Here is a 46288-nt window from a genome sequence, read left to right as displayed (position 1 = left end):
ACACCACAACCACCCCCACGCCACGCCCCGCGCGCGCGCGGGCGGGCCCGCTCCCCCCCACCCCCCCCCCGCCCCGGCGCGCGCCACTACATTGGCACCGTCGGCGTCACCTTTATCGCCAGCAACTCACCGCCGCCGGTTAGCGTGTAGCGCTGCCGTTCGCCGGCTGCCAACCACGCGGTATCGCCCGCCGACATTGCCGGCAGCACACCACCCTCGAACTCGGCCTGACCGGCCAGCAGATGGATCACCCATGCCGCCTGCGGCTCGGTGAAAAACAACATGGGCCCAACCAGCGGCCGATGCAGCAGTTCAGCCTGCAAGGCATCACGCCGCCACATCAGATTGAAGTCCTTGGTCACACCATCGACCAGCTCGCCCACCAGCTCCGCCTCGCCGGCGAAGCGCAGACGCTGATACGGCGGCAGCAGGGTTTCGCAGCGCCCATCGGCAAAGTGCAGGCGCAGGCCTTCACCCTGCAGCAGCACCAGCTCACGTTCGACACCGGGGAATGCGGAGAAAGCTGCGTCCTGCTCGATCTCGGCAATGGACAGACGCAGCTGCCAATCGCCCTGCTCGGGCAGACGCAGGATTTCGCGCGTCCAGCCCAGACCATTACGCCAGCGCTCGCGCTGGTAGAGGGCGGAGGGGATTACGCGGGTAGGAGAGTTCAGTGTGTGCATCGGGTAATGATGCCATCAGCCGGCTTTTGATCGAGATTTTGTAGGAGCGGCGTGAGCCGCGAAGCCACAGATCCAACAGCGCAAGGCAACGGCAACCCCTCCCCAGCCCTCCCCTTTGCAGCGCAAAAGGGAGGGGGCTCAAAGCAACCCTCCCCTGCGCTTCGCGCAAGATAGGGAGTAGAAGCACTTACTTCGGCATCGCCAGGTTCTCCGCCGTCAGCGGCTTGCCCGCCCGCGGCGTGGTCGCAATCAGCGCATCAGCCGGCAAGGCCGTGCCCTTGTCCAGCCGGGCCTGCACCCGATCCAGCGCCTCATAGACATACGGCAACAGCGGCAGGTAGCGCGAGCCGTAATCCGGCAGACCGAGGAAACCGTCGAAGTGCTGCACGTTCTGCACCTTCCAATAGCTCACCTCGCGCCCGGCAGCCTTGGCCGCTGCGGCATACGGCGCGCTGCTGAAAGCCGGCGGAATCAAACCATCGTCAGCGCCATGCACCACCATCACCGGCAGGCCCTTGCGCGGCAAACCAGCATGGGTGGCCTGGATACCGGCCTGCAAACGTTTGGCGTCTTCGCCCTGCCCGTCCCACAGACCACGCAGGCACTTCAGGCCTGCATAGGTCAGGTCAGGCAAGGCGACCTTGCTGTCGAGCAGGCCAACGCCTGCGCCCGGTGGAATGCCGCTGCCATCGGAAAACCATGCTGCCCGTTCGACTGCCGTTGCCGCACGCGGCGAGAAGTCAGGATTCTGTGCAGTAAAGTTGAAACCGCAGGGGTGCTCGCCCACGCCATAGCGGCCGTAGGCCGATGCATAGGTCGCGGCAATTGCACGCCACAGATCGAAGCCGGTCGACAAGGCACCAGCGCGCAGTGACTGCTCGGTCCAACCCTTGCTCAACATCAAATCGTAGGCCGACTTGGCCTGCGCGGCCGGGGTCGCGCCGCTGATCACGCCTTCTGCAGCCAAGGTCGCGCAGCGCACTGCTGCGCCAGCCTGCAACGCAGCCGTCATCGGCGGCTGCGGCAGGTTGCTCATGTGCAACTGCGCGCACGGCATCAACAACGCAGCTTCGGTGGTGTAGTCGTACAACGCGCGCGCGCCCGCGCCGCTGGAATAGATGCTGGGCTCACCTGCCACCACGGCGTCCAGCCAATTGCCATCCAACTCGGCCGCGCGCAGCACCGCACCGCCGCCGTTGGAGATACCGACGGCAATGATGCGGGTGTTTTCAAAGGTGAAAGGCGCAGCCTGCGGATAGGCCTCGGCCAACGCCAGCAACGCGAATTCGGCCGCCTGCTTTACGTGCCGGCCCCAATCGGCCTCAGGATTATCCTTGGAGTGTGCATGCTTGAATGCCACGCCCGATGCATTGATCGGCGCATCCGGCACGAAGGCCAGATCGTTGACTTCGCCCAATGCGCCGAGCGTACCGTTGGCCCGCACGCCGATCTGTGCATTGAGGTCGTAGTAATCGCTGCCAGCGCCCTTGTCGGTATAGACCACGGCACAGCCTTTGGGCAGGCCCCACGCAGCCGCAACCGACACGGCGCCATAGATGCCACGCGAACCCGACGCTGGTGCGACCAGCACGCAGCGCTTGCCGGTATCGAAGTTGTCAGGAATCTGCGCCAGCACGCGATGCGGTTGCTTGGCGCCAGGCAGACGCGCGAACGCCGAATACTCGCGACCGGGCACGCTCTGCAGGCTGCCGAACAGTTCGCCGTAGCCACCGCCCGGTGCAAGGTCGGCAATACCACGCCAGCTGCCCCACAGCGCCCGGCGGCGCAGCTCATCGACGGTCGGCGCACTGGCGTCGGCAAAGGCCGGCGGTGCCATGCTGCGCAGCCCGGCCAGGCCGAGTCCGGCGGTGAGCAGGTCGTCACTGCCGCGGTGTTCGCTGCGGAGTTCGTTGCTGAACATGGAAGGCTCCACGGACTTGGATGCTGGGCCGCTGGCACAGGAGGCCAGGCTCAGTCCGACGAATAGGCCGCAGGCGGCGCGCAGTAGGGATTGGCTCATGGACGCACCCTAGCAGAGCGGCAGCACCCGGCTCATCGTACTTAAGTACCACACGCTTTTAGCGCGCTGGCTGCTACGTTTCCACCATCCCCCAATAGCAATCGGAGTCCCCATGGACCGCTTCCTGCAAGGCCGCACCGCATTGGTGACCGGCAGCACCTCCGGCATCGGCCTGGCCATCGCCCAGGCCCTGGCCAACGCCGGAGCGCGCGTGGCCATCAACGGCCTTGGCAGCCCAGAGCAGATCGAGGCAGCGCTGAAAAGCGTCAGCGATGCCGGCAGCGAGTCGCAGCACTTCGATGCCGACCTGCGCAAACCCGACCAGATCGCGCACATGCTCGAAGCCGTGCAGGCCTGGGGCAATATCGACATTCTGGTGAACTGCGCCGGCATCCAGCACGCCGCGCCACTGGCCGAGCAGCCGCCGCAGAAGTGGGACGACATCATCGCCATCAACCTCAGCGCGGCCTTCCACACCATGCAGCACGCGCTGCCAGGCATGGCCGAACGTGGCTATGGCCGGGTGGTCAATATCGCCTCGGTGCACGGTCTGGTTGCTTCCAAGAACAAGGCGCCCTATGTGGCCAGCAAGTTCGGCATTGTCGGCCTGAGCAAGGTCGCCGCGCTGGAATACGCCGCGGCCGGCAGCCGTGACAGCGGCGGCGTCACCGTCAACTGCGTGTGTCCGGGCTGGGTGGAGACCCCGCTGATCGAGCCGCAGATCCAGGCCAATCGCAACGGCGGCAGCCGCGATGATGGTGTGCGCGCCCTGCTGGAAGAAAAGCAGCCCAGCCTGCGCATGTCGCTGCCGGAAGACATCGGCGCGATGGTGGTGTGGCTGTGCCGCCGCGAGTCGCACAACCTGACCGGCGCGGCGATGCCAATGGACGGCGGCTGGACCGCGCAGTAAGTCTGGAAAAACAGGAGGAAGCGGGCAATGGCTGAAATCCACGGCATACTGCCCCGGGCACACGCTGCAGACGAGCGGGCGCCCGCTTCCTTCCATCCAGTTAGCACCGCCATGCCCAGCCTGTTGATTGCCGACGACCACCCCCTGTTCCGTGCCGCCCTGCGGCAGGCCGCCAGCGAGGCCGTCAGCGATCTAACGGTGCGCGAAGCCGAGTCATTGGAAGGCGTGCTGGCGGCACTGGATGCCGCGCCAGATACCGACCTGATCCTGCTCGATCTGCATATGCCGGGCAATCACGGCCTGGCCGGCCTCGCCGCGATCCGCGCCCAGCATCCTGGCGTGGCGGTCATCGTGGTTTCGGCCAACGATGACCCGCGTGTGGTGCGGCGTGCACTTGATCATGGTGCTGCGGGCTATCTGCCCAAGAGTTCGGGCTTGAACGAGCTGCGCGAAGCAATCCGCAGCGTTATGGCCTGCGAGCAATGGCTGCCGGCCTCACTACGTGCCTCGGTGTCGCGTGCACAATCGTCCACGCATGACAGCGAACTGGCCGCGCGGCTGGCGAGTCTGTCGCCGCAGCAGTTCCGCGTACTGGCGCTGGTGGCCGAAGGCCTGCTCAACAAGCAGATCGCCGACCGCCTGGATGTGCAGGAGCGCACGGTCAAGGCGCATCTGTCGGCGATTTTTGAACGCCTTGGCGTGCGCAACCGCACCCAGGCCAGCGTGGTGCTGCGCGAGCTGGAATTGAGCGACCCGGCGCGGCAGGCGCTGTGATCCTGATCGGAGCTTTGTAGGAGCGGCGTAAGCCGCGAAGCTAGCGGACATGCAGCCCACAGCCAGATCAACCCCACGCATTCCTGCCTGATTGCGCTTGGTTCTGTGTCGGAACCGATACCAGCTTCGCGGCTGACGCCGCTCCTACAAACCGGTGTTCCGACTTACCGCTTTGTGCAACACCATGCCTACCACCATCGCCGGTACAAACCACAACGCCTCCGGTGACAGTACACCCAGGCCAACCAAGGCCGGCCCCGGGCAATAGCCAGCCAATCCCCAGCCAATACCAAACAAAGCCGCACCGATCAGCAGCCGTCGATCAATGCTGCGCAGGTCCGATATCTGGAAGCGCTCGGCAAACACCGGTGTCGGCCGCCGCAGCACAAAGCGAAACAGCAGCATCGTCGTAGTCACCGCGCCGCCCAGCACAAACAGCAGCGCCGGATTGAAGTCACCAAACACATCCAGAAAACCCAGGATGCGCTGCGGATCGGTCATGCCCGACATTGCCAGCCCCAGCCCGAACAGCGCACCGGAAACCAATGCAGCCAAGATGATGCGTGGCGTACTCATATCAAGTTCCTCGCGACATAGGTGGTCGCTATCGCAGTTGCCATGAAGGTCAACACCGCGGCCAACGAGCGCATCGACAAGCGCCCCAGACCGCAGACACCGTGGCCGCTGGTACAGCCGTTGCCCATGCGCGTACCGAAACCTACCAACACACCGGCCATCACCAGCAACAACGGCGAGAATCCCTGTCGTGGCGAATACGCACCCGGTACCAGCCACAGATACGCGGCGCCGGCGCCGATCAGGCCAACCAGGAAAGCCACGCGCCAAGCCAGCTCGCCGCTGCGCGGCATCAGCACACCGCCAAGAATGCCGCTGATGCCGGCGATACGCCCTGTCAGCCACAGCAGCACTGTGGCAGCGATACCAATCAGCACGCCACCGGCCAGCGCCATCATCCAGCTGTTCATTGCGGCTTTCCGATCTGATCCAACGGCAAGCGCAGATAGCGCACACCATTGGCATCCGCTTCCGGCAGGCGACCGCCACGGATGTTCACCTGCAGCGCGGGCAGGATCAGCTTTGGCACCGGCAGGGTCGCATCACGCTGCTGGCGCATCTGCACGAACGCTGCCTCGTCGGTGCCGCCCTTCAGATGCACGTTGTTCTGCCGTTGCTCATCGATCGAGGTCTGCGCCTGTGCCTCGCGCCGGTTGCCGGGGTAGTCGTGGCATAGGCAGATGCGGGTATCGGCGGGCAGCGACAGGATGCGCTGGATGGACGCATACAGGCGATGCGCATCGCCGCCGGGGAAGTCACAGCGCGCGGTGCCGGTGTCGCTCGCAAACATGGTGTCACCGACGAACGCAGCATCGCCGATCACATAGGTCAGGCTGTCGTCGGTGTGCCCCGGCGTGGCGATCACGCGCGCGCTCAAGCCGCCAACATTGAAGGTGTCGCCATCATCGAACAGTCGGTCGAACTGGCTACCGTCTGCAATGAATTCATCGCCCAGCCCGAAGACCGTCTTGAAGTGCTGCTGCACCTGCACGATGCCGCGACCGATGGCGACCGGCGCCTGCAGCTGATCGGCAAGATAGCCAGCAGCACTGAGATGATCGGCGTGCGCATGGGTTTCCAGAATCCACGCCACCGTCAGCAGTTTGCTACGCACGAATTCCAACAACGCATCGGCCGATGCGGTGCTGATGCGCGCGCCAGCCGGCTCGTAATCCACCACCGGATCAATGATCACTGCCATGCCGCCGATCTGATCATAGGCCACGTAACTGAAGGTGCCGGTGTCCTTGTCGTAGAACGGCTCGACCAAGGTTGATGACATCTGCGCCTGGCTCATGGGGTGTCTCGCTGTTAATTTAGCTTTTTCTAAATTAAACTAGTCCCCTGCAAAGCACAAGCCCGAGTCACAGCCCTGATGCCCTCCTCAGACATGAACATGGAACAGATGCAGGCGCATGCCGAACAGGCCGCCCAGTTGCTCAAGTCCCTGGCCCATCCGGCTCGGCTGCGCGTGCTGTGCCGTCTGGTGGAAGGCGAAGCATCGGTAGGCGAATTGCAGGCGCAGGTTGGCTTGTCGATGTCTGCGTTGTCACAGCATCTGGCGGTAATGCGAGAAGCCGCCCTGGTCAGCACCCGTCGCGAAGCGCAGACCATTTTCTACACGCTGGCGGACAGCCCTGCACTGGGTGTGATGCAGGCCTTGCACGCGGCATATTGCGGGAATGCCGAGATCCGGAGTTCCTGACAGCGGTGCACGTCGAGATAGGCAGCTATTCCTTGCTGCTAATTCCCGGCCTCAACGCATCCGCCGCCAACAGCCTATCCAGAATCGACTTCAGCGCCAGCGGCCGCACCGGCTTGTGCAGCAGTGTCAGCCCTTGCTCCAGCACTTCGCGACGTGTTGCCAGACTGTCATCGGCGCTGAGAATCAAAGTTGGTCTTGCGCCAAAACGTTCGCCCAACCGCAACTGCAGTGCAGTACCGGTATCGCCGTCATCCAGGTTGTAATCGAACAGCCACAAACTCGCAGGTGTCACCTGCAATGCCGCTACCGCCTGAGCTTCGCCCGAAGCCTCGGCCACGTTGTAACCCCAACCACGCAGCAACCCAGCCAATCCCTGCAAGGCCGCGGGATCATTGTCGACCACCAGCACGGGTACGCCGCCCGAGGTTGCCGCGTTGCGTATGCGTGGCAGGTTAGCTATCTGCGGCGAGCCCACGCGCTGCAATGACACGGAGAAGACGGTGCCCCGCCTTTTTTCACTGCGCAGGAGCAGCGGTGCATGCAGCAGGCCGGCAATGCGATCGGCAATCGCCAGCCCAAGACCGAGCCCTTGACCACTGCTGTCCTCGCCACGGCGGAACTCTTCGAATATGCGCTGCTGTTCTTCCTTGGCAATGCCCGGACCGGTGTCGTGCACCTCAACCCGAAGGCGGTCGACCTCACGACGTACACCCAACAGCACGCCGCCCTGACTGGTGTAGCGCACCGCATTGGCCAGGAAGTTTTGCAGCACCCGCCGCAGCAGCTGCGGATCACTGTTCACCCATGCACGAGTAGGCAGGTAGTGGAACGTCAGCCCACGCGCTGTGGCCAGCGCGCGGAACTCGGAAACCAAGGGGTCCAGCACTTCGGCCAATGGCAGATCGCGTGGTTGTGGCACCAGACCACCGGCTTCCAGCCGCGACATATCGAACAGACCGGTCAACAGATCGGTGGTGGAATCCAAAGCGCCACGGATCTGCACTACTGCCTGTTGCTGCTGGCTGGACTCCACTTGCTGCGCCAGCGTATCGGTGAATAGATGTGCGGCATGCAGCGGCTGCAGCAGATCGTGCCCCACCGCTGCAAGGAAGCGGCTTTTGGCGTCATTGGCACGCTCGGCCTCACGCTTGGCCGATTCCAGCAGGGCGGTGCGCTCGCCCACACGCTGCTCCAGCGTCTCGTTGCTGCGTTTGAGCTCGCGCTCGCTACGGCGGAATTCAGTGACGTCGGTGAAGGTGGCAACAAAGCCGCCACCCGGCATTGGATTACCACGAATCTCGACGATGCTGCCATCGGGAAACACGCGCTCGGTCAGATGCGCCGTGCCGGCACGCATGAACGCCAGACGCCTATCAACCGCACGCTCATCGCCGCCACGCGCAGGCATCGCCTGCAAGGCCCAGCGGGTCAGGTCCATGATTGGCCTGCCCACCTGCAATAGCTCGTCGGGGAAACCGAACATACGCGCATACGGGCGATTCCACGCCACCAGCCGCTGCTCCCGATCAATCACGCTGATCCCCTGGCTCATGTTCTGCAGCGCAGCCTGCAACACCTGCTGGCTGAAGCGCAGGTCCTGCGAGGCCTCGCTGACGATGGCTGCGACCGTGGCAAGTTCGTTGCCTTCGCGCCGTGCGGCATCCAGCAACAAGCGCGCGGACGCGGCGCCGAGCACCGCCGACAACTCACGCTCAACGCTGGCTTCGATCGATGCAGGCACCGCACCGCTGCGGGGCGCATCCGCCAACAGCTGCTGCACCCGTTCGTCAGGCAGGAAACGGCGGCCGGCATTGCGCAAGGTATCGGCATCCAGATTGCGGCTGATGCGGTCCGGTGTATCGCGACGCCATGCCATCGCCAGCAAGGTGACCGCCGTGCCGACAAACAGGCTCGCGCCGACCGCGCGTCCCAGCGGCGTCCAGCCAGTCAGGCCAAACAGGCCCTGCGGCGCAAGCCATTGCCAACCGAACGGCCCCTGCAGCAACCACGTTGGGGTGCGCCCACCGCTTTCCAGCAAGGAAGGCAGCAACAACACCCACGCCCAGGTGGCGAAGCTGGCAAGCACACCGGCAATGGCGGCGCGCGGCGGCGTTTGCGGACGCCAGATCGCGAATGCCAACACCGGCACCAGGGTCGCCATTGCCGAGAACGACACCGCTCCAATATCGGCCAGCACATTGCCACCGCCGATCAAGCGGCTATAGCCCCAGGCCAGGAGCATGATCACGCAGATACCGGCACGGCGTAGCCACACCAGCTCGCGGCGGTGATCACCGCCGCCAGCACGCGCCCAGGCACTGCGCACCAGGCCAGGCGCGAACCAGTGATTGCCGATCATCAGACTCAAGGTCAGCGTACTGACCACCACCATGCCGGTCGCCGCACTCAGGCCGCCGAGGAAGGCGAACAGCGCGACGCCTTCATGGCCGGCCGAGAACGGCAGCGCCAGCGTGTACATATCCGAGGGAACGCTGTTACCCAGCAATGCGGTGCCAGCGCGCGCCAATGGCAGGATCGGCAGCGCGATCAGCAGCAGGTATAGCGGGAACAACCAGCGCGCGGTGCGCACATCAGCCGGGTCGCGGCACTCCACCACGCCGATATGGAACTGATGCGGCAGCAGGAACATTGCCAGTCCACCAAGTATCACCAGCGGGATGAAGCCACCTTCTGGCGCGCTCACCGGCGCCACCGGTGCTGCGGGCAGGCCCTTCAAGCCGAACCAGACGAACACACCCAGTGCCAGCATCGCGCCCAGCTTGAACACCGATTCGGCTGCCATTGCCAGCACCAGTCCGCGATTGTGCTCGGACGCATCGGCACGGCGCGCACCAAACAGCATGGCAAACAAGGCCATCGCCAGCGCCACATACAAGCCACTGTCCTGCCAGATCGAACCGGCCTGCCCGGCTTCCACTGCTCGCGAGGTGATCATGCCGAAGCTCATCGCCACCGCTTTGAGCTGAAGCGCGATGTACGGAATCAAGCCAAGCACGGTCACCAGCGTCACCGTTGCCGCCAGCCAGGCGTCGCGCCCGAGCCGGGCGGCGATCAGATCGGCGAGCGAAGTGGCATTGGTTTCGCGCGCCAACCGTGCCAGCCGCATCATCACGCCGATGGCCAACGCATAGAACAGGATCGCACCGACGAAGGTCGGCGGCAGCGGCCAGCCATGACGTGCGGCCTGGGTGACGGTGCCGTAGAACGTCCACGAGGTGCAGTGCACCGCCAGCGACAGTGCATAGATATGCCGCCAGTGGCGAGCAAATGCGGTTGGCCGACGTTCGCCGTACAAGGCCACGCCGAACATCAAGGCCAGCCAGGCAAGACCCGCCAAGGCCACGGTTACCAGACTCAACATGGAAAGCGTTTCCCGGAAGCTGCTTGGCAGGATACGGAGTTAGGAGCCGAGGATGAAGCAAGACATGCGCAAAGCCGTTGCTCAAAGCCACTGTCCCACCGGGAGAGGGGTTGGGGTGAGGGTGCGCTGGGCGAGGAGTTTGCCTTCTGCTTCTGCATAAAAAGCCAGAGCTTGAAAGCCAACGGCAAAGGCTGCCCTCACCCCAACCCCTCTCCCGCAGGCGGGAGAGGGGCTTCAAGCAACAGCAACAGCCAAGCCAAAGCCAAAGCCAAAGCCAAAGCAACAGCAACAGCACCTGCTTCGGCAACTGCCGCAGCTACAACCCGAGCACCAACAACAAACGCAAAAGCCCTTCCCCGCCATGCGGGAAAGGGCTGCTTTGCAATCCAATCAGCCAGCCGTCACCGGCTCCGTCATCAGAAGTTGTAACGCACCGATACATACCAGTTGCGCGGCAGACCGTAGTACGCGGTCTGGATGTTGCCAACGCTGGCGAACTCCTGACCTTCGGTCTTGTACTGCTTGTCGGTGAGGTTGCGAATGCCGGCACGGATCTGCCAGGTCAGCTGCGACGAATCCCATACGCCGTATGCGCCAACCAAAGTGTATGCGTCCTGGCTCAGCACCTTGCGGTTGTCCACCGACAACCAGGTGTCACTGCGATAGGACACATCACCGCCAAAGGTCAGGCTGCCGTTGTCACCCAGCGAAAACACGTGCTGCAGGGCCACGCGGGCGGTCACGTCCGGCGAGAACGGCACGTGGTCATGGTTCACAGTCGGATCGTAACCGGCGTAGGACGGATCGAGGCGGAAGTCCTCGAAACTATCGTACTTGGCATCCATCCAGCCCAGCTGTGCGCTCAAGGTGGTGGATTCGCCCAGTAGCGCGCTGCCTTCCAGCTCGATGCCCTTGATGTTGAGCTTGGCCGCGTTCAACACCGGGAAGGTGCCCACGTCCTGCGATACGCGTGCCTGGAAGTCGCTGTAGTTGCTGTAGAACGCGGTGGCGGTACCACGCAAGCGGTGATCGGCCGAACTCCCCTTCAGGCCCAGCTCGTAGGTCCACACGTATTCCGGATCGAACTTGGCGTGCTGGGTGTCATACACGGTGTTGGCGCGGCCGTTGAAGCCACCCGACTTGAAGCCGCGGTTGGCCGACACATAGCCCATCAGGTTATCGCTGAATTCCTTCTGCAGGCTGATCGACGGGGTCACCGCCGTCCAAGAGGCCTTCGCATCGAATGCCACGGTGCCGTTCAAGCTGGCGAACGGGGCGCCCCAGAAGGTGCTGGTGGAACGATCGTAGTCCTTCTTGTCCTTGGTCCAACGTACACCTGCGGCGACGGTCCAGGTCGGTACGAATTCCCAGCTCACGTGTGCGAACGCTGCGGTGGACGTGGTGGTCAGGTCATCGTCGATGGTGCGCAGGAACGGCACCTTGGCACCCAGGAACGAGAACAGATCATCGGCGTAAGCCTCCTGGTACGACGGCACGTTCTCCTTCATGTAGTACGCGCCAAAGGTCGCGTGGACATTGGAGCCATTGTCGTAATGCAGCTGGAATTCCTGGCTCTTCTGGTTCTGGTCCAGCGCCACCAGCACGTCGCCCAGCTCGTACTCGGAAGCGTCGATGTCGATGTAGGACTTGGTCTTGAGCTTGCGATAGGAGCTGATGCTCTTCAGCGTGAACTGCTCGTTGATGTCCCAGCTCATCGACAACGATGCACCGGAGTGCTTCAAGTATTGTCCTTCACCGTTCTGGAACGAGGTCTGTGCACGACGGTTCCACTCACCGGTTTCGCCCGGCTGCAACACGATCACTCCGACCGGTGCGAGGCTGGTCTGCAGCAGCGGCGCCATCGGCCGGCCCAAGGTCAGCGCGGCGTCCTGCTTGGTGGTATCCAGAGACAGCACCGCACTGAAGTTGTCGGTCGGCTGGAACGCCAGCTTCGCGCGCAGCGCTTCGGTGTCGTCGTCGTTGTAACGCTTGCCGGTGACAGCATCCTTGACGTAGCCATCGTTGGTGATCTTGGCACCAGCGATGCTTGCGGCAATGGTATCGCTCAGCTTGCCCGAGACATAGAAGCGGCCTTCCAGGCGACCGTAGTCACCGGCGGTTACTTCCACTGCGCCGCCTTCGTTGTCGAAGGGGTTCTTGGTGGTCAGCTTGATCGCGCCGCCGGTGGAGTTCTTGCCGTACAGCGTGCCCTGCGGGCCGCGCAGCACTTCCAGCTGCTGGATGTCGAACAGCGAGAACAGCGCGCCATTGATGCGCGAGTAGTAGACATCGTCCACATACATGCCCACGCCCGGATCGAAGGTCTGCAGCGCATCGGGCTGGCCGATGCCGCGGATGAAGACGTTGACGCTGTTGGCCGAACCGCGGCCCTGGGCGATGTTCATGTTGGGCACGGCGCCCTGCAGGCCTTCCACGGTCGAGGCCTGCAGATCCTTGATCTGCTCCTCACCGAAGGCGCTGACCGCCACCGGCACGTCCTGGATGGACTCGCTGCGACGACGCGCAGTTACGGTCACTTCGTCCAGCTGCGTCGCCTTGGTGCCTGCCGGCACAGCCTGCTGCTCCTGTGCCTGCACGAATGCAGCCGGCGCCAACAGAATGCCACCGATGGCGATACTCAGATACTTGCGCTTCATTGGTCTCCCTCCTCCCGGGTATGACGTTGCGACACACGAATGTCGCCATGGAGCGCACGTTAATGGAGCGTTAGCCGGCCGCGTATAGTCCCTTCGTACAGTGGGCCGGGCCGCCCCCGATCCTGATACTCGCCGGCAATGTATTGGCCGGGGAGCTGTGAATGTCGTTTCTGATCGTATTGGCGGCCCTGTGCTTCCTGATGTTTGTCGCCTACCGCGGCTACAGCGTGATTCTGTTCGCGCCGGTGGCGGCGCTGGGCGCAGTGCTGCTGACCGATCCCAGCCTGGTGCAGCCGATGTTCACCGGCTTGTTCATGGACAAGATGGTCGGCTTCCTCAAGCTGTACTTCCCGGTGTTCGTGCTGGGCGCGGTGTTTGGCAAGCTGATCGAGGTCTCGGGCTTCTCCAAGTCCATCGTCAGCGCCACCATCAAGCTGGTCGGGGCCAAGCGCGCGATGCTGTCGATCGTGCTGGTCTGCGCGTTGCTTACGTACGGCGGCGTGTCGCTGTTCGTGGTGGTATTCGCGGTGTATCCGTTCGCCGCAGAACTCTTCCGCCAAAGCAACATCCCCAAGCGATTGATCCCCGGCACCATCGCGCTGGGTGCCTTCACCTTCACCATGGACGCGCTGCCGGGCACGCCGCAGATCCAGAACATCATTCCATCCGCGTTCTTTGGCACCAACAGCTGGGCCGCTCCATGGCTGGGCGTGATTGGCACCGTGGTGATCCTGATCCTGGGCATGAGCTACCTGGAATGGCGTCGCCGTGTCGCCGTGCGCAACGGCGAGGGCTATGCCGGTGCCAACGAGGAACTACGCAATGAACCAGAACCCTTCCAGGGCCAGAACCTGGCGCATCCGCTGGTAGCGATCACCCCGTTGATCCTGGTTGGCGTGGCCAATTTCTTCCTGACCCGCTGGATTCCCGGCTTCTACGGTGAGACCCAGTCCTTCATCCCCGCCGTGATCGGCAACCCGGCACCGGTGGTGCAGGAAGTCTCCAAGCTGGGGGCGATCTGGGCCGTGCAGGGCGCGTTGTTGCTGGGCATCCTCAGCGTCATCGCCTTTGCCTGGAAGCCGGTGGTGGCCTCGTTTGCCGAAGGCACCAAGTCGGCCATCGGCGGCGCCATGCTGGCGTCGATGAACACCGCCTCCGAATACGGCTTCGGCGCGGTCATTGCCGCCCTGCCCGGCTTCCTGGTGGTGGCCAATGCACTGGGCTCGATCCCGAATCCGCTGGTCAATGAAGCGGTTTCGGTCACCGCCATGGCCGGTATCACCGGTTCGGCGTCAGGCGGCATGAGCATCGCACTGGCAGCAATGGCCGACAGCTTCATCGCCAACGCACAGGCGGCCGGCATTCCGATGGAAGTGCTGCACCGCGTGGCGTCGATGGCCTCCGGCGGCATGGACACCTTGCCGCACAACGGCGCGGTGATCACCGTGCTGGCGGTTACCGGCCTCACCCATCGTCAGTCCTACAAGGACATCTTCGCCATCACCATCATCAAGACCCTGGCGGTGTTCGCGATCATCGGGGTGTATTACGCCACCGGTTTGGTTTAAGCGCTCAGCGGCTTGGCTCCAGAGCCCAGCGCCCTGGCCAATACCGGGGCAAGCAACGGCGATCAAGGTCGATATTCCGGTCGTCAAGCAAATGCGGACCCGGTACACCCCGTAGCCCGGGTACGCACAGCGCACCCGGGGTTTTTCGCGAAGAGCTCCCGGGTGCGCTGCGCTTACCCGGGCTACTTAGCTGCCCCGTCAATGCGGCGCCGCCATTGCAAACCAAACTCAGCATTCCGGTGCGCACGAATCTCGAATTCCGAATCCGCAGAAAAGAACAAGGCCCGGGAAGACCCGGGCCTTGTTCTTTGGAGCAGAGACAGAAAAATCGCCCGGCTGCACGTCACTGTGCAACACCGGACGACCTCACATCCTTGTTGGCATCCTGCCAGCCCCCAGCGTCCTGCCCTTTTCGGGTTCCTGGTGATCCGTCATCCTGACGGTTCACTATTCGATTCCTTCCGCTCAGCGCCTCTCAACCGGCTGCGCAGCTACCGTCCCGGTAGCACTCTTGGCAGGGGCAGCTCCGGCCCTTGCTTCGATCAGGTCACGATTCCGTTCGACCGTTTTCAATCCGATTCCTTTCACCAGTGCCAGTTCCTCGACACTTTTGAAGGGCCCGTTGGCCTGTCTGTGCTCAATGATCGCCTGCGCCTTGGAAGGGCCGACGTTCACCAGCACCTGATTCAGCTCCGCCGCGGAGGCGGTATTGATATCGACCTTGTCCTTGGCGTGTGCCGTAAGGGTCAATACCAATGCGAGAATCAGAGACTGCAGCGTTACGGTAAAAAGCTTCATCGCTGTACTCCTTGTGACTTGGTCGTTGATCGGCTGGCTCTCCCGCCGGTCAGATCAGTGTTCCGCGCCACATGCATCCAGAATATCCGGGGCGGGTTCAGCAAACAGCCAGCCAACAACCCGACCCCCTGTAGGGAAATTCCTACAAATTCCACTGATGAAACCGCCGCAAGCCCGATAAACAAAGGAGCGGCGTAGAATGGTTGCACCTGACATTGCTACCGGAGATCCAGATGGACAGCGCCAAGATCGGCCAATTTCTCAGCGACAAGTGGGACAACGACATCGTCCCGCAACTGGTCGATTACATCCGTATCCCCAACAAGTCGCCGATGTTCGACGCCAACTGGGTCGCCAACGGCTACATGGAACAGGCCGTAACCCTGATGGAGAGCTGGGCCAAGGCGCAGACCATCCCCGGCCTGCAGGTCGAGGTGGTTCGCCTGGAGGGCCGCACTCCGCTGCTGTTCCTGGAAATCCCGGCCACAGGCCCGGAAACCGGCGACGACACCGTGCTGCTCTACGGCCACCTGGACAAGCAGCCGGAAATGACCGGCTGGGACGACGACCTCGGCCCGTGGATTCCGGTGCTGCGCGGCGACAAGCTGTACGGCCGTGGCGGCGCCGATGATGGCTACGCCATCTTCGGCTCGCTGGCCGCGGTGCTGGCGCTGCAGGAACAAGGCCTGCCGCACGCCCGCTGCGTGATCCTGATCGAAGCCTGCGAAGAGTCCGGCTCCTACGATCTGCCGGCTTACGTCGACCATCTGGCCGAGCGCATCGGCCAGCCGTCGCTGGTGGTCTGCCTGGATTCGGGCTGCGCCAACTACGACCAGCTGTGGTGCACCACCTCGCTGCGCGGCCTGACCGGCGGCAACTTCACCGTCAAGGTGCTCAACGAAGGCGTGCACTCCGGTGATGCCTCCGGTGTGGTGCCATCCAGCTTCCGCCTGCTGCGCCAGCTGCTGTCGCGCATCGAGGACGAGAACACCGGCCGCATCCTGCTGGAAGGCCTGCACACCGAAATCCCGGCCGAGCGCCTGGAACAGGCCAAGCGCGCCGCCGACGTGGTCGATACCGCCATCTTCGACAAGTTCCCGCTGGTCGATGGCCTCAAGCCGATGAGCGACGAGCTGACCGAACTGGTGCTCAACCGCACTTGGCGCCCTGCCCTGTCGGTGACCGGCATCGGCGGCATGCCGCCGCTGGAATCGGCCGGCAACGTGCTGCGTCCGGAAACCTCGGTGAAGCTGTCGCTGCGCCTGCCGCCGACCGCCAATGGCAAGGCCTGCGGCGAGCTGCTGAAGGAAGCCCTGCTGCGTGATCCGCCGAACGGCGCCCACGTCAGCCTGGACCTGGAAAAGGCCTCCACTGGCTGGAACGCACCGGCGATGGCGCCGTGGCTGGAGCAGTCCATCGACGCCGCCAGCCAAGCCTTCTTCGGCAAGCCGGCGATGTACATGGGCGAAGGCGGCTCGATCCCGTTCATGGGCATGCTGGGTGAGAAGTTCCCGGGTGCGCAGTTCATGATCACCGGCGTGCTCGGCCCGCATTCCAATGCGCACGGCCCGAACGAGTTCCTGCACATCCCGATGGGCAAGCGCGTCACCTCCTGCGTGTCCAAGGTGCTGTTCGACCACCACGCCGCCAGCCTGCGTGGCGAGACCAGCGGTTCGCCGGTTGCCGCCGACAGTGGCACCCGCCACGGTGGCCACGGCTGCTGCTGATCGATCCGCCGTTGCTCGACGGATGTTGATGGTTTGATGACGAACGCAGCCTGGCCTTGCTAGGCTGCGTTTTTCTCAGGCACGGACAAGAATATGAGCGGACTGTTTGGCAGCGACAGCTGGCTGTACATCATCCTGATCGGCTTCTTCGTAGGCCTGTTGGGGCGATTTTTCATGCCTGGCAACAACCGCATGGGCTGCCTGCTGACCATTGTGCTTGGTGTGGCCGGCGCGGTATTTGCGGGTTGGTTCGGCCGTGAGATGGGCTGGTATTCGGCGGGTCAGCCGGCCGGGTTCGTTGGTGCCATCCTCGGTGCGATCGTGCTGCTGGCGCTGCTGCGCCTGATCAGCGGCGGCAAGAAGCGCTGATTCCCTCTCCAACGGCGCCTGCGGGCGCCGCTATTTTGTAGTGTCCATGAACGATCCTGCTTCCGATCCACTGCGCACCGAACAACGCCTGCAATGGGCTGCCACCGCACTTGGCGATCCCGCAACCACATTGGAGCGCGCATCGGTCGATGCTGGCTTCCGCAGTTATTGGCGCAGCAACAGCACACGCGGCAGCCACATCGTGATGGACTCGCCGCCCGGGCTGGAAGATGTGCGGCCGTGGCTGCGCATGCATGATCTACTGGAGCCGCATGGCGTACGGGTACCGCAGGTGCTGGCGCGCGATCTCGACAACGGCTTCCTGTTGCTCGAAGACCTCGGCGGGCCTACCTTGGCGCGCTTCATCACCGATGACACGGCCGATGCATGGTTCGATGCCAGCTTCGCGCAGCTGATCCGGCTGCAGCAGATTCCGGTGCCCGAAGGCATGGGCGCTTTCGGTGAGGCACTGCTGCAACGCGATGCCGGCCTGTTTGAAGAATGGTTCGTGCAGCACCACCTCGGCCTGACCTTGGACTGCGGCGAAAGCGAGCAGTTGCAACTGGTGCAACGGCGTTTGATGGACAACGCCTTGAACCAGCCACAAGTGCTGACCCACCGCGACTTCATGCCACGCAACCTGATGCCGGTCGAAGGCGGGCCGGCGGTGCTGGATTTCCAGGATCTGGTCAGCGGCCCGATCGCCTACGATCCGGCCAGCCTGTTCAAGGATGCATTCCTGAGTTGGCCGCTGGAAAAAGTGGATGCGTGGCTGGCCCGCTATCACGCCCGCGCCACCGCTGCAGGCCTGCCGATCCGGCCGTGGCCGCAGTTCCTGCGCGACGCCGACTGGATGGGCGTGCAGCGCCATCTGAAAATCCTCGGCATCTTCGTGCGCCTGCGTGATCGCGACGGCAAGGCCCATTACTTCGCGGACGCGCCGCGTTTCATCAACTATCTGGATGAAGTGCTGCCGCGCTATCCGGAACTGGCGCCGCTGCAGGATCTGTTCGAGCGCCGTTTCAAACCGGCGATAGCTGCCAAGGCGGCCGCATGAAGGCCCTGATCTTCGCCGCCGGGCTGGGCGAGCGCATGCGTCCGCTTACCGATCACACACCCAAGCCATTGCTGGCCGTGGCTGGTGTGCCGCTGATCGAATGGCATCTGCAGCGTTTGGCTGCGTTAGGCATCCGCGATGTGGTGATCAACACCAGTTGGCTGGCGGCGCAATTCCCGGAAAAACTGGGCGATGGCAGCCGCTGGAACCTTCGTCTTCATTACCTCTACGAAGGCCCAGTACCGCTGGAAACCGGCGGCGGCATGCACAATGCGCTGCCACTGCTCGGTGATGCGCCGTTCCTGGCGGTCAATGGCGATATCTGGAGCGATTTTGATTTCGCTGCCTTGCCGTTGGAGCCAAAGGGCAGCGCGCATCTGGTCATGGTCGACAACCCAGTGCAGCACCCGAAGGGTGATTTCATTCTTGAAGCCGATGGCCTGCTGCACGACAACGGCGAACAAGCGCGACTGACCTTTGCTGGCATCGGCGTGTATCGACCACAGTTGTTGCAGGGCTGGCAGGCAGTGATTGGCAATGCAGATGGCAGCGCGGAAACACCGCCGCGCTTCAAGCTGGCGCCCTTGCTGCGCGCGGCGATGGCCAACAACGCGATCAGCGGCCAACACCACCGCGGCCGCTGGACCGACGTAGGCACCCCCGAGCGCCTGCAGCAATTGGACAAGCAGCTTGTAGGAGTGGCGTAGGCCGCGAAGCAAATAGAGGTTCCGGCACAGAAGAACCTGCAATTGCGGGCATCTTCGCCTGCGGACGCGAAACCAGCTTCGCGGCTGATGCCGTCCCCACAAAAGCAGGAGCGGCATAAGCCGCGAAGCCAACGAAGATTCCGACCAGCAGAAACCTGCAATTGCAGGCCTTTTTGTTTGCGGATGCGGCACCAGCTTCGCGGCTGACGCCGCTCCTACAAAAGCTGCGCCTACCAGTCGTTTATGGGAGCGGTGTAAACCGCGAAGCCGCTGACGGCTCGGATACAAAAATGCCTGCAATTGCAGGCATTTTTTCGGATGTGACATCTGCTTCGCGGCTTACGCCGCTCCCACAAATCCAGAATGCGCCCTCAACCCGGCCCGTTCCCCAGCCCCCGCTTCAAGAAAGGCACGGTGATCCGCCGCTTTGCCGCAAGCGATTCGCGATCCAGTCGCTCCAGCAAGGTCACCAGCCCGCTCAGGTCGCGGCCGGTGCGGGTCAGCAACCAATCCAGCGTCGCCTCATCCATCACCAATCCACGGCGCACCGAACGCTCACGCAGCACTGCACCCCGCCCTTCGGCATCCAACGGCTCCAGGGTGATGCGGCTGCACTGTGACAGCCGCGAACGCAGATCCGGCAACACCAGCCCCAATCCATCCGGCGGCAGCCGCGAGGTGTAGATCACGGTCACATCGGCGGCACGCGCGCGGTTGTGGAACTCGAACAGGGTTACTTCCTGCTCGCGCCGACCGGCGACATATTCAAGCCCGTCCAGCGCGAGTACATCGTGGCCTTCCAGTGCTTCCAATGCATCCTGCAGGCGCGTGCCCGCGGCCTGCAAAGGCAGGTAGGCCGGTCGCCGCCCGGCCTGCAATGCAGCGGCGCAGGTGGCCAGCGCCAGGTGCGTCTTGCCGGTGGCACCGGCGCCAACCAGATAGATCCAATCCTGGCTGCTGCCATTGGCAACGGCACGCAACTGCGGCAGCGCGCCTTCCGGCGCACCGATGAACGTTTCAAAGCGCTGGTCTGGCGGGTAACGCAAGGCCAGCGGTAACTGCGGCACACTCACTTAGGTTCTACATCCTTCGACACGATGCTCAGATCCGCCGGCACTTGGATATTGCGCGGGTCCAACACAATCGTCGGCCCATGGCCGGCATACAACTCACTTTGGCGATAACGCTGGTGCGCATAGCGCAACAGGACGTTGATCACCGCCGCTGCTGGCAGGGCCAACAACATTCCCAGGAAGCCAAACAACTGGCCACCGGCCATCACTGCAAAAATAACCGCGACCGGGTGCAACCCAATTTTGTCACCGACGATGCGCGGCGTCAGCACATAGCTTTCCAACAACTGGCCTACGGTGAAGACAACGCCCACCAGCACCAGCAACTGCAGGTCCACGCCCTGCGATTGCACCAATGCCGCCAGCACCGCCATCACCACGCCCGTGGTCGCCCCCAGATAGGGGATGAAACTGATCAAGCCCGCGACCAGGCCGATCAACAGACCCAGGTTCAAACCCACCAGGGTCAGGCCGGCTGCATACACCACACCCAATGCGATCATCACCACGATCTGGCCGCGGATGAAGGCGCCCAGCACGTCATTGGACTCTCGCGCCAAACGCGTAACCACTTCGATATGGTTGCGCGGAATCATCGATGCAACCCGCTCGACCAACTTGTCCCAGTCGCGCAGGAAGTAATACGCCAGGATCGGCAACAAGGCCAGGTTGATCACCCAAGCCACCATCGCAAAACCCGAGCGCGACACGTAGCCAAAGAATGTTGTCGCAACGCCACCGGCCTGCTGCCAATGGCTGCGCACCCATTCGAACAGACGGCCGGGGTCGAGCCAGGCCATGATTTCCAGGCCGGTCTTCTGCTCGATCCACGGGATTGCGGTGTTCATCAGCCACTCCTGCCCTTGGGGCAAGGCGGCAACCAGGGTAATGATCTGGCGTTGGATCAAGGGCACAAGGATCAACAGCGCCAAGGCCAGCAGCAGGATCATCAGCACGAACACCAGCACTACCGCGGTGTTGCGCGAACGCCCGCTAGCCTCCAGCCGATCAACCAGGGGATCACCCAGCCAAGCCAACATCAAGGCGACCACGAACGGGGTCAGCACCGGTGCCAGCAGCCACATCACCCACAGCCCGAAGGCGCTCAACACCACCCACTTGAGGCGGCGCAGGAACAGCGCGATTTCCATTTCCGCTGTATCAGTACTCATCGAATGCGGTACTCCGCGCGGCGGCTGCCGCTGTTCTGATCCGTCGATGCATCCGCATCCCCCTCGTCCACCACGCCCACCGGCTGCAAGGCGGCATCGCGCCCCAGCATGCGGTTGAAGCCGGGCAGGCCGCTCATCAGCTCGACATCCAGTTCCAGCCGGTCGCCCGAGGCCTGGATTGGGGTGATGGCCTTCACCACTGCCACGCTCTGCAAGGTGGCCGCCAGGCGCAGATAGTCATCCGCACTGCGGATGCCGCTGACCACGATCCGGTAAACACCCGCCGCGCCACCTACCGGTGCCTTGGCATAGCGCCGCACCAGCGCATCGGCGGCACCGTCGGCGCCAGCCATCATTGCCCGCCGTGCATCGGCGTCGTTGGTGGTCCATTTGGACAGCTCGCGGCCGTTGTCGACGAACACCCAGTCGGCAACCCAGCCGCCGCCCTTGCCGCGGTACAACTTGCCGATCAGCTGCATCGGCGGCGAATAGCGTGATGAGGCCCGCGCTACCGCAGCGGTGTCCTGGCGCCAGATCGCACCGACCAAGGCCTGTTCAGCCGCGCCGCCGGCCGGCAGACCCAGCTTGAAGCCGCGTTCGACCGCACGATCCAGCAACGGCCGCGCCGCATTGGACTGCGGCACACCGACCAGACGCGGACCACTGCCATCGTCGATCGCCAGCCACACTACCGGCTTCGGGCGCGGCTGCGGCCACACCGGCAAGCCCAGCGCGGCTACCAGCCCGTCGACATCATCCTGGCGGAAGCGTGCCACCAGCATGGTGCGGAAGCTCGGCGCACCACTGGCGCTGACGCTCTGATCCTGCCGGTAGTCGTAACTCTCGACCATGTCCTTGGCGCTGCGCAGGGCCTGCGCCACGCCCGGCCGTGCCAGCGCACTGCGGTCGCCGGACAGCTTGGCCAGCACCGCGCCCAGCGCGCGCGCCAGCCCGCCGTTGCGATCGGCCTCGCTTTGGCTGTTGACCGGTACCTCGGCCTCATAGGCACTGCTGGCGCCGGCCACGTCCCCTTCGGTACGCATGCCGGACGACTGTGCCTGCACCAGTGAAACAGGCAGGCAGAGCGCCAGAAACAGGATTGTGACCAGGCTGCGGCGCATTGAAATTTCCATTGCTCGACGATTCCGGAGGGAATTGTTGCCCGAATGGGGCCTTCACGCCAACGTGGCCTGTTAAAATCGACCGTTCACCCCGCCAGTGCAGCCGCCAGTGACCAGCCCCTCGACCTCTGCCAATTCCCCCCTGACCTACCGTGACGCCGGTGTCGACATCGACGCAGGCAACGAACTGGTCGAGCGCATCAAGCCGCTGGTAAAGCGCAGCTTCCGCCCGGAGGTGATGGGCGGACTGGGTGGCTTTGGTGCCCTGTTCGACCTCTCCAACAAGTACCGCGAGCCGGTATTGGTGTCCGGCACCGACGGCGTCGGCACCAAGCTGAAGCTGGCACAACAGCTCGGCCGCCACGACACGATCGGCATCGATCTGGTCGCCATGTGCGTCAACGACGTGCTGGTTCAGGGCGCTGAGCCCCTGTTCTTCCTGGATTATTTCGCCACCGGCAAGCTCGACATCGACACCGCCGCGGCCGTGGTCGGCGGCATCGCCAATGGCTGCACCGAGGCCGGTTGCGCGCTGATCGGCGGCGAAACAGCTGAAATGCCCGATATGTATGCCCCGGGTGAGTACGACCTGGCCGGTTTCACCGTCGCCGGCGTCGAAAAGAGCGAATTGAAGGACGGCTCGGCCGTTGCCCTCGGCGATGTGCTGATCGGCATTGCCTCCTCCGGCCCGCACTCCAACGGTTACTCGCTGGTTCGCCGTATCTATGAGCGCGCCGGCAGCCCGGCCGATCTGGTGCTGGAAGACGGCGTCAAGCTGGTAGACGCGCTGATGGCGCCGACCCGCCTGTACGTCAAGCCGATCCTGTCGCTGCTCAAGACCCATGGCGCAGCCGTGCACGGCATGGCCCACGTCACCGGCGGCGGCCTGACCGAGAACATCATCCGCGTGGTGCCGGAAGGCCTGGGCCTGACCATCGACGCCAGCAGCTGGACCCTGCCGCCGGTATTCCAGTGGCTGCAGCGCGAAGGCAATGTGGCTGACAGCGAGATGTGGCGCACCTTCAACTGCGGTATCGGCTTCGTGCTGCTGGTGCCGGCCGATCAGGTCGCCGCCATCAATGCAACGCTGGAGTCGCTGCAGCTCGCGCATTGGCAGATTGGTGAAGTGGTGGCTGAAAACGGCGCCGAACGCGTCCACATCGGCTGAGCCAACGCCTACATGACAGCCGCCAAGAAGGCCGCCTTCATCGGCGTGCTTGTTGTATTCGCGCTCACCTGGATCAAACCGCTATGGCCTGTGGAACAGGCCCTGCACAGCTCGCTGACCGTGCTCGGCCTGCTCGCGCTGTGGTGGGTGGACCGCTGCTGGCCCTTGGGCAGCGGCGCCTTCGCAGCCATCTGCGGCTTCATCATCCTGCACTGCATTGGCGCCCGTTGGCTGTATTCCAATATCCCGTATGACCAATGGGCGCAGGCCTGGTTCGGCTGGTCGCCGAATGCCGCGTTCGGCTGGGAGCGCAATCATTTCGATCGACTGATCCACCTGCTGTACGGCATCTGCTTCACCCCGGCGCTGACCCAATTGGCCCGCCGCACCTGGCCGGCGCTACGCGTTGGCCAGGCCTTCACCTTGGCGGTGATGACCATCATGTGCTCCAGCCTGGCCTACGAATGGCTGGAATGGGGCATCGCCTTGGCCCTGTCCCCCGAAGCTGCGGAAGCCTATAACGGCCAGCAGGGCGACATCTGGGACGCGCATGCCGATATGTTGCTGGCCACCCTTGGCAGTCTGGCGCTATGGCCACTGCTGCGGAAACTGCGCGCATGAGCCCTCTGCCCCGTCTCGCCGTGCTTGCCTCAGGGCGCGGCAGCAACCTGCAATGCCTGCAGGACGCGATTGCCGCCGGCCAGCTGGATGCGCAGATTATCGGCGTGTTCTCCGACAAGCCGGGCGCCGCCGCACTGGAAAAAGTAGCACCCGCACAGCGCTGGGCGCGCTCACCCAGGGATTTCGCTGACCGCGAGGCGTTTGATGCCGCGCTGGCCGACGCAGTGGCTGCAAGTCAGCCGGACTGGATCATCTGCGCCGGCTACATGCGCATCCTCGGCACCGCCTTCGTGCAACGCTTCAGCGGCCGCCTGGTGAACATCCACCCCTCGCTGCTGCCCTTGCACAAGGGCCTGCATACCCACGCCCGCGCCATCGAGGCCGGCGATGCCGAGCACGGCGCCAGTGTGCACTTCGTCGTACCTGAACTGGATGCGGGCGCGGTCATCGCCCAGGCACGGGTCCCAGTGCTGACCGAGGATAGTGCTGAATTGCTGGCCAAACGGGTGCTGGCGGTCGAACATCCACTGTTGCTGGCCAGCGTACAGCTGCTGGTCGCCGGCCGACTTGCTGAACACGATGGCATGGTTCACTACGACGGTCAGTCTGTGTTTAGTCCACTGCGCCTAGATTCCGCCGGAACCCTCCGTAGCTGATCCGCACATGCTGCTGATGTGTGGTTTGGCACTATCCCCTCTCTTTTGCCCTAGTCCTCACATGGCCATAGCGCTTCTCAAACCATTGGTTTTGACCGCACTGCTGGTATCAGCAGTCAGCCACGCCCAGGAAACGCCCGTAACTGCGACCACGCCGGAACAGGCACAGGCACCGGTTACGCTGGCGCCGCCGCCGCTGGAGTGGACCCCGCCGGCACTGGAGCCCTTCGTCGCCACCTACCAAGCCTTCTACAAAGGCAAGGAAGCCGGCGATGCCACCATGCGCGTGGTCCATAACAGTGACAGCCAGTGGCGGGTAGACATGGCGGTGCGCGGCAAGCGCGGCTTTGCCAGCATCCTCGGGCTGAACATTGAACAGAGCAACGTGTTCAACAACGAAGGCAGCGTCTACACGCCGTTGAGCCAGAGCACGGTCAAGAAAGCACTGTTCATGAGCAAGAAGGTCACCGGCGTCTATAACTGGCAGGCCGGTACAGCGCAGTGGCAGGGTGACCTGAAGGAAGAACGGCAGCGACCCATTAACCTGCAGCGGGGCGACCAGAGCGCCTTGGTACTGAATCTGTCGCTGATGCGCGATGCGCGACCGGGACAAGCATTGCAGTACCGCTACGTCGATGTCGGCCGGGTGCGCCAGTACGAGTACCGCGCTGCCGACACCACCGAAAACGTGCAGGTGGGTGATCTCAGCTATGACGCCTTGCGGGTCTACCGCACCAATGGCGGCAATGATGAAACCATCCTGTGGATTGCCAATGGCGTACCCACCCCGGTGCGCATCCTGCAACGCAAAGATGGGCAGGACGAAATCGACCTGCGCCTGATCGAATACCAAGGAGCCTGAGCATGAAGCTTACCCGTAGCCCCCTGCGTTACCTCGCTGCCGCTGCACTGGTCACGGCCAGCCTGCCAGCCTTGGCATTTGAACCATTCTCCGCGGACTACCAGGCCAGCTACATGGGCATGCAAGCCAATGGCGTGATGTCGGTAGCTCCTGCCGGCAACAATCAGTGGCGCTACAGCCTGCAGATCAAGAGCCCGATGGCGGAGCTGAGCCAGGCCACCGTGTTCGACGAACAGGCTGGCAAGCTGCGCCCGCTCAGCAGCCACGACCGCTCGGTGGTGCTGATCAAGCGCAAGCAGGTGGATGCGCGTTATGACTGGAACAGCGGCCAAGCCACCTGGACCGGCGATGTAAAGCCCGAACGCAGCGGCCCGATCCGCCTTCAAAGCGGCGACATGGATGCATTGCTGATCAATCTGGCTATTGCCCGCGACGTCGCCGCCGGCAAGCCCCTGACCTACCGCATGGTCGACGATGGCCGCATCAAGCCCATGACCTACCGGGTGATCGGCAAGGAAAACATGACCATCGCCGGCAAGCAGCAGGAAGCCACCAAGGTCTCACGCGTGGACGGCAACAAGGAACAGATCGCCTGGATCGTCCCCGGCATGCCGGTACCGGCACGCCTGCTGCAGCGCGAGAACGGCCAGGACGCACTGGACCTGACCATCCGCTCGATCAACTGACCTCCTACCCAACTCCGACGCGCCCGGCCTGATGCCGGGCGTTTTCATGGATGAGCCGCCGTGACCCTTGTTCGTAAATTCGCCCTACTCCCGCTTGCAGCTGCCCTGCTGGTATCCATGGCCCCAACTGCCGATGCCGCCGTACAGCGTTTCGATGGCCGCTACACCGCCAGCTACAAAGGCCTGAGTGCTTCCGCACGGATGACACTCACCCCGGCCCGCAATGGCTCCTGGATGTACCTACTGACAGTGGATCACATGCTCGCCAAGCTGAGCCAGGCCACCGTGTTCCAGGACATGGGAACGCAGTACCGGCCATTGGGAGGCAGCGACCGCACCAGCTACGCCTCGATCCAGCGCGGCGTCATCACCAACTACAACTGGGCCGCTGGCCAGGCGCGCTGGAGCGGCGATGTCAAACCCAGCCGCGCCGGACCGGTAGCCTTGCGCGCTGGCGATATGGATGCCCTGCTGATCAACCTGGCATTGGCACGTGACGTGCCCGCCAACCGCCCCCTGTCCTATCGCATGATCGAAAATGGGCGTGCGCGGCCGATGAACTATCGGGTGATTGGTCGCGAGCGGGTCACTATTGCCGGACGCACCTACGACGCGACCAAGGTTGCCCAGGGCGGCGCTGAAAAGCAGACCATCGCCTGGATCGTGGCCGGGATTCCGGCACCGGTGCGCATTGTCCAGCGTGAGAACGGCGCCACCACGATCAGCTTGCAGATGAATTCCTGGTCGCGCTGAGCACAGAGCACAGCGGTACCCAGGCGTAGCCCGGGCAAGCAACAGCGAACCAGCGGCTGGAGCTCTGCGCAACGGTTGCAATAAGTAACGACAGGGCTCAAGCGGGAGCTGCGCCCTGCCTGGGCTGCATCATCCCGGGTGCGCTGCGCTTACCCGGGTTGCTTTGCCAGCAAGAGGCGCCGCAACACTGCGGCGCAGACCTGCTATTCGGCCGCGGCCTTCTTGAACACCGTGCGGCAATCGCGGCGGAATTCTTCACCGCTGCTGCGCCAGATGAAGCTGCGGCACTGGCGATCGCCCTCTTCGCTGTCCTTCACCTGCACAGCATAGAACGCCTGCAGGAACTCATCGCGACTGACCTGGCCATCGCCATTCCAGTCCATCTGTTCCTTTTCGACGCCTTGGGTGATGGCCACGCCGCTGTACCAACCCCAGCCCAACCAGGCCAGGGCCAGCAGCACCAGACCCAGCAGGGCCTTGCGACGCGGGGTGAAACGGCCCTTGAGGATCACGCGATCCGCCGCACGTTGGCACCGAGCCCACTGAGTTTTTCCTCAATGTTTTCGTAGCCACGATCCAGGTGGTAGATGCGGTCGATGCTGGTTTCATCAGCAGCCACCAGACCAGCCAGGATCAGGCAGGCCGAGGCGCGCAGATCGGTCGCCATCACCGGCGCGCCACTGAGCTTCTCAACGCCGCGCACAATCGCGGTATGCCCCTCGATCTGGATGTCGGCGCCCAGTCGCAGCAGCTCGTTGACGTGCATGAAGCGGTTTTCAAAGATGGTTTCGGTGATCACACCCACGCCATCGGCCACGCAGTTCATGGCCATGAACTGGGCCTGCATATCGGTCGGAAAGGCCGGGTGCGGCGCAGTGGTGATGTTCACCGACTTCGGCCGCTTGCCATGCATGTCCAGAGTGATGGTGTCCTCGGTGACGCTGATTTCAGCGCCGGCTTCGGTCAGCTTCTGCAGCACGGCGTCCATCGTGTCCGGGCGTGCATTGCGCACCGTCACGCGGCCACCAGCCATCGCTGCGGCAACCAGGAAAGTACCGGTTTCGATGCGATCGGGCAGCACCGCGTGACGGCCGCCGTGCAGGCGTTCGACGCCTTCGATGACCAAGCGCGAGCTGCCCACACCTTCTATCTTCGCGCCCAGTGCAATCAGGCAATGCGCCAGATCGGCCACTTCCGGCTCCATCGCGGCGTTTTCCAGCACCGTGGTGCCGTCGGCCAGCACAGCCGCCATCAGCACGTTCTCGGTGCCGGTGACGCTGACCATGTCAAAGGTGTAACGGCCGCCCTTCAAACGTCCATCGACGTGGGCCTTGATGAAGCCGTTTTCAACAGTGATTTCTGCACCCAACGCCTGCAGACCCTTGATGTGCTGGTCGACCGGACGCGAGCCGATGGCGCAACCGCCCGGCAGCGACACTTCGGCCTGGCCGAACTTGGCCAGCAACGGGCCCAGCACCAGGATCGAGGCGCGCATGGTCTTGACCAGCTCATACGGCGCCACGTGCTGATCGACGGTACGCGGGTCCACGACGACGGCGCTGCCGCGCGACAGGGTGCCTTGGTCAACGGTGACCTTGGCGCCCAGCTCACCGAGCAGCTTCACGGTGGTGATCACGTCGTGCAGGTGCGGCACGTTGGTGATTTCCACCGGCGCATCGGCCAGCAAGGTGGCGCACAGGATCGGCAGGACGGCGTTCTTGGCGCCGGAGATATGAACCTCACCGTTCAGCGCATTGCCGCCGGTGACTACGATTTTTGCCATGGATTTAAGGCCGGTATAAAGGAGAAGAGAGTGCGCCGGCTCAGCCGGCTTCACCCGGAGTGACGGTTTTCAGCGCCAGCGCATGGATTGCGCCGCCCATCAGGTCGCCCAGCGTCGCATACACCATGCGGTGGCGCGCCAACGGCATCTTGCCGGCGAATGCCTCGCAGATCACCGTGGCCTCGAAGTGCACCCCGTCGTCGCCCTGCACGTCGGCGCGGGCGCCCGGCAGGCCGGCTTCGATCAGATTTCGGATGGTCTCGGCGTCCAAAGCGCTTTCCTAATAAAATGAACTCCCATTCTACTATCCGAGTGGCATCCGTATGGCTGCTTCCCCGCTTTCCCTGGATACATTGCGCGACGCCGATCTGGTGGCCAGTGGTCATCGTGTGTTCGAGATCGAGCGCGACGAACTGGACCGGGTAGGCGGTCGCATCGGCGCCCAGTTCGCCGCCGCCTGCCGGCTGGTGCTGGCTTCGCGCGGCCGCGTGGTCACCACCGGCATGGGCAAATCCGGGCATATCGCACGCAAGATCGCCGCCACCCTGGCCTCGACTGGCACTCCCTCGTTCTATGTGCACCCGGGCGAAGCCGGGCACGGTGATCTGGGCATGATCACCGAAGATGACGTGGTATTGGCGCTGTCCTACTCCGGTGAATCGGACGAAGTACTGACCCTGCTGCCCGTGTTCAAGCGCCAGGGCAACCCGCTGATTTCCATGACAGGGCGGCCACAATCCAGTCTGGCGCTGGCTGCCGACGTGCATCTGGACGTGAACGTGGACCACGAGGCCTGCCCGCTGGCCCTGGCCCCGACTTCCAGCACCACCGCCTCGCTGGCGATGGGCGATGCGCTGGCAGTGGCCCTGCTGGACGCGCGCGGCTTCACCGCCGACGACTTTGCCCGCTCACACCCTGCCGGCAGCCTGGGCCGGCGCCTGCTGCTGCATATCACCGACGTGATGCATGCCGGCGACGATCTGCCCAGCGTCAGTGACGACGCCAGTCTCAGCCAGGCGCTGATGGAAATGAGCCGCAAGCGGCTGGGTATGACCGCCGTGGTCGATGCCCAAGGCAGGCTGGTTGGCCTGTTCACCGACGGCGACCTGCGCCGTGCGCTGGACACCGACCTGGACGTACGCACCGCCAGCATCGCGCAAGTGATGACCCGCAACCCGCGCACCATCGGTGCCGACCAACTGGCCGCGGAAGCCGCACGACTGCTGGAAACCCACAAGATCAATGGCTTGATTGTGGTCGATGGCGACAATCACCCCGTCGGCGCCCTGAACATTCATGACCTGTTGCGGGCAAAAGTCGTCTAAACCCCGCACAATCAACGACCTCGGGCCAAAGCCCGACCTGCCGCAACGGATACTGCCTGCCAATGCCCTACTCGCCGCTAGCGCTTTTCCCCGCCAATCTGCATGCCACCGCCAGCGCCATCCGCCTGGCCTGCTTTGACGTGGACGGCACCCTGACCGACGGACGCCTGTTCTACGACCACGCCGGCAACGAGAGCAAGGCCTATTACGTGCAGGACGGGCTGGGCCTGAAGCTGCTGCAACAGCACGGCATACATCCGGTGTTGATCACCGCGCGCAACAGCCTGTCGGCGCAGCGCCGCGGCGCTGATCTGGGCATCGACACGCAGATCGCGGTCGGCGACAAACTGGCCAGCGTGCGTGCGTTGTGCGAGCAGCACGGCATCGGTCTGGACCAGGTCGCCTTCATGGGCGACGACCTGCCCGATCTGGCGCCACTGGGCGCGGTCGGGCTTGCGGTAGCGCCGGCCGATGCGCATCCGTGGATCGCTGAACGCGTGCATTGGCAGACCCGCGCCCAAGGCGGGCGTGGCGCAGCGCGCGAATTGTGTGACGTCCTGCTGGCCGCGCAAGGCAAACTGGATGCAGTCTTGGCGAGGTTTTCCTGATGAGTTGGCGTTCAGTTCTTGGTATAGGCCTGCTGTTGGCCGCCCTGATCAGCGGCTGGTCGGCATGGCGCAACCGCGCTCATACCGCTCCCACGACTGTGGAAGAAGGCAGCACCGACTTCACCCTGACCGACTTCGAGATCGTCACCCTGGACAAGCAAGGCCAGGAATCGATGACGCTGCGCGCACCGTCGATGACACGCAACCGTGCCGACCAGACGTCCAACATAACCAAACCATTGTTCCTGTTGCCCGACACGGCCGGACAGCATTGGCGGCTGAGCGCCGATACCGGCTGGGTCAGCCCCAAGGGCGAGGAGCTGCGCCTGCGCGGCAATGTTGCCGGTGACAGCCCCACCGACGGCAAGACCCCGCCAACCACCTTCCGTACCAGCGCGTTGGATGTATTCGCCGAGCAGGATCTGGCGCGCACCGATGCACAAGTGACGCTGACCCGACCGGGCCTGTCGCAGACCGGTGTCGGCTTCCGCGCCAACCTCAAATCCCAGCAGTATTCACTCCTTTCCCAGGTCAAGACCCGCTATGAACCCAAAGCTGCCCGCTAAGCTCGCGTCGATCACGCTGCTCGCCGCCCTGCTCGCACCCGGCCTGGCGTGGTCCAAGGCATCGGATCGCAACCAGCCGATGACCATCGATTCCAATAACAATGACTGCAACTTCAGCGACAACGGCAAATGCCAGTTCAGCGGCAACGTGATCATCACCCAGGGCTCGATGGAGATCCACGCTGATACCGCCGATGTGATCCGCAAGAACGGCGAGACCGAGCGGGTGATACTCACCGGTAAACAAGCCACGCTGAAGCAGCAGATGGATGACAACACCTGGATGAATGCCCGTGCCGACAACATGGACTACAACATCAACAGTGAAATCATCATCCTGACCGGCAACTACAAGGTTGAGTCCGAGCGCGGCACCAATGCTGGCCAGCGCATGGTGTACAACACCCGCAGCGGCGCGATGCAGAGTGGCGGTGATGGCACCCGCGTGCGCACCGTGATCCAACCCAAGAACAAGGCGCCGGCAGCGGCGGGAGATAGCAAGTAATGCTCGTTGCCCAAGGCCTGCGCAAGCGCTACAAGAACCGCGAAGTCGTCAAGGACTTCGGGCTGACCCTGGATGCCGGCGAAGTGGTCGGTGTGCTCGGCCCCAACGGCGCCGGTAAAACCACCTGTTTCTACATGATTGTCGGCCTGGTCGCCGCTGATGCCGGCAGCATCGTGCTCGATGGCAAGGACATCACCTCCGAGCCGATGTACGAGCGCGCCAAACTGGGCGTGGGTTATCTGCCGCAGGAGCCTTCGGTATTCCGCAAGCTCAGCGTGGCCGACAACATCCGCCTGGTGCTGGAACTCCGCACGGACCTGGACAGCGCCGGCCGTGAGCGCGAACTGTCCTCGCTGCTGGACGAACTGCAGATCAGCCATGTGGCCGATCAAACCGGCGCCAGCCTGTCCGGCGGTGAACGTCGCCGTTGCGAAATCGCCCGCGCACTGGCTGCCAAACCACGCCTGATCCTGCTCGACGAACCGTTCGCCGGCGTCGACCCGATCTCGGTCGGCGAGATCCAGCGCATCGTGACCCACCTCAAGCAACGCGGCATTGGTGTGTTGATCACCGATCACAATGTGCGCGAAACCTTGGGAATCTGCGACCGGGCGTATATCCTCGCTGAAGGCAGCGTACTGGCGCAGGGGGCACCGGAAGATCTGCTAGCCAATACTGACGTGCGCCGTGTTTACCTCGGGGACGCTTTCACCCTCTGAGTCGCAGCGCCACGTCGGGCCCCTACCCGAACGGATCAGGCATGAAAGCACGGCTGCAGACATCGATGGGACAAAGTCTGGTCATGACGCCGCAGTTGCGTCAGGCCATTCGCCTTCTGCAGATGTCCAGCACCGAGCTCGAACTGGAATTGACCGAAGCGGTGGAAACCAATCCACTGCTGGAGTGGGCCGAGAATAGCGAAGGTGGCGACAGCGATGACGCAGCCCCCAGCAGTTCCAGCGACGACGCCCCGATGGACCCCGCGCAAGGCGATATCAACGCCGAGGGCGAAGACTGGGACGGCGGCGATGAGGACTGGAGCAGCAGCCGCTCCGGCTCATTCGATGACGACGGTGACAACGACGAACGCGAACAGGCCGAAGACGGCGATACATTGGCCGATCACCTGTTGTGGCAGTTGCACCTGACCCATCTTGGCCGCTGTGATCGCGCCATCGGCGTGGCCCTGATCGATGCATTGGATGAAGACGGCTATCTGCGCGAACCCTTGTCAGCGATCGCGCAGACCCTGCTACCCGAAATCCATGCCGACGAAGATGAAATCGTGGCGGTGCTGCGGCAGATCCAACGCTTCGACCCCGCCGGCGTGGGCGCACGCAGCCTGGGCGAATGCCTGGGCCTGCAGCTGGACGTACTGCCCTGCCAGACCCCTGCCCTTGCCTTGGCGCGACGTATAGCCGACGGCCCATTGGAGCGACTGCCGCGCGCCGGTATCAGCGGCATCGCACAGGAACTCAAACAGCCGATTGCCGACGTCGAAGAAGCCGTCCAACTGCTGCGCTCGCTCGACCCGCGCCCAGGCAAACAGCTGGGCCAGATGACCTCGGACACCTACGTGGTACCCGATTGCGTGGTCTGGCGTCAGCGCGGCATCTGGCGCTGCGCACTGGCTGGGCACGCCGGCCCGAAGGTGGTCATCAATCAAAGCTACGAACAATTGATCCGGCGCTGCGGCGATGCCGATGCCAGCTATCTGCGCGCACAGCTGCAGGAGGCGCGCTGGCTACTGAAGAGCCTGCAGGCACGCGGGGAAACCCTGTTGCGGGTGGTCAGCAGCCTGCTGCATCACCAGGCCGGCTTCCTGGAATTCGGCGAACAGGCACTGCGTCCGCTAACGCTGCGTGAAATCGCCGGCGAACTGGAACTGCACGAATCCACCATTTCGCGCGCCATCGCCCGCAAGTACGTACGTACCCCGCGCGGCACCCTGCCGCTGCGCGCCTTCTTCGCCTCCGGCATAGATACCGAAGGCGGCGGCGAGGCCTCCAGCACTGCGATCCAATCAATGATCCGCAATCTGATCGATGCGGAAAACCCGCGCAAACCACTTTCTGACGCCAAGCTGGCTGAGATGCTCAAAACAAGTGGCATACCGGTAGCGCGCCGCACCGTTGCGAAGTATCGTGAGGCCATGAACATCTGTGCCTCTCACGAACGCGTCCGCATCGCCTGAAGCATTCGTTGAGCAGCGCAGGGTTCATCTAGGCAACCCCGAACCACAGGAGGAATCCGATGCGTATCGAGACGTATGGCCAGCAAGTTGAAGTCACGCCTGCCCTGAAGGAGTACGTGGAAACAAAGCTGGAGCGGCTGGGTCGGCACTTCGACCAGCACTGCGAAGTACGAGTCCAGTTGTCCACCCGCAAGCCTGACTACCTCGTCGTCGCCACGGTGAATTTACCCGGGCGCACCCTGCACGCCGATGCTGCCGAACCCACCATGTACGCAGCCATCGACGTACTGGCCGACAAGCTCGACCGACTGGTCATAAAGCACAAGGAAAAGCATCTTCCCCACGCATCGCATGCTCTGCGCGACAATGGCTGATCTTTATACCCAGCCGTAAGCCAACATGCCGTTGACCGACCTGATGGCGGCCGTGAGTACCCAGGTACTCGCGGTCGCTGATCGAGACAGCACCCTTATTGCCGCCTCCCGCCTGCTTGCCTGTCGAGAGGCCGGCGCGGACAGCCTGTTTTTAAGCCTGCGCGAACGTGAAAACGTCGGCAGCACCGCCATTGGCCACGGCATCGCCATTCCCCACGGGCGTTCGGAAACACTGCAGGAGCCACGCGGCGCCCTGCTACGCCTGCAACAACCCGTTGATTTCGGCGGCGACGAACCGGTCGACCTGGTCTTCGCGATGGCCGTTCCGGCGCATTACACCCACCAACACCTGATGCTGCTGTCCGAGCTGGCGGAGATTTTCTCCGACCCCGACATCCGTCAGGCGCTGCGCATTGCCCCCGATGCGCAGACCCTCAAAGACATCATCATCAACCCGCAGCAGGCGCGTAGCGGATGAATACCAGCATCACCGCCCAGGAACTCTTCGACCACCAGCGCGAGAAGCTCGACCTGCGCTGGGTCGCCGGCCATGCCGGCGCGCAACGGGAGCTGGAGGCCGGCAATACGGTCTCGCGGCGGCCCTCGCTGGCCGGCTACCTCAACACCATCTATCCGAACAAAGTGCAGATCCTCGGCACCGAGGAACTGACCTGGCTGGATTCACTGGATGCCCGCCAGCGCTGGGAAGTGATCGAACGCATCATCCAGGCACGGCCGCTGGCGCTGGTCATCACCAAGAGCCACGGCTGCCCGGAAGACCTGCGCTCGGCCGCCGACGAATCGCAGACCCCATTGTGGGTGTCGCCGCGCCGTGGCCACGAGCTGCTCAACCACCTCAGCTACCACCTGGCCCGCACGCTGGCACCGCGGGTGATCCTGCATGGCGTATTCATGGAGATCTACTCCATCGGCGTGCTGATCACCGGTGAGGCTGGTTCAGGCAAGAGCGAGCTGGCATTGGAGCTGCTGTCACGCGGGCACCGGCTGGTCGCCGACGACGCACCCGAATTCACCCAGATCGCCCCGGACGTGCTCGACGGCACCTGCCCGGAGCTGCTGCAGGACCTTCTGGAAGTGCGTGGGCTGGGCGTACTGAATGTGCGGCAGATGTTCGGTGACACGTCTGTAAAGAAGAACAAGTACCTTCGCCTCATCGTCCACCTGACCAAGCCGATGACCGAGCCCAGCAGCTATGGCTATGAGCGCCTCACCGGCGATTCCGGCAAGCGTCACGTACTGGATCTGGATGTGCCATTGATCACCCTGCCAGTGATGCCCGGGCGCAACTTGGCCGTGCTGACCGAAGCCGCCACCCGTCTGCATATCCTGCGGACCAAGGGCATCGACCCGGCGGCGATGTTCATCGCCCGCCATAGCAACCTGCTGGAGCAACGCAGTTCATGAGTGCACACCCTGCATCGGTATTGATCATCGTCAGCGGCTTGTCCGGCTCGGGCAAATCGGTGGCCTTGAAGACCTTTGAAGATCTGGACTACTACTGCTCGGACAACATCCCGGTAAACCTGCTGCCAGAGTTCGTGCGCGGCGTGTTCGGCGAACGCGACGAAAACCGCCCGCCGCGGCTGGTGGTCGGCATCGACGTGCGCGGTCGCAGCGACCTCAGCCAACTGGCTGCATGGCGCAAAACCGCACTGAATTACGGCATAGACGTGCGCCTGCTGTTCTTCGAAGCCGACGACGACACCTTGCTGGCGCGCTACGCCGACACCCGCCGCCGACACCCGCTGAGTCATCTGGGGCTGTCACTGCCGGAAGCGATCACCCGCGAGCGAGAGCTGACCGCCCCGCTACGCCGTGAAGCCGATGCGGTCATCGACACCACCCGCCTCAACGTGCACCAACTGCGGCGCCGGGTGATAACCGAGTTTGCCCTCAGCCATGAAAGCAAACTTTCGCTGCTGTTTGAGTCCTTCGCTTACAAGCGTGGCGTGCCGGCCGAAGCCGACTTCGTATTCGACGCGCGGGTGCTGCCCAATCCGCACTGGGACCCGGAACTGCGTTCGCTGACCGGACGCGACCGCGAGGTTCGCGAGTATCTGGACGCGCAGCCCGATGTGGTCCGCTACGTCACTCAGCTGCAGGACCTGCTCGATACCTGGCTGCCCAAGCTGGGCGGCGAGACCCGCAGCTATGTCACCGTCGCCTTTGGCTGCACCGGCGGCAAACACCGCTCGGTCTACCTGGCCGAACGCCTGGCCCGGCATGCGCGCGAGCAAGGCTGGCAGGACGTGGCCACCTTCCATCGCGAACAGGATTGAAAGGACGGATGCGCGCTCACCGCGCATGCCCTGAATGGCACACAGAAGACAGTTTTAAGCGCTATCGCGGACTTGCCTTGACCTGTTAACGTTCAGGGATGACCTGCGGCATTCTCCTAGTAACTCATACCGGTGTCGGCACTTCCCTGCTGGAAGTGACGACCGCCTTGTTGCGGCAACTGCCGCTGAAAACAGAAGCGTTCGAAGTGCCGTTCGACGCCGACCTGGATGCCCTGCTGCCCGCCGCCTCGGCGGCGATGCGCAGGGTGGAAGGCGAAGGCGGCGTGTTGATACTGACCGACCTGTATGGCGCCAGCCCCAGCAATCTTGCCGGCAAACTGGCCCGCCTGGGCACGCCCACCAAGCGCGTATCGGGTTTGAGTCTGGCGATGTTGCTGCGGGTAATGAACTATCCGGAACAGGGATTGGACCAACTGCCCGCCACTGCGGCGGCGGGCGCTCGCAACGGAGTCATCACCGACGATGCTTGAACAAGAACTCATGGTTTCCAACCGGCTGGGGCTGCACGCCCGGGCCACCGCCAAACTGGTGCAGGTGCTGTCTGCCTTCCGCTCCAACGCCACGCTTGTGGCCAAGGGCCGCGAGGTCAACGCCAAAAGCATCATGGGCGTGATGTTGCTGGCCGCTGCCCAAGGCACGCCGGTAACGGTGCGCGTGGATGGCGAAGACGAAGCTGCCGCACTGGAGGCAGTTGCCGCATTGTTCGAGCGTCGTTTCGACGAGGACAGCTGATGCCGCAGGCCGCGCGCACTGCTGCAACCATTGTGTGGAGCCGGCAGCGGTGACCCGTTTACTGGGCCTGCCCGCCTCCCGTGGCAGCGCGCTCGGCCGCGCTCGCGTGCGCCTGCCGCATGTGCAGGACATTGGTGAAAAGCGCATTGCGGCTTCTGCGGTGGAACACGAACTGGAACGCCTGCACCGCGCCACCGATGCCGCACGCCAGGAAATGCGCGAACTGCGCACCCGTTTGCAAGGCGCATTGCCGGCCGAAGTCGGCGAGTTCCTCGACCTGCACGCCATGCTGCTGGACGACCCCGAGTTGCTGGCTGCACTGGATGAGCTGGTGCGCAGCAAGCGTTACAGCGCCAGCCATGCCCTGCGCGTGCAGCGCGACCGTCTGGCCAAGGTATTTGAAGGCATGGAAGATGCCTACCTGAAAAGCCGGATGGATGATCTGGACCATGTGATCGGTCGCATCCAGTCCTTCCTGCACAAACGCACCACCACCATGAAGGGGCTGGCCGGCGAGATCCTGGTCTGCGAGAACGTCGCTCCGTCGGAACTGGCGCAGCTGCAGGCACAGGGCGTGGTCGGCATCGTCAGCAGTGCCGGCAGCGTGCTCTCGCACAGCGCGATCCTCGCCCGCAGCCTGCATATGCCGCTGGTAGTGGCTGCCAATGCAGTACTGCAGAAAGTCAGCGATGGCGACGTCCTGATACTGGACGGTGGCAGCGGCGAGATAGTGGTTGATCCGGGCCCGGACGACCTGCGCCAGTACCGCATGCGTCAGCGCGAGCTGGCGCGTGAACAACGTGAGCTGGGCCGTTTGCGGGCCAAACCCACCCGCACCCTGGATGGCGCGGAGATCACCCTGCTGGCCAATGCAGAATCGCATGACGACGTCGCCCAGGCGCATGCGCTGGGTGCCCGTGGCCTGGGCCTGTACCGCACCGAATTCCTGTTCATGCAGCGCAACCAGCTGCCTGACGAAGAAGAACAGTTCCGCGTCTACCGCGACACCGTGCTGGGCATGAGCGGGCGGCCGGTCACCATCCGCACCCTGGACCTGGGCGCGGACAAGGCCGACCGCACCGGACTGGTACTCAGCAGCGAAGAAAACCCGGCTTTGGGCCTGCGCGGCGTGCGCCTGTCACTGGCCCGGCCCAAGGTGTCCGACACCCAATTGCGGGCGATCCTGCGTGCCTCCGGCTACGGCCCATTGCGTATCCTGGTGCCAATGCTGACCACCCGTGAGGAAATCATGGCAGTGCGGCGGCGCTTGTCGCGGCTGGCCGCGATCCTGCGCAATGACGGCCATGAGGTGGCGGAGAACATCCCGGTCGGTGCGATGATCGAAGTGCCGGCCGCCGCAATCGCACTGGAAACCTTCATCGACCAGGTCGATTTCCTGTCGATCGGCACCAACGATCTGGTCCAGTACCTGCTCGCCGCCGACCGCAACAACGACGCCGTGGCCGAGCTGTACTCGCCCCTGCATCCGGCAGTGCTGCGGCTGCTGTACCAGGTGATCGAAACCGCGCAGCGGCATGAAACCCCGGTAGCGGTCTGCGGTGAAATGGCAGGTGACGCGCGCATGACAGCCCTGCTGCTGGCCTTGGGGCTGACCGAGTTCAGCCTGCACCCGGCCACCTTGCTGGAAGTGCGACGCGCCATCCGCGAGGTCAATCTGGCCGAGCTGCGCCTGCAGGCCCCGCAATTGCTGGCTGCACGGGACCGCCGCGGCATTGAACGCTGGATCACCGGCAGCGCGGGAAACTGATTCCGGGCGCAACGGTTGTATGCAAGCCCGCGCGTGGCGCGTGATAATGGCGGGCTAAACACCGCCGTTGGCGTCCAGCCGCCACGGACAGCGGCCATCACCATACCGGGAGCTGCGCATGGCCGAAGCCGTACGCCACGACAAGACCGCACGCCAGCTGCGCCTGCTTTCCGATGCATTGGACAGTGGCCGGTTGGGACCGGTGCGTCGCCTGGTCAACACTCTGTCCCCGGCTGAAATCGGCAACCTGCTTGAATCGCTGCCGCCAGGCAAGCGCGAGGTGGTGTGGGGACTGGTGGACCCCGAGGACGACGGCGAGGTCTTGGTGCATGTCGGTGAAGACGTGCGCGAAAGTCTGCTGGCGGACATGGACGCGGACGAAATCATCGCCGCGGTCGAAGATCTGGACATCGACGACCTTGCCGATCTGGTCGAGGACCTGCCCGATACCGTCATCGACGAAGTACTCAAGTCGATGGACCGCGAGAACCGCGAGCGGCTGGAGCAGGTGCTGTCCTACCCGGAAGACACCGCCGGCCGCTTGATGAATCCGGACGTGGTCACCGTGCGTGCCGACGTCAACGTCGACGTGGTGCTGCGCTACCTGCGCCTGCGCGGCGAACTGCCCGACCACACCGATCATCTGTTCGTGGTCAGCCGTCGCCACCAGTATCTGGGTCGATTGTCGCTGGCCTCGCTGGTTACCCACGAAGACACCACCCCGATAAACCGTCTGATCGACGACGAACAGCCGGCCATCGACGTAGGCGAAAGCGCCGACGAAGTGGCCCGCCAATTCTCCGATCATGACTGGGTCTCGGCACCGGTGGTGGATGACAACAACATCCTGATCGGCCGTATCACCATCGATGACGTGGTCGACATCATTCGTGGCCAGGCCGATCACCAGGCCTTGGGCGCGGCCGGCCTGGACGAAGACGAAGACCTGTTCAGCCCGGTCTGGCGCGCCATGCGCCGGCGCCTGATGTGGCTGTCGGTCAACCTCTGCACCGCCTTCCTCGCCTCCAGCGTGGTCGGTCATTTCGAAGGCACCATCGACAAACTGGTGGCGCTGGCGGTGCTGATGCCGATTGTCGCCGGCTTGGGCGGCAATGCTGGCACCCAGGTGCTGGCGCTGATGATCCGCGGTCTCGCACTGGGTCAGGTGGGCGCCTCAAATGCCCGCACCCTGCTGTGGAAAGAACTACGCGTGGCCCTGCTCAACGGCATGGTGCTGGGCACGGTGCTCGGCCTCATCGTGCTGGCCTGGTTCCACATGCCAGGGCTGTCGCTGGTGATCGGTATTGCGCTGACCTTCAATCTATTGTTTGCCGCATCGGCCGGCGTGCTGGTGCCATTGACGCTGAAGCGACTGGGTTTCGACCCGGCATTGGCCAGCGGCATCTTCCTCACCGCGGTCACCGACTCGATGGGCTTCTTCACCTTCCTCGGCCTGGCAACGCTGGTGCTGCTGCACTGATTGCGGTCGTAAAGCAGTAGCCCGGGTAAGCGCCAGCGCACCCGAGAGCTCTTCGCGGACAACCTCGGCTGTGCGCACACTTACCCGGGCTACACTTCCCCGCCCTTGTTTCAGGCCCTGCCCATGACCATCACCGTCAACGACTACTACCAGACCGGCTGGCGCGAAGACGTGCACATCTGCCCTGCCTGCGAATGGAAAGGCAGCTCGCGGCAGATGGAAATGGAACTGCACGACGAGCAGACCGAATACGCCTGCCCCGAATGCGAGTACCCGCTGCTGGTGGTTCAGCACCCGGACCTGGCACAGGTGCAGGCCGCTGCCGCAGCCGGCAACGAAGAAGCGCAGCAACAGCTGGCAATCCTGGCAATGGCGCCGCGCGACTAAGCATCCCTCCCCCTACCGATCCGCTGTGGCTCCGGCTACGCTGTTGCCCACATCGCTGCGGAGGGGTCGTATGCGTTATCTGCTGTGTGTCGCTCTAGCTTTGGCTTGCACGGACGCTCTGGCCGAGGATCCGGTCGATCCACTCAGGCTCACTACTACCAAAATTTACTCCAGCCCCGGCGAGCCAGCCCTGGGGCAGGAACTACGGGCTTCCATGCGTGAAGCCGGGGCATTGAATCTCAAAGGCGAGCATGCGCAGGCCAAAGCCGTGCTGCTTGATGCCGCACGACAATGTGATGCTTACCGTGCCGCACCGGGACGACGTTCGCTGAGCTTCCGCACACAGCGGCAATACGAGCTCTACTTGCGTGAGCATGGCGACGGCGAACCCATCGACTGGCTGGATACTGCCTGTGCCGATGCCTACGTCCAACTGGGATACATCGCCGTGGAACTGCGCGATGCGGCGCAGGCAATACGGTGGCTGGACAAGGCCCATGCCACCGCGCCCTATGAGGCCGAGGCACTGACCGAACGCGGCGCCGCACTGAACATCACCAAGGATTGGTCCGGCGCGCTGAGCAGCTACCAGCAGGCATTGGCACTTACCCGCAGCCATCCTGAGGCGGCGCACGCCGAGGCGCTGGCACTACGCGGAACCGGATACGCCTTGATTGAACTGGGTGACCTGGACGCAGCGCAGGCCGCTTATGAAGAATCGTTGGCACGGGAACCCGGCAACAAGGTCGCCGAAAACGAAATGACCTACATCCGGCAGCAACGCAAGCGCCAGGCAGGAAAACCGTAGCAGCGTAGTGCCGAGCCATGCTCGGCAGCGGCTTTCCCGGTAATGCTCCAGCCGAGCATGGCTTGGCACTACAGTAGCACCTCACCAGCAACCCCTACCCGCTTGTGGCGCTGCGCTGAACCTGCGGTTCAAGGCGCCAATGAATGATGACTCCAACGCCCTTCGGCATCCATTTCCAGACAGGTACCCGATCCACTCGACGGGCAGGCATCCACCGCGTGGATCTGCTCCAACGGCACATCCAGCCGCCATGCCAGACCGTGCAGACCAATCGCATAGAAGCGCTGGTCATCAGCCACATGCACCCACAACGGGGCCTTCAGCTGCTGCGCGGCCAACTGCTGCACGGATGCCTCCGCCCAACGCGCCCGCCCGATAAGACCAGGGTGATCCAGCCAGCGCGTCCCCGCCACCGACACCCAGCACGACACTGCCATCAGCACCGCTACCAGCACAGCGACCCGGCGCCCTTGCAGCAATCGCGCCAGCACGATGGCCGGCAGGATCGCGGAGATCGCGGCGTAGTACTCGTAGCTGTTCCAGACCAACGGGAAGTAAGGTGCGTAGGCGACAACAGCAAACACCGCCAGCAACGCCCATTGGCGACGATCCAAACGCCGCCAGCCACCCTTTGATGCAGCCAACACCCAGCCGAGCACAACAGGCAAGGCTGCCAACAGCGCCCAGGCAGCGCCCTTCATCAACTCGCCGGTGGCGACCATGCGTAGTGCCTCACGTGGCACATTGAGCAACCACGCACCGAACGACGCACCGTTCTTGATCAGGTTGCCACCAAAACCGTAGGCGTACTGCGGCGCAGGAGGCAGCGTGGCTTTCTGCCGCAGCAACAGCCAGATGCCAGCCAGCACGACGCATGACACCAGAACCAACCATTCGCCACGGCGCAAACGTGCGCCGGCGAACAGGCTGCAGATCAGCATCAGCACCGGCATCAGGATCGCCGACTCCTTGCTGAGCAAGGCGACAACCAGCAGACACGGCACCGCCGCCAGCAACAACAGTCGTTTGCGCGCATTCGCAGTGGAGGCTGCCAACCATGCTGCGAGCAGCAGCGTGGTGAACAGCACCAAGAGCGGGCTGTTGGCTGCAGCAACCCAATGCACCGTCAGCAGACTGACGGCCAGCACAGCATAGAAACCCGCGCTCAAACCCGCCACCGCCCAGCGCGCCGGCCAGCCGGCAACGCGTGCGATGGTCAGTCCCAATACGCCAACGCCAAGTGCCGCCAGCAACTGCAGCACGAGCATGACCGAGTGCGCGACCAGCACGTTGCCGCCCATCACACTTTCAACCACACGCCACCATGCCGTCTGCGACAGCGGCCGCCAGAAAAGTTCCGGCTGCAATGGCCAGAAGGTTTCCGACCACGGCTGGCTGGCCAGATTGGCCAAGCGCGCCGCATGCAGAAACACGTAGTCGTCACCCCAGAACGGGGTCCATAGCGCAGGCACCCAGATCACCACGGCCAGCACCAGCAGCAGCAACATCGTCAACAGATCCGACCGCTGCGGCCGAGCTGTCACATTCGCATCCATACTCATTGCTCCACAGTGCTGCCTACAGGCAGAAGGGTTCTCAATACGGCAGGGTCCAATGCCCGCCGCAACCAGATCAGCCCAACAAGGTTTCCAGCACGGCCATGCGCACAGCCACGCCATTGGCGACCTGGCGCAAGACCCACGACTGCGGGCCGTCAGCCACTTCGTCGGTGACTTCCACGCCGCGGTTGATCGGCCCCGGATGCAGCACCGCTGCGTCCTTGGCCGCGCGCTTCAGGCGCTCGCTGTTGAGGCCGTACTGCGTGTGGTAATGCTCCAGCGATGGCACCAGGCCTTCTTCCATGCGCTCGCGTTGCAGACGCAGCATCATCAGCGCATCCACGCCTTCCAGCATCGCGTCGAAATCATGGCCGACCACGCAGCCATCAAGGATTCCATCCTCCGGCAGCAGCGATTGCGGGCCGCAGACGCGGATCTCGCCCACACCCAGGGTGCGCATCGCCTGCAGATCGGTACGCGCAACACGCGAGTGCTTTACGTCGCCGACGATCACCACTTTCAGCTTGGAGAAATCGCTGCCCTTGGCCTGGCGCAGGGTCAGCATGTCGAGCAGGCCCTGGGTCGGATGCGCGCTGCGGCCGTCGCCAGCATTGATCAGCGCGGTGCCTTCGCCGGCCACACCAGCCAGTTCGGCCACCGCACCATCGTCCGGGTGTCGCACGATGAAACCACGCACGCCCATCGCTTCCAGATTCTTCAGCGTGTCGCAGGCGGTCTCGCCCTTGCGCGCGGATGACGTGGACGCATCGAAATTCAATACGTCGGCGCCCAGTCGCTGCGCCGCCAGCTGGAACGAGCTGCGGGTGCGGGTCGAGGGTTCGAAGAACAGCGTGCAGACACCGGTTCCGGCCAGCACCGCGCGCTTGTTGTTGATGCGGCCGACCGCGGCATCGCGGATCTGGCCAGCTCGGTCGAGCAGCTGCAGCAGGGTTTCTCGCGGCAACCCATCCAGGGTCAGCAGGTGGCGCAGGCGTCCTTGGGCATCAAGTTGCGAAGCGGTCATGGCAGGGTCTTCGACAGTCAGGAAATAGGGGTGGCTTCGTGCGGCGCCGACAACCAGCGCTCGATGATGACGGCGGCAGCGACGGCGTCGAGGTTGGCCGCATCGCGGCGGCGCTTGCGGCCTTCGGCGCGCTCCACGGCGAAACGCTGCGCGGCCTCGACCGAGCTGGAGCGCTCATCCACCAGCAATACCGGCACCTTGTAGCGCTGCTGCAGTTGCCGGGCAAAGGCATGCGCGCGCTTGCGGTTGGGCTGGTCGTCGCCTTCCAGGGTGAGCGGATCGCCGACGATCATGCCTTGCGGCCGCCATTCCTTGTGCAGCTTGTCCAGCGCGCTCCAGTCCGGGCCATTGCCATGCACATCGACGACCGCGATCGCGCGCGCGCCGACGCCCAGCGAGCTGCCGATGGCAACGCCGATACGACGCGAGCCGACATCGAAGCCCAGTACCGTGCTGCTGGTGGAAAGTGTGTTGGACTCAAGCACGGCCGCTGTATCCGGTGACCAGGAACAGATCAACGCCGATGCGTGCGCCGGCCAATTGCCAGCGCTCGTCCAGCGGTGTTTCGAACAGCACGGCAGCGTCGGCGGGCACGGTCAGCCAGCTGTTCTCCGCCAGTTCCTGCTCCAGTTGGCCTTCACTCCAGCCGGCACAGCCGAGCGTGACCAGGGCATTGCGCGGACCTTCGCCACGGGCCATGGCTTCGAGGATGTCGCGGGACGTCGTCAGGTAGAGGCCATCGCCCACCTTCAGGCTGGAATCCCATTCGCGGGCGTCGTCATGGATGACGAAACCGCGTTCGGTGTGCACCGGCCCACCATTGAGCACCGGCACGACGCGCAGGTCGCCATCGTCGGTATCGATCGCCATCTGCGCGAACACATCGCCCAGGGTGAAATCGGAGAGCTGGTTGACCACGACGCCCATGGCGCCGTTTTCGTCGTGCTGGCAGATCAAGGCCACGCTACGCGCGAACTGGGGGTCGACCAGCGATGGCAAAGCCACCAGCAGGTGATTGGAAAGAGGTGGCGACAACGCAGACATATCTGCATTCTACCGTCTGCGGCTGCCTGACGCTTCGCAGCGGCGATAATCCGGGCTTCCTTAACGCGGACACGCCCATGACCTACTACTGTGATCTCGCCCCGGGCCACCCCGTGCACGGGCCGTACCACGAGAACGAGTATGGCTTCCCGCAGCGCGACGAACGCGAGCTCTTCGAGCGCCTGCTACTGGAAATCAACCAGGCCGGCTTGAGCTGGGAAACCATCCTGCGCAAGCGTGAAGGCTTCCGCAGCGCCTACAGCGGCTTCGACGTGGACGCGGTGGCGGCCTATGGCGAGGCGGATATCGCCCGGCTGATGGCCGACGCCAGCATCATCCGCAACCGGCTCAAGGTGGCTGCGGCGATCCACAACGCGCAGGTGATCCAGGGCCTGCGCGCGTCGCATGGCGGCTTCGCCGAGTGGCTGGATGCGCATCATCCGCTGACAAAAGCCGATTGGGTGAAGCTGTTCAAGAAGACGTTTCGTTTTACCGGTGGCGAGATCACTGGTGAATTTTTGATGAGCCTGGGGTATCTGCCGGGCGCGCACCGGGAGGATTGCCCGGTGATGGTGAAGATTGCGGCGATTGGGCCAGCTTGGATGGGGCGGTAATTTGCCTGGATGGTGATGGTTTGAGCGCGAGCTGCAAGCAAAAGCAAAAGCCCCCCTCCCCGGCCCACCCCTTCGCTACGCGAAAGGGAGGAAGAAGAGCGGCCTCCGCCAAGATTTCGGCTTCGGCTTTCGCTTTCGCTCGGCCTTGTCC

Annotated in this window: 49 protein-coding genes; 31 read left to right on the top strand and 18 right to left on the bottom strand. The window is 63.7% G+C overall.

Translation table 11 applies throughout. The annotated features are described in order from the left end of the window. Positions 1-86 precede the first annotated feature (86 nt). Positions 87-683: a HutD/Ves family protein gene (locus tag ACVOK8_RS11310; RefSeq protein ID WP_481566883.1), complete on the bottom strand. Its 597-nt coding sequence runs from the start codon at positions 681-683 to the stop codon at positions 87-89. 187 nt (positions 684-870) lie between these two features. After that, on the bottom strand, positions 871-2703 hold the full coding sequence (locus ACVOK8_RS11305; RefSeq protein WP_481566882.1) for a 3-hydroxybutyrate oligomer hydrolase family protein: 1833 nt from the start codon (positions 2701-2703) through the stop codon (positions 871-873). Positions 2704-2815: 112 nt separating this feature from the next. Between ACVOK8_RS11305 and ACVOK8_RS11300 the strand changes: the two genes are divergently transcribed. Both ACVOK8_RS11300 and ACVOK8_RS11295 read left to right on the top strand, forming a co-directional pair. After that, positions 2816-3613, top strand: coding sequence for a 3-hydroxybutyrate dehydrogenase (locus tag ACVOK8_RS11300; protein ID WP_481566881.1), 798 nt, complete (start codon positions 2816-2818; stop codon positions 3611-3613). 111 nt (positions 3614-3724) lie between these two features. Next, positions 3725-4387 carry a response regulator transcription factor gene (locus ACVOK8_RS11295; protein WP_481566880.1) on the top strand — a complete coding sequence of 221 codons (663 nt, stop codon included), beginning with the start codon at positions 3725-3727 and terminating at the stop codon, positions 4385-4387. Between the two features lie 144 nt (positions 4388-4531). Here the strand turns inward: ACVOK8_RS11295 and ACVOK8_RS11290 are convergent, their stop codons facing one another. Genes ACVOK8_RS11290 through ACVOK8_RS11280 form a run of 3 tightly spaced genes read right to left on the bottom strand, consistent with a single transcriptional unit; the run spans position 4532 to position 6260 of the window. Next, the gene (locus ACVOK8_RS11290) at positions 4532-4963 is read right to left on the bottom strand and encodes a DUF6691 family protein (RefSeq protein WP_481566879.1); all 432 of its coding nucleotides are present in this window, start codon (positions 4961-4963) and stop codon (positions 4532-4534) included. Beyond that, on the bottom strand, positions 4960-5373 hold the full coding sequence (locus tag ACVOK8_RS11285; RefSeq protein WP_481566878.1) for a YeeE/YedE family protein: 414 nt from the start codon (positions 5371-5373) through the stop codon (positions 4960-4962). Before ACVOK8_RS11285 ends, ACVOK8_RS11290 begins: the two co-directional genes overlap by 4 nt. Continuing rightward, a complete protein-coding gene (locus tag ACVOK8_RS11280; protein ID WP_481566877.1) occupies positions 5370-6260 on the bottom strand; it encodes an MBL fold metallo-hydrolase in 891 nt (296 codons plus the stop codon). Before ACVOK8_RS11280 ends, ACVOK8_RS11285 begins: the two co-directional genes overlap by 4 nt. Before the next feature lie 78 nt (positions 6261-6338). Here ACVOK8_RS11280 and ACVOK8_RS11275 point away from each other — a divergent pair, with 78 nt between their 5' ends. Continuing rightward, entirely contained in the window at positions 6339-6668 is a 330-nt protein-coding gene (locus ACVOK8_RS11275) for an ArsR/SmtB family transcription factor (RefSeq protein ID WP_481566876.1), read from the top strand. A 25-nt stretch (positions 6669-6693) separates the two neighbouring features. Here ACVOK8_RS11275 and ACVOK8_RS11270 read toward each other — a convergent pair whose 3' ends face one another. Together ACVOK8_RS11270 and ACVOK8_RS11265 are read right to left on the bottom strand one after the other, a co-directional pair. Then, the gene (locus ACVOK8_RS11270; protein WP_481566875.1) at positions 6694-10050 is read right to left on the bottom strand and encodes a hybrid sensor histidine kinase/response regulator; all 3357 of its coding nucleotides are present in this window, start codon (positions 10048-10050) and stop codon (positions 6694-6696) included. A gap of 416 nt (positions 10051-10466) precedes the next feature. Then, a complete protein-coding gene (locus ACVOK8_RS11265) occupies positions 10467-12707 on the bottom strand; it encodes a TonB-dependent receptor (RefSeq protein WP_481566874.1) in 2241 nt (746 codons plus the stop codon). A gap of 161 nt (positions 12708-12868) precedes the next feature. Here ACVOK8_RS11265 and ACVOK8_RS11260 point away from each other — a divergent pair, with 161 nt between their 5' ends. Next, positions 12869-14275, top strand: coding sequence for a GntP family permease (locus ACVOK8_RS11260; RefSeq protein ID WP_481566873.1), 1407 nt, complete (start codon positions 12869-12871; stop codon positions 14273-14275). Positions 14276-14740: 465 nt separating this feature from the next. Here the strand turns inward: ACVOK8_RS11260 and ACVOK8_RS11255 are convergent, their stop codons facing one another. After that, positions 14741-15073 (bottom strand): ComEA family DNA-binding protein, encoded by a 333-nt coding sequence (locus tag ACVOK8_RS11255; protein ID WP_481566872.1) that lies wholly within the window; start codon positions 15071-15073, stop codon positions 14741-14743. Between the two features lie 233 nt (positions 15074-15306). On the opposite strand from ACVOK8_RS11255, the gene ACVOK8_RS11250 reads away from it, so the two are divergent. The 4 genes from ACVOK8_RS11250 (at position 15307) to murU (ending at position 18933) form a co-directional block, all read left to right on the top strand. Beyond that, on the top strand, positions 15307-16800 hold the full coding sequence (locus ACVOK8_RS11250; RefSeq protein ID WP_282267819.1) for a M20 family metallopeptidase: 1494 nt from the start codon (positions 15307-15309) through the stop codon (positions 16798-16800). Between the two features lie 93 nt (positions 16801-16893). Next, positions 16894-17169, top strand: a complete 276-nt coding sequence (locus ACVOK8_RS11245; RefSeq protein WP_481553546.1) for a GlsB/YeaQ/YmgE family stress response membrane protein — start codon at positions 16894-16896, stop codon at positions 17167-17169. Between the two features lie 46 nt (positions 17170-17215). Then, positions 17216-18226: an aminoglycoside phosphotransferase family protein gene (locus tag ACVOK8_RS11240; protein ID WP_481566871.1), complete on the top strand. Its 1011-nt coding sequence runs from the start codon at positions 17216-17218 to the stop codon at positions 18224-18226. After that, positions 18223-18933: an N-acetylmuramate alpha-1-phosphate uridylyltransferase MurU gene (gene murU / locus ACVOK8_RS11235; protein WP_481566870.1), complete on the top strand. Its 711-nt coding sequence runs from the start codon at positions 18223-18225 to the stop codon at positions 18931-18933. Before ACVOK8_RS11240 ends, murU begins: the two co-directional genes overlap by 4 nt. Before the next feature lie 371 nt (positions 18934-19304). Here the strand turns inward: murU and hda are convergent, their stop codons facing one another. Genes hda through ACVOK8_RS11220 form a run of 3 tightly spaced genes read right to left on the bottom strand, consistent with a single transcriptional unit; the run spans position 19305 to position 22311 of the window. Next, the gene (gene hda, locus ACVOK8_RS11230) at positions 19305-20006 is read right to left on the bottom strand and encodes a DnaA regulatory inactivator Hda (protein ID WP_481566869.1); all 702 of its coding nucleotides are present in this window, start codon (positions 20004-20006) and stop codon (positions 19305-19307) included. Further along, positions 20003-21178, bottom strand: a complete 1176-nt coding sequence (locus ACVOK8_RS11225; RefSeq protein ID WP_481566868.1) for an AI-2E family transporter — start codon at positions 21176-21178, stop codon at positions 20003-20005. The genes hda and ACVOK8_RS11225 overlap by 4 nt, the downstream gene beginning before the upstream one ends. Continuing rightward, a complete protein-coding gene (locus ACVOK8_RS11220) occupies positions 21175-22311 on the bottom strand; it encodes a DUF2066 domain-containing protein (protein ID WP_481566867.1) in 1137 nt (378 codons plus the stop codon). The genes ACVOK8_RS11225 and ACVOK8_RS11220 overlap by 4 nt, the downstream gene beginning before the upstream one ends. 97 nt (positions 22312-22408) lie before the next feature. Here ACVOK8_RS11220 and purM point away from each other — a divergent pair, with 97 nt between their 5' ends. From purM to ACVOK8_RS11190, 6 genes are all read left to right on the top strand, one after another. After that, positions 22409-23467 carry a phosphoribosylformylglycinamidine cyclo-ligase gene (gene purM / locus ACVOK8_RS11215; protein ID WP_481566866.1) on the top strand — a complete coding sequence of 353 codons (1059 nt, stop codon included), beginning with the start codon at positions 22409-22411 and terminating at the stop codon, positions 23465-23467. 12 nt (positions 23468-23479) lie between these two features. Beyond that, the gene (locus ACVOK8_RS11210; RefSeq protein ID WP_481566865.1) at positions 23480-24088 is read left to right on the top strand and encodes a DUF2238 domain-containing protein; all 609 of its coding nucleotides are present in this window, start codon (positions 23480-23482) and stop codon (positions 24086-24088) included. Beyond that, positions 24085-24744 carry a phosphoribosylglycinamide formyltransferase gene (gene purN, locus ACVOK8_RS11205; protein WP_481566864.1) on the top strand — a complete coding sequence of 220 codons (660 nt, stop codon included), beginning with the start codon at positions 24085-24087 and terminating at the stop codon, positions 24742-24744. The genes ACVOK8_RS11210 and purN overlap by 4 nt, the downstream gene beginning before the upstream one ends. Before the next feature lie 61 nt (positions 24745-24805). Continuing rightward, positions 24806-25606: a DUF3108 domain-containing protein gene (locus tag ACVOK8_RS11200; RefSeq protein WP_481566863.1), complete on the top strand. Its 801-nt coding sequence runs from the start codon at positions 24806-24808 to the stop codon at positions 25604-25606. Positions 25607-25608: 2 nt separating this feature from the next. Then, positions 25609-26292: a DUF3108 domain-containing protein gene (locus tag ACVOK8_RS11195; RefSeq protein ID WP_481566862.1), complete on the top strand. Its 684-nt coding sequence runs from the start codon at positions 25609-25611 to the stop codon at positions 26290-26292. A gap of 117 nt (positions 26293-26409) precedes the next feature. Next, positions 26410-27045, top strand: a complete 636-nt coding sequence (locus ACVOK8_RS11190) for a DUF3108 domain-containing protein (protein WP_481566861.1) — start codon at positions 26410-26412, stop codon at positions 27043-27045. 203 nt (positions 27046-27248) lie between these two features. Here ACVOK8_RS11190 and ACVOK8_RS11185 read toward each other — a convergent pair whose 3' ends face one another. The 3 genes from ACVOK8_RS11185 to ACVOK8_RS11175 are packed head-to-tail and all read right to left on the bottom strand — an operon-like array spanning position 27249 to position 29099. Then, on the bottom strand, positions 27249-27557 hold the full coding sequence (locus ACVOK8_RS11185) for an EF-hand domain-containing protein (protein WP_481516394.1): 309 nt from the start codon (positions 27555-27557) through the stop codon (positions 27249-27251). After that, complete coding sequence (murA, locus tag ACVOK8_RS11180; RefSeq protein ID WP_481566860.1) at positions 27554-28828, bottom strand: UDP-N-acetylglucosamine 1-carboxyvinyltransferase; 1275 nt, start codon at positions 28826-28828, stop codon at positions 27554-27556. The genes ACVOK8_RS11185 and murA overlap by 4 nt, the downstream gene beginning before the upstream one ends. A 40-nt stretch (positions 28829-28868) precedes the next feature. Continuing rightward, positions 28869-29099, bottom strand: a complete 231-nt coding sequence (locus ACVOK8_RS11175) for a BolA family protein (RefSeq protein WP_481566859.1) — start codon at positions 29097-29099, stop codon at positions 28869-28871. 52 nt (positions 29100-29151) lie between these two features. Between ACVOK8_RS11175 and ACVOK8_RS11170 the strand changes: the two genes are divergently transcribed. From ACVOK8_RS11170 to ACVOK8_RS11095, 16 genes are all read left to right on the top strand, one after another. Then, a complete protein-coding gene (locus ACVOK8_RS11170; protein WP_481566858.1) occupies positions 29152-30153 on the top strand; it encodes a KpsF/GutQ family sugar-phosphate isomerase in 1002 nt (333 codons plus the stop codon). A gap of 62 nt (positions 30154-30215) precedes the next feature. Further along, complete coding sequence (locus tag ACVOK8_RS11165; protein WP_481511442.1) at positions 30216-30761, top strand: KdsC family phosphatase; 546 nt, start codon at positions 30216-30218, stop codon at positions 30759-30761. After that, a complete protein-coding gene (gene lptC / locus ACVOK8_RS11160; protein ID WP_481566857.1) occupies positions 30761-31327 on the top strand; it encodes an LPS export ABC transporter periplasmic protein LptC in 567 nt (188 codons plus the stop codon). Before ACVOK8_RS11165 ends, lptC begins: the two co-directional genes overlap by 1 nt. Next, positions 31305-31832 carry a lipopolysaccharide transport periplasmic protein LptA gene (gene lptA / locus ACVOK8_RS11155; protein ID WP_481566856.1) on the top strand — a complete coding sequence of 176 codons (528 nt, stop codon included), beginning with the start codon at positions 31305-31307 and terminating at the stop codon, positions 31830-31832. The genes lptC and lptA overlap by 23 nt, the downstream gene beginning before the upstream one ends. Next, the gene (gene lptB, locus ACVOK8_RS11150) at positions 31832-32551 is read left to right on the top strand and encodes an LPS export ABC transporter ATP-binding protein (RefSeq protein ID WP_481566855.1); all 720 of its coding nucleotides are present in this window, start codon (positions 31832-31834) and stop codon (positions 32549-32551) included. Before lptA ends, lptB begins: the two co-directional genes overlap by 1 nt. Positions 32552-32592: 41 nt before the next feature. Continuing rightward, positions 32593-34026 carry an RNA polymerase factor sigma-54 gene (locus ACVOK8_RS11145; RefSeq protein ID WP_481566854.1) on the top strand — a complete coding sequence of 478 codons (1434 nt, stop codon included), beginning with the start codon at positions 32593-32595 and terminating at the stop codon, positions 34024-34026. Between the two features lie 59 nt (positions 34027-34085). After that, positions 34086-34400 carry a ribosome hibernation-promoting factor, HPF/YfiA family gene (hpf, locus tag ACVOK8_RS11140; RefSeq protein ID WP_282267862.1) on the top strand — a complete coding sequence of 105 codons (315 nt, stop codon included), beginning with the start codon at positions 34086-34088 and terminating at the stop codon, positions 34398-34400. A 25-nt stretch (positions 34401-34425) separates the two neighbouring features. Next, the gene (locus tag ACVOK8_RS11135) at positions 34426-34878 is read left to right on the top strand and encodes a PTS sugar transporter subunit IIA (protein WP_481546253.1); all 453 of its coding nucleotides are present in this window, start codon (positions 34426-34428) and stop codon (positions 34876-34878) included. After that, a complete protein-coding gene (hprK, locus tag ACVOK8_RS11130; RefSeq protein WP_481546254.1) occupies positions 34875-35825 on the top strand; it encodes an HPr(Ser) kinase/phosphatase in 951 nt (316 codons plus the stop codon). The genes ACVOK8_RS11135 and hprK overlap by 4 nt, the downstream gene beginning before the upstream one ends. Then, positions 35822-36700, top strand: coding sequence for an RNase adapter RapZ (gene rapZ / locus ACVOK8_RS11125; RefSeq protein ID WP_481566853.1), 879 nt, complete (start codon positions 35822-35824; stop codon positions 36698-36700). Before hprK ends, rapZ begins: the two co-directional genes overlap by 4 nt. 98 nt (positions 36701-36798) lie before the next feature. Next, on the top strand, positions 36799-37191 hold the full coding sequence (locus ACVOK8_RS11120) for a PTS sugar transporter subunit IIA (RefSeq protein ID WP_282267870.1): 393 nt from the start codon (positions 36799-36801) through the stop codon (positions 37189-37191). Further along, entirely contained in the window at positions 37184-37453 is a 270-nt protein-coding gene (locus ACVOK8_RS11115; protein ID WP_282267872.1) for an HPr family phosphocarrier protein, read from the top strand. The genes ACVOK8_RS11120 and ACVOK8_RS11115 overlap by 8 nt, the downstream gene beginning before the upstream one ends. 49 nt (positions 37454-37502) lie before the next feature. Beyond that, complete coding sequence (gene ptsP, locus ACVOK8_RS11110; protein WP_481566852.1) at positions 37503-39221, top strand: phosphoenolpyruvate--protein phosphotransferase; 1719 nt, start codon at positions 37503-37505, stop codon at positions 39219-39221. A gap of 118 nt (positions 39222-39339) precedes the next feature. Continuing rightward, on the top strand, positions 39340-40701 hold the full coding sequence (mgtE, locus tag ACVOK8_RS11105) for a magnesium transporter (RefSeq protein WP_481566851.1): 1362 nt from the start codon (positions 39340-39342) through the stop codon (positions 40699-40701). Between the two features lie 123 nt (positions 40702-40824). Next, the gene (locus ACVOK8_RS11100) at positions 40825-41088 is read left to right on the top strand and encodes a hypothetical protein (RefSeq protein ID WP_481566850.1); all 264 of its coding nucleotides are present in this window, start codon (positions 40825-40827) and stop codon (positions 41086-41088) included. A 214-nt stretch (positions 41089-41302) separates the two neighbouring features. Continuing rightward, positions 41303-41896: a tetratricopeptide repeat protein gene (locus tag ACVOK8_RS11095; protein WP_481566849.1), complete on the top strand. Its 594-nt coding sequence runs from the start codon at positions 41303-41305 to the stop codon at positions 41894-41896. Positions 41897-42024: 128 nt separating this feature from the next. Here the strand turns inward: ACVOK8_RS11095 and ACVOK8_RS11090 are convergent, their stop codons facing one another. From ACVOK8_RS11090 to ACVOK8_RS11075, 4 genes are all read right to left on the bottom strand, one after another. Next, positions 42025-43404, bottom strand: a complete 1380-nt coding sequence (locus ACVOK8_RS11090) for a hypothetical protein (protein WP_481566848.1) — start codon at positions 43402-43404, stop codon at positions 42025-42027. 124 nt (positions 43405-43528) lie between these two features. Continuing rightward, positions 43529-44479 (bottom strand): aspartate carbamoyltransferase catalytic subunit, encoded by a 951-nt coding sequence (locus ACVOK8_RS11085; protein WP_481566847.1) that lies wholly within the window; start codon positions 44477-44479, stop codon positions 43529-43531. A 17-nt stretch (positions 44480-44496) separates the two neighbouring features. Further along, positions 44497-44964, bottom strand: coding sequence for a Holliday junction resolvase RuvX (gene ruvX, locus ACVOK8_RS11080; protein WP_481566846.1), 468 nt, complete (start codon positions 44962-44964; stop codon positions 44497-44499). Continuing rightward, positions 44957-45523: a YqgE/AlgH family protein gene (locus tag ACVOK8_RS11075; RefSeq protein WP_481566845.1), complete on the bottom strand. Its 567-nt coding sequence runs from the start codon at positions 45521-45523 to the stop codon at positions 44957-44959. The genes ruvX and ACVOK8_RS11075 overlap by 8 nt, the downstream gene beginning before the upstream one ends. 77 nt (positions 45524-45600) lie before the next feature. On the opposite strand from ACVOK8_RS11075, the gene ACVOK8_RS11070 reads away from it, so the two are divergent. Further along, positions 45601-46137 carry a DNA-3-methyladenine glycosylase I gene (locus ACVOK8_RS11070; RefSeq protein WP_481566884.1) on the top strand — a complete coding sequence of 179 codons (537 nt, stop codon included), beginning with the start codon at positions 45601-45603 and terminating at the stop codon, positions 46135-46137. The last annotated feature ends 151 nt before the right edge of the window (positions 46138-46288 follow it).

This window comes from Stenotrophomonas sp. STEN083, from assembly GCF_056759195.1.
The sequence above is the reverse complement of the archived record's forward strand: the minus strand, read 5'-3'. Positions and strand labels throughout refer to the sequence as shown.

Excerpts from the sequence above, each read along its gene's own strand:
- ACVOK8_RS11310 (WP_481566883.1), bottom strand. The coding sequence starts at position 683 with ATGCACACACTGAACTCTCCTACCCGCGTAATCCCCTCCGCCCTCTAC.
- ACVOK8_RS11305 (WP_481566882.1), bottom strand. The coding sequence starts at position 2,703 with ATGAGCCAATCCCTACTGCGCGCCGCCTGCGGCCTATTCGTCGGACTG.
- ACVOK8_RS11300 (WP_481566881.1), top strand. The coding sequence starts at position 2,816 with ATGGACCGCTTCCTGCAAGGCCGCACCGCATTGGTGACCGGCAGCACC.
- ACVOK8_RS11295 (WP_481566880.1), top strand. The coding sequence starts at position 3,725 with ATGCCCAGCCTGTTGATTGCCGACGACCACCCCCTGTTCCGTGCCGCC.
- ACVOK8_RS11290 (WP_481566879.1), bottom strand. The coding sequence starts at position 4,963 with ATGAGTACGCCACGCATCATCTTGGCTGCATTGGTTTCCGGTGCGCTG.
- ACVOK8_RS11285 (WP_481566878.1), bottom strand. The coding sequence starts at position 5,373 with ATGAACAGCTGGATGATGGCGCTGGCCGGTGGCGTGCTGATTGGTATC.
- ACVOK8_RS11280 (WP_481566877.1), bottom strand. The coding sequence starts at position 6,260 with ATGAGCCAGGCGCAGATGTCATCAACCTTGGTCGAGCCGTTCTACGAC.
- ACVOK8_RS11275 (WP_481566876.1), top strand. The coding sequence starts at position 6,339 with ATGCCCTCCTCAGACATGAACATGGAACAGATGCAGGCGCATGCCGAA.
- ACVOK8_RS11270 (WP_481566875.1), bottom strand. The coding sequence starts at position 10,050 with ATGTTGAGTCTGGTAACCGTGGCCTTGGCGGGTCTTGCCTGGCTGGCC.
- ACVOK8_RS11265 (WP_481566874.1), bottom strand. The coding sequence starts at position 12,707 with ATGAAGCGCAAGTATCTGAGTATCGCCATCGGTGGCATTCTGTTGGCG.
- ACVOK8_RS11260 (WP_481566873.1), top strand. The coding sequence starts at position 12,869 with ATGTCGTTTCTGATCGTATTGGCGGCCCTGTGCTTCCTGATGTTTGTC.
- ACVOK8_RS11255 (WP_481566872.1), bottom strand. The coding sequence starts at position 15,073 with ATGAAGCTTTTTACCGTAACGCTGCAGTCTCTGATTCTCGCATTGGTA.
- ACVOK8_RS11250 (WP_282267819.1), top strand. The coding sequence starts at position 15,307 with ATGGACAGCGCCAAGATCGGCCAATTTCTCAGCGACAAGTGGGACAAC.
- ACVOK8_RS11245 (WP_481553546.1), top strand. The coding sequence starts at position 16,894 with ATGAGCGGACTGTTTGGCAGCGACAGCTGGCTGTACATCATCCTGATC.
- ACVOK8_RS11240 (WP_481566871.1), top strand. The coding sequence starts at position 17,216 with ATGAACGATCCTGCTTCCGATCCACTGCGCACCGAACAACGCCTGCAA.
- murU (WP_481566870.1), top strand. The coding sequence starts at position 18,223 with ATGAAGGCCCTGATCTTCGCCGCCGGGCTGGGCGAGCGCATGCGTCCG.
- ACVOK8_RS11225 (WP_481566868.1), bottom strand. The coding sequence starts at position 21,178 with ATGAGTACTGATACAGCGGAAATGGAAATCGCGCTGTTCCTGCGCCGC.
- ACVOK8_RS11220 (WP_481566867.1), bottom strand. The coding sequence starts at position 22,311 with ATGGAAATTTCAATGCGCCGCAGCCTGGTCACAATCCTGTTTCTGGCG.
- ACVOK8_RS11210 (WP_481566865.1), top strand. The coding sequence starts at position 23,480 with ATGACAGCCGCCAAGAAGGCCGCCTTCATCGGCGTGCTTGTTGTATTC.
- purN (WP_481566864.1), top strand. The coding sequence starts at position 24,085 with ATGAGCCCTCTGCCCCGTCTCGCCGTGCTTGCCTCAGGGCGCGGCAGC.
- ACVOK8_RS11200 (WP_481566863.1), top strand. The coding sequence starts at position 24,806 with ATGGCCATAGCGCTTCTCAAACCATTGGTTTTGACCGCACTGCTGGTA.
- ACVOK8_RS11195 (WP_481566862.1), top strand. The coding sequence starts at position 25,609 with ATGAAGCTTACCCGTAGCCCCCTGCGTTACCTCGCTGCCGCTGCACTG.
- ACVOK8_RS11190 (WP_481566861.1), top strand. The coding sequence starts at position 26,410 with ATGGCCCCAACTGCCGATGCCGCCGTACAGCGTTTCGATGGCCGCTAC.
- murA (WP_481566860.1), bottom strand. The coding sequence starts at position 28,828 with ATGGCAAAAATCGTAGTCACCGGCGGCAATGCGCTGAACGGTGAGGTT.
- ACVOK8_RS11170 (WP_481566858.1), top strand. The coding sequence starts at position 29,152 with ATGGCTGCTTCCCCGCTTTCCCTGGATACATTGCGCGACGCCGATCTG.
- ACVOK8_RS11165 (WP_481511442.1), top strand. The coding sequence starts at position 30,216 with ATGCCCTACTCGCCGCTAGCGCTTTTCCCCGCCAATCTGCATGCCACC.
- lptC (WP_481566857.1), top strand. The coding sequence starts at position 30,761 with ATGAGTTGGCGTTCAGTTCTTGGTATAGGCCTGCTGTTGGCCGCCCTG.
- lptA (WP_481566856.1), top strand. The coding sequence starts at position 31,305 with ATGAACCCAAAGCTGCCCGCTAAGCTCGCGTCGATCACGCTGCTCGCC.
- lptB (WP_481566855.1), top strand. The coding sequence starts at position 31,832 with ATGCTCGTTGCCCAAGGCCTGCGCAAGCGCTACAAGAACCGCGAAGTC.
- ACVOK8_RS11145 (WP_481566854.1), top strand. The coding sequence starts at position 32,593 with ATGAAAGCACGGCTGCAGACATCGATGGGACAAAGTCTGGTCATGACG.
- hpf (WP_282267862.1), top strand. The coding sequence starts at position 34,086 with ATGCGTATCGAGACGTATGGCCAGCAAGTTGAAGTCACGCCTGCCCTG.
- ACVOK8_RS11135 (WP_481546253.1), top strand. The coding sequence starts at position 34,426 with ATGCCGTTGACCGACCTGATGGCGGCCGTGAGTACCCAGGTACTCGCG.
- hprK (WP_481546254.1), top strand. The coding sequence starts at position 34,875 with ATGAATACCAGCATCACCGCCCAGGAACTCTTCGACCACCAGCGCGAG.
- rapZ (WP_481566853.1), top strand. The coding sequence starts at position 35,822 with ATGAGTGCACACCCTGCATCGGTATTGATCATCGTCAGCGGCTTGTCC.
- ACVOK8_RS11120 (WP_282267870.1), top strand. The coding sequence starts at position 36,799 with ATGACCTGCGGCATTCTCCTAGTAACTCATACCGGTGTCGGCACTTCC.
- ACVOK8_RS11115 (WP_282267872.1), top strand. The coding sequence starts at position 37,184 with ATGCTTGAACAAGAACTCATGGTTTCCAACCGGCTGGGGCTGCACGCC.
- mgtE (WP_481566851.1), top strand. The coding sequence starts at position 39,340 with ATGGCCGAAGCCGTACGCCACGACAAGACCGCACGCCAGCTGCGCCTG.
- ACVOK8_RS11100 (WP_481566850.1), top strand. The coding sequence starts at position 40,825 with ATGACCATCACCGTCAACGACTACTACCAGACCGGCTGGCGCGAAGAC.
- ACVOK8_RS11095 (WP_481566849.1), top strand. The coding sequence starts at position 41,303 with ATGCGTGAAGCCGGGGCATTGAATCTCAAAGGCGAGCATGCGCAGGCC.
- ACVOK8_RS11090 (WP_481566848.1), bottom strand. The coding sequence starts at position 43,404 with ATGTTGCTGCTGCTGGTGCTGGCCGTGGTGATCTGGGTGCCTGCGCTA.
- ACVOK8_RS11085 (WP_481566847.1), bottom strand. The coding sequence starts at position 44,479 with ATGACCGCTTCGCAACTTGATGCCCAAGGACGCCTGCGCCACCTGCTG.
- ACVOK8_RS11075 (WP_481566845.1), bottom strand. The coding sequence starts at position 45,523 with ATGTCTGCGTTGTCGCCACCTCTTTCCAATCACCTGCTGGTGGCTTTG.
- ACVOK8_RS11070 (WP_481566884.1), top strand. The coding sequence starts at position 45,601 with ATGACCTACTACTGTGATCTCGCCCCGGGCCACCCCGTGCACGGGCCG.